Genomic DNA, 56442 nt, shown 5'->3' on the forward strand with positions numbered 1-56442 from the left:
GCCGCCTCCTGGCCCGCCTGGAACAGAGCCTTCGGCGGTCGTCCGGTCTGGTCTCGGGGTCTTTCGCAGCGGCCGCTTAGCCGTGGATGCCCGGATCGGACCGAACGACGTGTCAGTGCGTCGCGTGCTTGGCCATGTAGTGCATCGTCAGCGTGTGCGCCGCGGTGGCGGCCTGCTGCTTGAGGGCTGCCGCCTGTCGCTGCGCGGAAGCGCGGGCCGGCCCGCCGACCATCGGCAGGCTGCCCACGGCCGGCAGCCCGGCCTGGCCGAGCGAGTGCGTCAGCGCGCCGGCCACCGGCAGGTTGGAGACCGGGGAGGCGCCGCCGGGAGCCGTCAGCGACGCGACGCCCGGAAGCTTGGCGCCGGCGAGGTTGCCTGCCACCGGCAGCGCGTGGAGCGGCTCGGCGGTGTCCTGCTGCCCGGCCGGTCCGCCGACCACCGGCAGGCTGGAGATCGGCAGGCTGGAGATCGGCAGGCCGGAGATCGGCAGGCCTGAGATCGGCAGTGCCTGGCTCAGGTGGTCCACCGTGGGGCTGTCAGCCAGGTTGCCCACTACCGGCAGGGAGCCGGCCAGCGGCAGAGTGGCCGCGTGCGCGGCCCCGGCGGCGGCGATCGGCAGGGAGACGGCGGCGGCGGCCGCCGCGGTGGAGGCGATACGACGCCCGGCGTGGCTCATCTGTGTCTCTCATTTCCGTGTGGACTGTGCGGTCCGTGGCGGTCGACCCGCCCGACGCAGGCGGGCCGACGGCCCCGGATGACGCGTGGCCGCTCATGACGGGGCCCGCGATGTCACTGAGAAATACGATTCGGAGACGGTGAGGTTTCGGCCCAGATAGGTAACGTTTGGGTAAAGACGGCTGGCGATCGAGAGTTCCGGAGACCGGATCACCATATTTCCGCCCCGCTTCGGCGGCTGGCGTTTTCCCCGACAGGGGGACGGCTGCGATGGCCGGGTTCACCGAATCCGGCAGACCGGCGGGTAGGTCGAGACCCGGTGGATGCAGCGCCGGCAGGTCGCCCTGCGGGACCACTGCCGCGGACGCCGCGGCCTGCCCAGGTCCATCGATGAGGAGCCGGTTGGGTTGGTTGGGTTGTGACCAACTGTGATAACTAAATGGTAACTACGCTGAGGCGGGAAAAGAGCTCACCCAATGCGGTGAATACGCGGTCCCGGGCGTTACCCGCCGCTCACCATGACGATATGCAACGCGGCCGCATTCGCTACCGCGCCTGAATCCGCCTTCCAACCCGCCGAGCCGTCGGAAGCCGACCAGGTCTTGCCGCCGTACGAGAGCTGGGCTATGCCCGTCGTCTCGGCCTGCGCCGCCGCCCAGTTCGCGTACGCCCACGTGCGTGCGGTCGCCGCGGTGCCCGACAGCGAACCCGGCGCGGCCACGTCGAACGACAGCCCGTTCGCCGGGATCCCGCTGACCCTGCCGACGTTCGCCGAGCCGAACTGCGTGCGGAGCTGATCGACCAGCACCTGCCCGCGCGAGGTCAGCAGCGCGGCCCCGGCCTTGCTCTGCGGCGGGAAGGTCGGCCCGTCCAAGGTGCAGCCGAGCCCCGCCCCCGCGGAGCCGGTGAACACGGCCGTCAGCACCGTGGCGAACTGCTCATACTGCGCGTACGCGCTCGGCGCGCCGGACTTCTGCACCGCCTGCGCCGCTTCGGTCAGCGGCAGCTTCTGCCAGTCCGGCACGTTCAGCAGCGCCTGATAGAACTTCGTGGCCGCATACACCGGGTCGAGGATCTGCGTCCGCGTCCCCCAGCCCTGCGACGGCCGCTGCTGGAACAAGCCCACCGAGTCGCGGTCGCCGTAGTCCAGGTCGTGCAGCTTCGACTCCTGCCGCGCGGTGGCCAGCGCCACCTGGATCCCGAAGTCCGGCACGTTCATCGAGACGCCGACCGCCGTGATCGTCGCGGCGTTCTTGGCCTGCTCCAGATCCAGGCTCATGCTTCCCGCCGGGGAGGAGGCCGTGCAGCCGGAGGTGTGGAAGATCGACAGGTGGCCGAGCTTGTGCACCGCCCACAGCGCCGCGGCGGCGAGCAGCGCGGCGATGACGGTCGCGATGATCAATGCCTTGAGCCAGCCGCCGCCCCCGCCGCGCCGAGCCAGGGCCTCGCTGTCGTCTCGGGTCTGGGCAGTGCGCGGCACGTTGCTCCTCGGCGTCCGTCGGCGGCGAGCGTATCCCGTTACGTTAACGCGATCGCTGTGCGAGACGCGTCGAGGTCTCGTCACGGCTCCGCACTAGTCTTGGCCCATGACCGACACCGCCGCTTTCAGCAGCCCGTTGCCCGCCGTCATCGACGAACTGTGGGAGCGCCGCGCCGAACTCACACCCGCCGACGGCGACGCCCGCAAGCTGGTCGTCGAAGCGGTCGACCTGCTCGACAGCGGGGCCGCGCGGGTCGCCTTCGTGGACCCGGACGGCGACGCGGTGGTCGTGGACGAGCGGGCCAAGCGCGCCATCCTGCTCAGCTTCAGAGTGCTGGAGATGACCGAGGCGAGCGTCGGCGAGTTCTACCAGCACGACCGCATCCCGCTGAAGAAGAACTTCGCCGGGGTGCGGGTGCTGCCCGGCGCGATCGCCCGCTGGGGCAGCTACTTCGCGCCCGGAGTGGTGCTGATGCCGAGCTTCACCAACATCGGCGGCCACGTCGACTCCGGTTCGATGGTGGACACCTGGGCCACGGTCGGCTCCTGCGCGCAGATCGGCAAGAACGTGCACCTGTCCGGCGGCGTCGGAATCGGCGGCGTGCTCGAACCGCCCAACGCCGTCCCCGTCGTGGTCGAGGACGAGGCGATGATCGGCAGCCGCTCGATGATCGTCGAGGGCGCCCGGGTCGGCAAGGGCGCGATGGTCGGCGCGGGCACCATCCTGTCCGCCACCATCCCGGTGATCGACGTAGAAACCGGCGAGGAGATCAGCCGCGGTCACATCCCGGCCTGGTCGGTGGCGGTCGGCGGTACCCGCACCAAGCAGTTCCCGGGCGGCGACTTCGGGCTGCCCTGCGTCCTGGTGCTCAAGCGGCTCGACGAGGGGCAGCGGCACGACAAGGCCCAGCTCAACAGCATCCTGCGGGACCACGGGATGAGCGCCTGATGGCGCAGGCACCGACGGCGCAGCGGGACACGAACCCCGCCGGCTCGGTGGACCTCTCGCTCGACGCCGCGCAGCTCACCGCAGCCCTGGTCGATTTCCCCTCGGTCAGCGGCGCGGAGAAGCCGCTGGCCGACGCGATCGAGCGGGCGTTGCGGGAACTGCCGCGGCTGACCGTCGACCGGTACGGCGAGAACGTCGTCGCGCGCACCCACTTCGGCAGGGACACGCGGATCGTGCTGGCCGGGCACATCGACACCGTGCCGATCGCGGACAACGTGCCGTCACGGGTCTGCGGCGACCTGATCTACGGCTGCGGCACGTCCGACATGAAGAGCGGCGTGGCGGTGCAGCTCAGGCTCGCCGCGGCGGCCGGCGCGGCGGCTTCCCCGCAGTCGGCGCACGATCTGACCTTCGTCTTCTACGACTGCGAGGAGATCGAGTCGGCGCGCAACGGCCTCGGCCACGTCGCGCGCGCGCACCCCGACTGGCTGGTCGGCGATTTCGGCGTGCTGCTGGAGCCGACCGACGCAGTGCTGGAGGGCGGCTGCCAGGGCACGCTGCGCGCCCGCGTCACCGTCGCCGGGCAGCGCGCGCACAGCGCCCGCTCCTGGCTCGGGAGCAACGCGATTCACCGCGCCGCGCCGATCCTCAACCGCCTCGCCGAGTATCGGCCCCGAGAGGTCGAGGTGGAGGGTCTGCTCTACCGCGAGGGACTTAACGCGGTAGGGATCAGCGGCGGCGTCGCAGGCAACGTCATCCCGGATGAATGCGCCGTGGTGGTCAACTTCCGCTTCGCGCCGGACCGCACGGAAGAGCAGGCGGCGCAGCACGTGCGCGCCGTCTTCGAAGGCTTCGACGTGCGGATCGTGGACAGCGCCCCGGCCGCGCGCCCCGGACTCGAGCAGCCCGAGGCCGCGCGCTTCGCGGCCCGCTTCGACGTACCGCCGCGGGCCAAGTACGGCTGGACCGACGTCGCCCGGCTCGCCGCGCTCGGCGTGCCGTCGGTCAACTACGGCCCCGGCGACCCGAATCTCGCGCACACCCGCGACGAGCACGCCTCGATCACCAAGATCCACGAGACCGAGCGGATGCTGGCCGAATGGCTCGGGCTGAAATGACCCGGCGTATTCACCTGGCATTCGCGGCTTAACCGTGCGAAGCGGGCGCTGCGGGGGGAGAATCCGAAGATGAAGGCAACCTGAAAGCCTCTCACCGCGTCGATCAGGGTTGGAAGGTCGATCTGGGTTCGCAAGTCCGCCGGGCACCGCGGGCGGGGCCGCGGTGCGCACCACGGCGGGTGTCACGGGTTTGTCTGAATCGGGCGAGGACATGGGACTGACCAGCGGGTTGTTTCTGGACGCGGTGATCGCGGCGGTCATCGCGCTGCCGTTTGCCACGGTGCTGCTGTGGGGGCGGCTGCGCGGGCCCCGGGTGCTGCGGCACACCCAGCGCCTCGGCCTGATCGGCCTGTGCCAGGCCGGCGCCGTCCTGCTGGCCGCCTTGCTGATCAACAACTCCTTCCAGCTGTACACCTCCTGGTCGGACCTCTTCGGCGACAACGGGCCGGTCGGACAGATCCAGGCCGGCAAACCCGTCGCCCCGGTCGTCGCCGCCAACAGGGCGTTCGACGGCGGCCACGTGCTTCGGCTGCTGCCGAACGCCGACCTGTTCCGGGCCGACCCGGGGCTGCCCGGCGAACTGCACGCGGTGATCACCGGGCGCGACTCGGGGGTGACCGGCGAGGTGATCGTCTGGTTGCCGCCCGAGTACACGCAGAAGTCCTACGCGACCACCGACTTCCCCGTGATCCAGCTGTTCTCCGGTTATCCGGGCTCGGCCGGCTCGTGGTTCCGCGGCCTCGACGCGGTCGCCAACCTGGAGGCGGCCGTCCAGCGGCACTCCGCGCGGCCGGCGATATTGGTCTCGGCGGCGATCAACGTCGACGGGTCGCACAACGCGGACTGCTCGGACATCCCCGGCGGCCCGAAGGTCGCCACCTGGCTCGCCAAGGACGTGCACGACCTGGTCGACTCCTCGTTCCGCACCGTGACCGACCGTTCCGGCTGGGGCTTGATGGGCTACTCCGAGGGCGGCCTGTGCGCATCCAAGCTGCTGTTGCAGTACCCGGACCGGTTCGCCGCGGCGGTCTCGATGAGCGGTGACGATCACCCCGGCGGCGACCTGCTGAAACCCGGCACGGCCGGCTACAACGCGAACAGTCCGCTGTGGTTGTTGCAGCACGGACGCGCCCCGAAGGTCTCCCTGCTGCTCACCGGCACGCTGCAGGACGGTTCGACGGCGGCCGAGGCGAACGCGATGGGCGCGGCGGCCAAGGCTCCGACCGTGGTCCAGCGCCTGATCGCGGCGCGCGGCGGCCACAACGTCGGGGTGTGGAAGGCGTTGGAACCGCAGGCGTTCGGCTGGCTGAGCACGCACCTGGACGACCGGCCGACTTCCGCGGTGCCCGCGGTGCCGAACCTGGCCCGCGTGACCGGCGTCGGCGGAGCCGCCGGAGCGTGGGCGAGCGGCTGAATCACGCTGTTCAGCCGGTGGGGCACCAGGCTTGGCGCCCGGTTCCCCGGGTGTCCGCCGCGCGCGGAGTACCGTGTCGACAGTGACTGATGACTTTGAGCCGCAGGAGAAGCGGCAGAACGGCGTGCGCTTCCGCGGTCCCGTGGTGCTGCGGCGCGGACAGGTGCAGGAATCCACCACGGACCAGCGGCTGCTCGACACGCGCGGCCCGACCGAATGGCTGCACTCGGACCCCTGGCGGGTGCACCGGATCACCGCCGAGTTCGTCGAGGGGTTCGGCGCGCTGGCGGAACTGGGACCCGCGGTGGCCGTCTTCGGCTCCGCCCGCGCGCTGCCCGACTCGCCCGAATACCTCCAGGGCGTCGAGGTCGGCAGGCTGCTCGCGGATGCCGGATACGCGGTGATCACCGGAGGCGGCCCGGGCGTGATGGAAGCCGCCAACCAGGGCGCGGTCAAGGGCGGGGGCACCTCGGTCGGCCTCGGCATCGAACTGCCCTTCGAACAGGGCCTCAACGACTACGTCGACCTCGGGGTGAACTTCCGGTACTTCTTCGCCCGCAAGACCATGTTCGTCAAGTACGCCCAGGGCTTCGTCGTGCTGCCGGGCGGATTCGGCACCATGGACGAGCTGTTCGAGGCGCTGACGCTGGTGCAGACCCGCAAGGTCACCTCGTTCCCGCTCGTGCTGCTCGGCAGCGCCTACTGGTCGGGTCTCGTGCGATGGCTGCGCGAGAGCATGGTCGCCGACGGCAAGGCCTCCCCGGCGGATCTGGCGCTGCTCACGGTCACCGACTCGCCGGCCGAGGCGGTCCGCTTGATCCAGGGCCAGAACGGTCACCGCGCCGCGGACGAGTCGGCCGCGTTCGCCGAGAAGGTCGCGGCCGAGCGGCCGAGCCATCACGGGCCACGCGGCGACGGGCGGTCAGAGCGCGGCTGACGCGGTGTGGCAGGCGGCGGCCGCCTCGGTCAGCGCCTCGCACACCCTCGCCAGGTCGTCCTGCGGGGTTACGTACGGCGGCATCGTGTAGATCAAGTCGCGGAAGGGCCGGATCCACACGCCCCGCCGCATCGCCGCTGCGGTGGCGGCGGCCATGTCGACCGGGCGCTCCAGCTGAAGCACACCGATGCCGCCGAGTACGCGCACGTCCTTGACCCCCGGGATCCCGCGGGCCGGCGCGAGCCCGGCGCGCAGGCCCGACTCGATCCGCGCGACATCCGCCTGCCAGGTCGCGCCGCCGCGCGCCGCCGGATCGAGCAGCAGGTCGATCGATGCGAGGGCGACCGAGGCGGCCAGCGGATTGCCCATGAAGGTCGGTCCGTGCGCGAGGACCGGCACGTCGCCGCGGCTGATCCCCTCGGCCACCCGGGGCGTGCACAGCGCCGCGGCCATGGTGAGATAACCGCCGGTCAGCGCCTTGCCGACACACATCACGTCGGGTGCGACGCCGGCGTGCTCGGCGGCGAACAGCCTGCCGGTGCGCCCGAATCCCGTGGCGATCTCGTCGAAGATCAGCAGCACGTCGTGCTCGTCGCAGAGCTCACGCAGCGCCTTGAGATAGCCGGGGGCGTGGAACCGCATCCCGCCGGCGCCCTGCACCACCGGCTCGACGATCACGGCGGCCAGTTCGTGAGCGTGACGGTGCATCAGGTCCGCGAGATGCGTTATGTACGCGCTCGACGGTTCGCCCTCGAACCCGTCCGGCGGGGCCTCGGCGAAGACCTGCTCCGGCAGCACACCCCGCCACAGACTGTGCATCCCGCCGTCGGGATCGCATACCGACATCGGATGGAAGGTGTCGCCGTGGTAGCCGCCGCGCCAGGTCAGGAGGCGCCGCTTGCCCGGACGGCCGAGCGAACGCCAGTACTGGAGGCACATCTTGACGGCGACCTCGATCGACACCGAGCCGGAGTCGGCGAGGAAGACGTGCCGCAACGGCTCGGGCGCGAGCTGCGCCAGTCGCGCCGCCAGCTCGATCGCCGGACGGTGCGTCAGCCCGCCGAACATCACGTGCGCCATGCGGCCGAGCTGGTCGCGCACAGCCGCGTCGAGGACCGGGTGGCGGTAGCCGTGGATAGCGGACCACCAGGACGACATCGCGTCGATCAGCTCGCTGCGTGTCCCGTCGGGGAGCGCGACCTCGATCCGCACTCCCGACGCGCCGGTCACGAGCAGCGGATCGAGCGCTGCGGGCATGGCGCCGTAAGGGTGCCAGAGCAGCGTGCGATCCAGCTCCAACAGGGTGTCGACTGCGGGCTCCTCCACGCGGACAGTCTCGCACGGCGCCCTCGTGCGGCGCCCTCGCACGGCCGCTCCGAGCGGCTGCCTGAACGACCGCGCCGAGCGTCCGCGCTGAACTACTGCGCGCTGAGCTACTGCTCGTCAGGCCAGGCCGCGGCGGCTGACCGCGGGCGCCCGCGTCCCCGCGATCGAGGCGACCATGTCCAGCACCTGCCGGGTCTCGGCGACCTCGTGCGCCCGGAACACCCGGGCGCCGAGCCAGGCGCACACCGCGGTGGCCGCCAGCGTCCCGGTCAGCCGGCCCTCCAGCGGCACGTCCAGCGTCTCGCCGACGAAGTCCTTGTTCGACAGCGAGACCAGCACCGGCCAGCCGGTGGCGGTCAGCTCGCCGAGCCGCCGGGTCACCTCGAGCGAGTGCCGGGTGTTCTTTCCGAAGTCGTGCCCCGGATCGACCAGGATCGACTCGCTCGGCACGCCGAGCGCCAGAGCCCGTTGCGCCAGGCCCAGCGTCTGCTCCAGCACGTCCCCCATGAGATCGGAGTAACCGACCCGGTGAGGCCGCGTCCGGGGTACCGCGCCGCCGGTGTGCATGCACACCAGGCCGACGCCGTGCTTCGCGGCGACATGCGCGAGGTCGGGGTCGTGACCGCCCCAGGCGTCGTTGAGCAGGTCTGCCCCCACACGGCACACCGCATCGCCGACCTCCGCGCGCCATGTGTCGACCGAAATGGCCAGCTCCGGGAACCGTTCGCACACGGCCTCGACGAACGGGACCACTCTGCGGATCTCCTCCGCCGGGCCGACCTCGTTGCCGGGGCCGGCCTTCACCCCGCCGATGTCGACGATCCGTGCGCCCTGCGCCGCCGCGAGTTCCACGCGTTTCATGGCCGCGTCATCGTCGAAAGTCGCGCCCCTGTCGTAGAACGAGTCGGGCGTGCGGTTGACGATGGCCATGACCACCAGCTCGTTCGCGCCGAAGCTGTGGCGGCCCAGCCTGAATCCGTCCTCGATCATGCGGGCGTCCCCTCCATGCCTTTCCGGGAGCCGTACCCTATGCTCTGCGGCAGGCTAACGCGCCGGCGCGTTAGACGGCTGGCGCGTGCTTCCGGCACAGCAGAGCAGCTAGTGGGAAGAAACGAGGCGAGGACGCGATGTACTGGCTCCAACTCGTGGTGATCGTCGCGCTGCTCGCAGCCGTGGGCTGGCTCGCGATCGGCGGCGGGGGACACATGTCCGAGCCGGTGCCGGACCGCCCGGACCTCGCCCTGCCGGGTGACGGCCTGCTCGGGCGCGCGGACGTGGACCGAGTGCGGTTCTCGGTCGGCGCCCGCGGCTACCGCATGGACGAGGTGGACGACGTCCTCGACCGGCTCGCCCAGGAGATCGAGGCGCGCGAACAGCGCATCGCGGTGCTTGAGGGGCGCGCGCCGCGTCCGGACGCGAGCCCCGAGCTCGAATCCGGGGCGCAGCCCGAAGCGGGCACCGAGGACGAAACCTCGGACCACGGCGCCCCCGAGGCCCCTGGCGACACCGGCGCGTGAGGGCTTCGGCGCGCAGCGTATTCGAACCCTGCTGGATTCGAGCACTGTCGAACGATCGTCGAAACCGGCCGGTGACCTGAGCTTGCGTCCGCGGGATTCTCAGGACTCGAAATTAAGGCGCCGACCGACAGTCGGTTGCGCTGGGCGCGCTTGATGCGCGCCGGCTGAAACGTTGCTGATCCGTGATACGTTTATCACTCACAGTCGTTATCGCGTGACATCTTGACGCCGTGCGGGTTGCGCGGTTTTCTGACTTCACCTCAGGCGGGAGGTGTTGGGATGGCAGTGGAGATCGCCGTCGCCGTTGGCGAACTGGCGCCGGTAGAGATCAAGCCCTACGACAGGGTCTGGTCCGAGCGTTTCGCGGTGTGTGCCGAACTGGTGCGCGCAGCCCTGGGTGGCTACGCGGTCCGGGTCGACCACATCGGTTCGACCGCGGTGCCCGGCCTTCTCGGCCGCCCGCACCTCGACATCCAGGTCTCGGTGGCGGAACCCGAGGCCGAGGAGGAGTACCGGGCCGCGCTCGAAGATCTCGGGTTCGCCCTGTGGGTGCGTGAAGCGGATCGGCGCGTGTTCGTCGCGCCGCAGGGAGCCCTCAGCGTCCGCGCGCCCAAGTGCGAGGTTCACATCTACGTGTGCCGCTCCGGCGGGGTGCTCGAATACGATCAGCTGTTGCTCGTGCAGTACCTGGCGAGCCACCCGGAACGCCGCGATCAGTACGCCGACCTCAAGCGGCGGCTGGCCCGGCAGTGCCGCAACGACCCGGAGGCATACGCCGAGGGCAAGCGGGCCTTCCTGCGCGAGACGGTGCGCATGGCCCACCGCGCCTATCTGGATCTGCGCGCGCTGCCCGACGTCTGCTGAGCCGATTCGGGCGGCGGGTGACCGGGCGCTCCCGGCCGCCCGCCACCGCGGCTACTTTCCCTGGAAGTTCGCGGCGCGCTTGGCCAGGAAGGCGTCCACCGCCTCCCTGTGATCGGCGGTGGCTCCGCACCTGCTCTGCATCTCGTCCTCGAACTCCAGCGTTTCGGCCAGGGTGTGTCCCGCGCCGTAGTGCACCGAGGCCTTGAGCGCGGCGTAGGACACGGTCGGCCCGTTCGCCAGCCGCTGCGCCAGGGCGGCCGCGTGCTCGGCCAGCCGGTCCGCCGGCACGATCTCGTTCACCAGGCCCAGCGCCGCGGCCTCCCGCACGCCGATCCGCTGCTGCGGATTGAACAGCAACTCGATCGCCTTCGCCGTGCCCACCAGCCGCGGCAGCGTCCACGACGCGCCCGAGTCGGCGGACAGACCCACTTGGGCGAACGCCAGGGTGAACGACGCGTTGTCGGCCGCGATCCGCAGGTCGCAGGCGAACGCGAAGGCCGCCCCGGCGCCGGCGGCCACCCCGTTGAGCGCGGCGATCGTCGGCTTCGGCATCTGCGCGATCGCCAGTGTGATCGGGTTGTAATGGTCACGGACCGTGGACAGCGGCGGTTCGCCCGCGTTCAGTTTCCGGACGTGCTCGCGCAGGTCCTGTCCGACGCAGAAGGCACGTCCCGCACCGGTCAGTACCACGGCCCGCAGGCTCTCGTCGCTCGCGGCCGCGCGCAGGGCTGTGAGCAGGCCTTCCTTCGTCGCCACGTCGAGCGCGTTCATCGCGTCGGGCCGGTTCAGCGTGATGGTTGCCACGTTGCCGGACCGCTCGAATCGGACGGGTTCCGCGGCGTTTTCCTGGTCTCGGGTCACCCGATTAAGTTACCGGCTGGTAATCGTGCGGGCCAGCTTGTTCTCAAGTTGTGTTTTCCCGAGGCCGGTGACGTGCGGGATAATGAGCTCCGGTCAGGGTGTCCGCGTGCCCTGCGCCAGGGCGTGTGAGGAGAGGAGCGTCGGGCAGGGCGAAGCGGTCCCGTGACCCCTCCGAGCGCGCCCCAGCTCCAGCCGGCCCAGTCCGGATGCACACGGTCCGCCGCACCGCGAAGCCGGCGGCGGGCCACTCGACGAGGAAGGGGAACGAGCATGGCGGCGATGAAGCCGCGGACGGGCGACGGCCCGCTCGAAGTGGTCAAGGAGGGGCGCGGCATTGTGATGCGGGTGCCTCTCGAAGGCGGCGGCCGACTCGTCGTCGAGCTCTCGCCGGACGAGGCGGGCGCGCTCGGAGACGCGCTGAAGAACGTCGTGGGCTAGTGCCCAGACCGTCGTAAGCGGCGTCTTGACCGGTCCCGGCGCGCATCGGCCGATCGACGACGCTCGCTGCGTTGCCGAAACATCCGCATACGATCCGGTATGAGGATGTTCCGGCGCCTTGCGAGCGCCGCCGCTCGGCCGATGCGCCGTCCGAGGACCCAAATCACCCTCCGGCACTACAGCGCGGTCCCGACCGCCGCTCCGGCCTCGGCGCCCGGGAACCCGGCGCCGAGGCCGGGCGTTTCTCCGGGTGAGGGCCTGCGGCCCGAGTCCAGCGGGACCTCAGCAGCCTTGAGCCGAGCTATGTCAAGGTTCACAGGCCGCTCTCAGTAAATCCGTCGGGGAAGGAAGCTATGGTTACTGCAGCGGTACTCGGACGACGAGGAGGTAGTGCCGTGGCGCTCGGGGGCGGCAGTGACTATGGCGAGGCGGGATTCGACTCCTTTCCGGCGGGCGCGCCGGTCGGCGCGGAGTGGACGCCTCCGTCCTGGGACGAGGTCGTGCGTACTCATTCGGCCAGGGTCTACCGGCTCGCCTACCGGTTGACGGGGGACCGGCACGATGCGGAGGACCTGACCCAGGAGGTCTTCGTCCGGGTGTTCCGCTCGCTCAACAGCTACACGCCCGGCACGTTCGAGGGCTGGCTGCACCGGATCACCACCAACCTGTTCCTCGACTCGGTGCGGCGCAAGGCCAAGATCCGCTTCGAGGGCCTGGCCGAGGACGCCGCGGACCGGATGGCCGGCAAGGAGCCGACCCCGGCGCAGGCGTACTTCGACAACCATCTGGACGCGGACATCGAGCGCGCGCTGGCCGAGCTGGCCCCGGAGTTCCGGGCCGCGGTCGTGCTCTGCGACATCGAGGGCCTCTCCTACGAGGAGATCGCGGCCACGCTCGGCGTCAAGCTGGGCACCGTCCGGTCCCGGATCCACCGGGGCCGCAGCCAACTGCGTGCCGCCCTGGCGCACCGCGCCCCGAGCGAGGCGGTGGAACTGCCACCGCTGGAGACGATCGAGGACGACGCGGAACGCACCGGCGGCGGAAAGGGACAGCTGTGATGGGCCGGTTCAGCGATCACCTCGGCGCACGGCTCGGTGCGCTCGTGGACGGGGAACTCGCTCATGACGACCGGGACCGCGCCTTGGCGCACCTGGCCGGCTGCGCACAGTGCCGCACCCTGGTCGAGGCCGAGCGCGCGCTGAAGAACCAACTCGAGGCGATGCCGATGCCGGAGCCCTCGGCCCGGCTGATGGCCGCCCTGTTCCAGATCCCGCAGACCGAGCAGCCCCCGCAACCGCCCGCGGCCTCGCCGCCGCAGGCGGGCGGATTCCTCGGCCGTTCCTCGGCGTTCCTGCCCGAGTTCGCGGTCGGCCTGCGGCCGATCGGCGAGCTGCCCGAGGACGGCGAGCCGGGACTCGGCGGCGCGGGTTCGATGAACCGCGGCCGCTCGGCCCCGCGCGGGCGGGTACCGCTGGCCGAGCCCTCTTTCCTCGGCCGCGCCTTCCCGTCGCGCTGATTTGCCGGCCGGTTGCGGCGCAGCCTCTGTCTGACCGGCGCCGCGGGCGGTTACTGTGGTGCTGGTCCTCGGACTGCTCAGTCCCCCTGCCCGCCGACGCCGGAGCGACGCGATGTTCTTCGACCTGTCCCCGCTGGAAATAGTCGTGCTGCTCGGGCTGGCCGTCGTCCTGTTCGGCCCGGACAAGCTGCCGCAGGCGGCGGCCAGCGCCGCGCGCTTCCTGCGCCAGGTCCGCGCCTTCGGCGAGAACGCCCGGGCGGACCTGCGCAACGAGCTCGGGCCCGAGTTCGACGGGCTCGACCTGCAGGATCTGAATCCGAAGACCTTCGTCCGCAAGAACCTGCTCGGCGAGGGTGAGCAACTGCGCGAGCTGCGCGACGATCTGAACCGCGACCTGCGCACCTTCAGCTCGGCCGAGGACGTACCGGCTGCGCGCCGCGAGCCGAGCGCGCTGGCCACGGGCGAGCGGCCGCCCTACGACGCAGACGCGACGTGACCGATCCACGGAGTTGAGTTGACCAGCAGGGCCCAGCAGACCTCGCGCGGAACCGAGTCGCGTTCCACCTCCGCTTCCACCGATCCCCTTGCCCTCGCCCACGCCGGGCAGGCCGCGTTCTGCGCCGCCCGGCTGCCCTGGTACGGCCTCGACCCCGGGTGGCGCGGCGAGCGTCGCCTCGGCTCGCTGTGCACCGATGCCGACGGTACGGTCCAGTACGGCACCCTCCTGCACGGCGACGCGCCCACCGGCCGCCCCGGCGGCGATCCGCAACGCCGCGCCGTCACCGTGGTCACCATGGCCCCGCTGCCGCGTCGCCCCGTGCTGCGCCCGGACGGCACGGCCCGCGGCTTCGTCGAGGCCGCCACCGTCGCCGCGGCGGCCGCGGTGGCCGGGATCGGGCTGGTCGAGGAGCAGTGGCCGTGGCACCTGGACGTCTCGGTACGCGAGCACTGGATGGATCAGCAGCGGGAACTGGCCGCGCAGGTGGCACAGCGCCTCGGCGACACGCCGTGGCGGCTGCTGACCCTGACCGTGGATCTGCTTCCTCAGGTCTTTCACTATCGTGAGTCCGAGTACGGCTGGGTGCTGGCCACCGCCGCGCAACACTGCTTCCTGGCCGCCTACGGACGCGGCGTCTCGGCGTATTCGCTCGCCTTCACCCGGGTCGGCCTCGACGAGTACGTGTCCTGAACGACGGCTGAGTTCTACTCGTCGTAGTAGCGGGCCTCGATCACGTTGTCGTCGGGGTCCCGGAAGTAGAAGGCGTGTGGCGCGTTGCCGCGCGCGCCGTAGGTGACGACGCGCCGCGACGAGGTGTCGACCCCGTGCGCCTCCAGACGCGCGCTGAGCTCCTCGTACTCCTGCTTGCTCATCGCGATGCAGACGTGGTTGACCGGGAAGCCGGCGGTGGACGTCGTCTTCGTCATCGCGTTCACGGCCGGGGCGTCCTGACGTGGCGTCAGGTCGATGATTGACCGATCGGTCACCCGCACGCTCGGAAACGGCGCGGCCCCGGCGCGGTACTCCTCCGCGCGCACCGGTCGCAGGCCGACCACGTTCACGTAGAACTCGACGGACTTGAGCGGGTCGTCCACCCAGATGACGACGTGATCGAGATCCATGCGTCCGACACTACCCGCCGTCACCGCTTGCCCAATAACTCGCTAGACGATATATCTTGTGCATGAATACATCGACGAGGACGGAGCAGGTCTTCCTGATCCTGACCGCGCTGGTGGACCGGCCCCGGCACGGTTACGGCATCGTCCAGGAAGTCGCCCGCCTGTCCGACGGGCAGATGAAGCTGAAAGTCGGCACCCTCTACGGAGCGCTCGACCGGCTGACCGGTGAGGGTCTGCTGGCCCCCGACCGGGACGAGATCGAGGGCGGCCGGCTGCGGCGCTACTACAGGCTCACCGAGCAGGGCGCCGCCGCGCTCGCCGAAGACGCCGAGCGCCTCGCCTCACACGCGGCGCTCGCCACGCGGCGGCTGCGCGAACGCGGCATACCGCTGCCGGGCAAGCTCGGCACGGCGGGGGGAGCGGCATGAGCGCGAAGCAGGGCACCGACATGCTCGCGGCGCGTTATCGGCGCGTCCTGATGGTGCTGCCCGCCGCGTATCGCGAACGGCGCGGAGAGGAGATGCTGAGCACCCTGCTTGACGGCGCCGCGGACGGGAAGCGCCGGCCGAGCCTCGCAGAGGCGTCGAGCCTGGCCGCGCTCGCGATCCGGCTGCGCGTGGGCGCACCCGGAGCGTCCCGCCGCGCCGTGGCCACCGGCGAGGTGCTCAGACGCACGGCTCTGGCCGGCCTGCTCGCGTTCGGTCTCTGGCACGGAACGGGGGCCGTGGGGAACCTGGTGGTCATCGCCTCCGAGCGAAGCCAATACTTCCAGAACACCCCCGGCTCCACCGTGGCGTGGTGGTTGACGCTGGTCTTCGGTCTGCCCCTCGTCTACTTCGGCGCGTTCATCGCCCTGGTGCTCGGGCGCCGCCGTCTCGGCCGCTTCCTGGGCGTTGCCCAAGCAGGTTTCGTGGCCGCAGCCTCGGTGCAGGACCGCTACCCGGCGACCTCGGATATGGCGGCCGTGTTCGCGACGAGCCTGATGATCGCGCTGGCGACGGGGCTGGGCTTCCACCGGGGCAGCCCGCGGCCGGCCGCTCCGGGGCGCTGGCTGAGCGGCATGATCGGTGTCGCGGGTGTGGTCTTCATCGTCAGCGGCGCGGCCATCGGGATGCATCTCGACGGGCACTCGGGCGATACCCGCGTCATCGACGTGATCGCGCAGATCAACGCAGGACCGCTCGTGCCCGGGCTGGCCGCGGTCTTCGGGCTCGTACGCGCCCGCCGTTCGCCGATCTGGCCTGCGGCGCTGTTCATCCTCGGGCTTCCGGGCCTGCTGATCGTGCCGCGCGCGCTCATCCACTACGCGCAGGGCAACTACGAGAACGTTTTCATCGGTGACTTGTTCCGCGGCGCGGCGTGGCCTGGGATGGCCGTGTACATGCTGATCACCGAGGCGGTCCTGGCCACGGCGCTGGTGTGGTCGCTGTACCTGCGTCGCGCGCGGGCTACCGCAGTGCCCGCATAACGCCGCCGCACCGCCCGCCTTGAGCCGGCTTCGGGCCTTTACCGTCCCGCGGGGGACACGGCCAGCGACATGCCCACAAGCCCGCGTGCGCGCACGCTGAGCCGTTCGGCGATGCCTTGCAGCACCGTGGCCGCCAACGCGTCCGGGTGCGACAGCACCAACGGCATGCCCTCGTCGCCGCCGGCGCGCAGCCGGACGTCGATCGGGACCTGGCCGAGCAGCGGCACCTGTGCGCCGGTCGCACGCGTGAGCGCCTCGGCCACGGTCTCGCCGCCGCCGGAACCGAACACGTCCACCTTCTCGCCGCAGTGCGGGCACGGCAGCCAGGACATGTTCTCCACCACGCCCGCGATGCGCTGGCGGGTCTGCAAGGCGATCGTGCCGGCCCGCTCGGCCACCTCGGCGGCCGCCTGCTGCGGCGTGGTGACCACGAGGATCTCCGCGTTCGGGACCAGTTGCGCGACCGAGATCGCGACGTCTCCGGTGCCGGGCGGCAGGTCCAGCAGCAGCACGTCCAGGTCGCCCCAGTACACGTCCGCCAGGAACTGCTGCAGCGCGCGGTGCAGCATCGGGCCGCGCCAGACCACCGGCTCGTTGCCCGGGGTGAACATGCCGATCGAGATCACCCGCACGCCGTGCGCGATCGGCGCCATGATCATGTCCTGGACCTGCGTGGGCCGGTCCGTGACGCCCAGCATGCGCGGCACCGAATGGCCGTAGATGTCGGCGTCCACGATGCCGACCTTCAGGCCCTTGGCGGCCATCGCCGCGGCCAGGTTCACCGTCACCGAGGATTTGCCGACCCCGCCCTTGCCCGAGGCGACCGCGAACACCCGGGTCAGCGAGCCCGGCTTCGCGAACGGGATCTCCCGCTCCGTCCGGCCGCCGCGCAGCTTGGACTGGAGGGCCTGGCGCTGCTCGGTACTCATCACATCCAGGCCGACTCGCACGGAGCGCACTCCGTCCAGCGCGCCGACCTGGGCCTTGATGTCCTCGCAGAGCCGGTCCTTGAGCGGGCAGGCGGCGACGGTCAGGTAGATCTCCACGTCCACCACGCCGTCCTGGCCGATCGCGACGGTCTTGACCATGTCCAGTTCGGTGATCGGGCGGCGGATCTCCGGGTCCTGAACCCTGGCAAGCGCCGCGCGCACCTGCTCCTCGGTGGGCGTCGTAGCGCTCGTCGTCGTGTCAGCCATGACCCCATGCTATGCGTCGGCCGCGGGCTGCTCCGTCCGGGGCCGCCTGTGTGCGCGTCAACCGCTTTCACCCGGCGTTCGTCACCCGGCGTTCGAAGGGGGCGCGGGTTCCTGCGCCACGGTCCGCGAGTCGTTCATCTCCTTGAGGATCGCCTGCAGTTCGGAGCGCACGTAATCCCGGGTGGCCACCTCGTTCACGGCCAGTCGCAGCGTCGCGACCTCGCGCAGCAGGTACTCGGTGTTCGCGATCGAAATCTCGTCGCGCTCCCGGTCCTGCTCGATCTGCACCCGATCCCGGTCGGCCTGCCGGTTCTGTGCCAACAGGATCAGCGGCGCGGCGTAGGCGGCCTGGGTGGAGAAGGCCAGATTCAGCAGGATGAACGGGTAGGGGTCCCAGTGGCGCGTGAGTTGGATGACGTTCAGAAAGATCCAGACCAGGACGAAAGCCGTCTGGATGACCAGATACCGGGCCGTGCCGAAGTACCTTGCCAGGTTCTCCGAGGCCTGGCCGAAGCGCTCCGAGTCGATCCGCGGCCTGAGGGTGAGCTGCCGGTACGCGGCGCGCGGCTGGTCGAGCCGCGGCTGCTCGCGCCGCGCCGCCACTCGCGTGGCCCTCGCCCTGCGGGTCTCCGTCTCATGCGCCATGGCCGCCCCCTCTCATCTCTTCGCCGGCGCTCGCGTTCGCACTCGCTTCGAGCGCGTGCAGGTCCCGCTGCCGCCAGTTGACCGGGAGTACGTGGTCGAGCACGTCGTCCACGGTGATCGCACCGAGCAGATGGCCCGAGTCGTCCACCACGGGGGCGGCGACCAGGTTGTACGTCGCCATGAACGAGGTGACCGCGTGCAGCGGCTGTTCCGGGCGCAGCGGTTCGATCCCGTTGTCCACGGCCGCGCTCACCAGCGTCGCCGGCGGCTCGCGCAGCAGCCGCTGGAAGTGCACCACGCCGAGAAACCGGCCGGTCGGGGTTTCCAGCGGCGGCCGGCACACGTAGACCTGGCTCGCGTGCGCCGGAGACAACTCCTGCACGCGGATGCGCGCCAGCCCCTCGGCCACCGTCGCGTCCGGGGGCAGCACGATCGGCTCGCTGGTCATCAAACCGCCGGCGGTGTCGTCGGAGTAGATCAGCAGCCGCCGCACCGGCGCGGCCTCGTCCGGCTCCATCAACTCCAGCAGCCGTTCGGCCTCTTCCGCGGGCAGGTCGCCGAGCAGGTCCGCCGCGTCGTCCGGGTCCATCGCCTCAAGCACGTCCGCCGCGCGCTCGATCTCCAGCTTCGCCAGGATGTCGACCTGCTCCTGCGCCGGAAGTTCCTCCAGCACGTCGGCGAGCCGGTCGTCGTCGAGGGCCGCGACGACCTCGGTGCGCCGTTTCGGCGTCAGGTCGTGCACCGCGCGCGCCAGGTCCGCCGGGCGCATCTTCTCGAAGGTCGCGATCAGCGTGGCCGCGGCCTGGCCGGGCTCGTCCGCGGCGAAACCGATCAGCGCCTCCCAGTCCACCGTCTGGCTCTCCCCGTGCCGGCGCAGGCCGCGCACCGGTCGCTTGACGAAGACCTTGGTGACCTCCCAGTCATGGCTGGGGTTCTGTTCGATCGCCAGGTCGACGACCTGCACCTCGCTGCCGTCCGCGACCAGCCGCACCCGCCTGTCGATCAGTTCGGTCAGCAGCAGCGCCTCGCCGGGCCGCTGCTGGAACCGGCGCATGTTGATCAGGCCGGAGGAGATCACGTGGCCGCCCTCGATCGCGGTGACCCGGGTCATCGGCAGGAACACCCGCCGCTTGCCGGTCACCTCGGAGACCAGGCCGAGCACGCGCGGGCGGGAGTTGTCGGTCCGCATGGTGACCACGACGTCGCGGATCCGGCCGACCTGGTCGCCGTCCTGATCGAAGACCGGTTTGCCCGCCAGATGCGAAATGAAGATCCGGGACGGAGCCCTGGTTGCCGCCACGCGTGGCCCTCCTGCTCTGTCCAGCACTTTTCGTTTTAGATTATGTCGCCAGATTGACCGTCCGACAGTTCGCGCCGTTTGATCACCGGACGCTGTCGGCTACCCCGCTTCGCTACACTGCCGGATTCGGAGACACCGGTGCGGACAGGGAAGTGACGGCTAGTCGAATGGCACGCATATCCATGGCCACAGCCGTCCTAGGGCCGATTGCCGCCATTGCCGCGGCTGCCGTGCTCACCGCCTGCTCCGCCGACGATCCCGCGCACCGCTCGTTCCGCCCGCAGGTGATCACGGCGTCCGGAATCCCGTACACAGGCAACGGAATCGCCGCCCTGGACCCGCAGGCGATCATGGCGACGACGGTCAAGGCCACCTCCTCCGCGCCTACGGTCCACCTCACCGGTTCGCTCAGCGGCGTACCGGTACCCAGTGCACCGGCGACTGACTCGGCGCGAAGCCGATACGAGGCAACCGGCTCGGGCTCGAACGCCGACGGTTCATCCTCCACCGCCGTGCCCTTCAGCGCCGGGAAGTTCACGGTGGACATGGTTTTCACCCAGTTCGGTGCGGTCGGCGACATCACCAGCGGGAGCGTCACCAGCCGCCTGCTGCGCGTCGAGGACGAGGTATGGACCGCGGAACCCGCGTCGTTCTGGAAGGAGATCGGCGCGATCGACAACGGGAATGCATACGGCGGCCTGTACGTGCGAATACCGGCGGCCGATCCCCGGTACGGCGGGTTCTCCGAGGACACGCGCATCGGCTACCTGCTCGACCATCTGCTGCTGACGTCCACGACCTGGGCGAAGGGGCCCGTCGGCACCGTCAACGGCGAGAACGCGCTGGAGTTGGACGGCATCGGGCACAACGGGCACAAGGCGTCGATCTGGGTGGCCACAGACGGTCGGCCGTACATCCTGCGTATCGCGCCGACGGCCGGCAGTTATCGGGGCCGGATCGACTTCACCGACTACGAGGATCGCGTCGCGGTCCAAGCGCCGCTGCCCGGCCAGGTGCTCGGCAACGCGCTGCTGGTGGTGCCCAGTGCGAGCCCGAGCGCGACTCCCAGCGCGCAGCCGACCGCCACGGGACCGGCCAGGCCCACGGCGACCGTCACCGGCAGCCCGCAGGTCGACGTGAGCGCCTCGGCTTCCGCCTCGTCCAGCGCGTCGCCGTCCGCCTCGGACACGCTCTCGCCGTCCGCGTCCCCGTCGCCGAGCGCCTCGCAGACCGGCCGCGCCGGGCCCCACTAGGCGGTGTTGGGGAATGTATCAAGGCAACGTTTCGGCCGTGCGTCCAGGCGAAGTCGATCACCGGACTCGCCCCTTGAGGCATTCCCCAACACCGCCTAGGCCGGACGAGCGGGAGGGGGGCGCGTCTCAGCGCGAGCGCGTGGTCGCGGGCGAGGGCGGAACGGGAGCAGCCCCGGACGCGGGGGAGTAACGGCGCGGGCCCTCGATCAGCGCGCCGTGCGGTCGGATGCGGAAGATCGCCGAGTTGATCGCCCACCGCTCCGGCTGCGCCTCGCCGTCGTGTGCGTTGAGCCGCTTGGAGTGCAGTACCGGAACGACCGCGGCCCACTCCTCGCCGTCCGGCGTGATCCGGGACACCAGGCCGGGCCAACTCGCCAGCCGGCCGCCCTTGTCCTTGGACCGCACGGTGACCCGCACCGTGATCCCGTCGGCCAGTCCGGGCAGCGACTGCTCGCCGCCCCCCACCACGACGTAGACGGCGCCCTGGCCGTCCTGCTCGTGCCACACGTGCCAGGCGGCCCGGTCGCGCGCGCCGGGGACCGCGATCCAGATCAAACCCGACTTCTTACACGCCTCCTCGACGAGTGCGGCGTCCGGGACGGACAGCGTGGAAGGGCCGGAGGCGGGCGAGGGCGCGGACACCGACGGGCTGGTCATGGCTCAGAACTTTCCCACAGTGCCGTCGGGCGTCTCATAGGGGGGACAGCGTGTAGAAGTTCGCGTCCCCGGAGTTAGGCTGGCCGCGCCACCATGTCACGACCGCAGCCGAGGAGCACCCCTGACAGCCCACACCGCTCCCGCTCCCGCGCGGTTGCCGGTCTCCGCAGTACACCGGCCTCCGAGGGCTGATATCGCGGTCCTCGCGGTGGCCATCGCCGCGGTCGGGACCTCGGGGCCGCTGATCGCCGCCACGGCCGCGCCCGCGCTCGCCATCGCCTTCTGGCGCAACGTCTTCGGCGCCGCCGCGCTCACTCCCTTCACGCTCTGGCGGCATCTCGGCGAACTGCGCGCGCTCAGCGGCGCGCAATGGCTCTCCAGTCTTTTCGCGGGAGTGGCCCTCGGCCTGCACTTCTCGGCCTGGACGCCCAGCCTGACCATGACGTCGGTCGCCTCCGCCACCGCGTTCGCCGCGGCGCAGCCGATCTTCGCGGCGCTGATCGCGCGGCTGCGCGGCGAAAACGTCTCCCGGCAGGCCTGGCTGGGCATCGTGATCGCGGTGGTGGGAGTGGTCGCGCTCTCCGGTGTCGACCTGCGCGTGTCGTTGCGCGCGTTCTCCGGTGACCTGTTGGCGCTGCTGGCGGGCGCGCTCGCCGCGATCTACATGACGGTCGGCGCGAGCGTGCGCAAGACGGTGTCCCTCGCGCCGTACGCAGTGGTCTGCTACAGCACCGCCGCGTTCGTCCTGGCCGGCCTCGCGCTGGCCACGGGCGAGCATCTGGGCGGCCTGTCCGGCGACGCCTGGCTCAAGATCCTGGGTCTCACCGCCGGAGCCCAGCTACTCGGGCACACGCTGTTCAACCGGGTGCTCAAGACCACCAGCGCGACCGTGGTCTCGCTGTGCATCTTGTTGGAGGTACCTGCGGCCGCGCTGATCGCGGCGCTGTGGCTGCGCCAGGTACCGTCCTGGTCGATGGTGCCCGGCGCGGTGCTGATCCTGGCCGGGCTGGCCGTGGTGACCCTCGGCGGCGGCACGGCGGCGTCCGAGGCTGCGGCGTCGGGCGGTGCGACACTCGATGCGGACACGCGTGGCACGGATCACCCCGGGGTGCCCGAGACGTTGGATGTGACCGGCCAGTAACCTGGCGGTGTCATCCGGTCCGTACCCGCTTCGGGAGGGAACCCGCCCCATGGCCAACGCCAACCGCTCACGCCGCTCCTGCCTCGCCGTTCCCGGTTCCAATCCGCGCTTCCTGGAGAAGGCCCAGACGCTGCCCGCCGACCAGGTCTTCCTGGACCTGGAGGACGCCTGCGCCCCGCTGGAGAAGGAGGGCGCCCGGCTCAAGATCGTCGACGCGCTCAACCAGGGCGACTGGACCGGCAAGACCCGCACCGTGCGGGTCAACGACCTGACCACGCACTGGACCTACCGCGACGTGGTCACGGTCGTGGAGGGCGCCGGGGCCAACCTGGACTGCATCATGCTGCCGAAGGTGCAGGACGCCGGGCAGGTGGTGTGGCTGGACCTGCTGCTGACCCAGATCGAGAAGACCATGGGCTACGAGGTCGGCCGCATCGGCATCGAGGCGCAGATCGAGAACGCCAGGGGCCTGGTCGAGGTGGACGCGATCGCCGCGGCGTCGCCTCGGGTGGAGACGATCATCTTCGGCCCGGCCGACTTCATGGCCTCGATCAACATGAAGTCCCTCGTCGTGGGCGAGCAGCCGCCGGGGTACGACGTCGGCGATGCCTACCACTACATCCTCATGCGCATCCTGATGGCCGCGCGCGCCAACGACGTGCAGGCGATCGACGGCCCGTACCTCCAGGTGCGCAACCCTGAGGGTTTCCGCCGGGTCGCCGGCCGCAGCGCCGCCCTCGGCTTCGACGGCAAGTGGGTGCTGCACCCGGACCAGATCGCCATCGCCAACGAGCTCTATGCCCCGACGCAGGAGGACTACGACCACGCCGAGTTGATCCTCGACGCGTACGAGTACTGCACCTCGGAGGCGGGCGGGAAGAAGGGTTCGGCGATGCTCGGCGACGAGATGATCGACGAGGCGTCCCGGAAGATGGCGCTGGTGATCGCGGGTAAGGGGCGGGCCGCCGGATACACCCGCACCTCCAAGTTCGAGCCGCCGGCCGCCTGACCGTCACCGGATCGGGCCCCGCCCCGGAGCCTCGATCGTGCCCGGCCGCGAGACGTGAGCGTCCGCCTGGCGAATCCACGCCAGGCGTCGCTCCGACCTGTTCGGGTGATCCGATGATCACTTGATCGGGTGGCCCGCCTGACCTGGACTTTCCCTGCCGGATCTCATGGGAGAAACGAGCGTCGAGCGGGACGTTCACTCCGAACACCTGCAGTGGGAGTACCGCGACGGATCCAGGCGGTTCTTCATCCCGGACGTGGCTGTCGCCTACCCGGGGGCGCGTAGCAGGCAGGAGCTGCAGGACTACGTCGTGCTCATCGTCGAAGTCACGTCCCCCGACTCCCCTGACACCGTGGCGAACGACTTCGGTGTCAAACCGAAGCGCTACGCGAAGAACGGCGTTCCGTTCTACCTACTCGTCGACCAGGAACGCGGCGAGTGGATGCTCCATTCGCTGATCAAGGACCGGCCGCGCTACGAAGTGCACTCGACCGGCGCATATGGCAAGCCCATCGTGCTTCCCGAGCCATTCGGCTTCAGCATCGACACCACCCAGTGGCCGCCATACCCGCCCGAGGCGGAATAGCAGCCGCTCGCACCGTGCCGGCCCACACCGCGTCGGCCCGCGCAGTGGTCGGGGCCACACTTCACAACGCGGCGGCTCCCGGGGATACTCACCAGTAACCAAGCAGGCGGCAACGTCCACCGCCCCGCACCCCGTTCGGGGGCGGGAGCACGAGTGACCCGGGAGCCCAGTCAAGATGGCACGTCTCGCCCGCACCGAGGGCCTCAGCGAGGTCCAGCAGGAGATCCTGGCCGCCGTCCACGCCTTCGTGGACAAGGAGATCATTCCCGTCGCCAACGAACTGGAGCACGCCGACGAGTATCCGGCCGAGATCGTCAAGGGCATGGCCGAGATGGGCCTGTTCGGGCTGATGATCCCGGAGGAGTACGGCGGCATCGGCGAGTCGCTGCTGACCTATGCGCTCGTGGTCGAGGAGATCGCGCGCGGCTGGATGTCCGTGTCCGGCATCCTCAACACGCACTTCATCGTCGCGTACATGATCAAACAGCACGGTACCGAGGAGCAGCAGGCGCACTTCCTGCCGCGCATGGCCGAGGGCGCAGTGCGCGCCGCCTTCTCGATGTCCGAGCCCGCGCTCGGCTCGGACGTCGCCGCCATCAAGACCAAGGCGGTGCGCGACGGCGCGGACTATCTGATCACCGGCCAGAAGATGTGGCTGACCAATGGCGGCACCTCCAGCCTGGTCGCGCTGCTCGCCCGCACCGACGAGGGGCAGGAGGCACCGCATCGGAACCTCACCGCCTTCCTCATCGAGAAGGAACCGGGCTTCGGACAGGTGGCCCCCGGGCTGACCGTGCCGGGCAAGATCGCCAAGATGGGCTACAAGGGCGTCGACACGACCGAACTTATCCTGGACAACGTGCGCGTCCCGGCCGACCGGGTGCTCGGCGGCGTCACCGGCCGCGGATTCGCGCACATGATGGACGGAGTCGAGGTCGGCCGGGTCAACGTGGCCGCCCGCGCCTGTGGCATCGCGCTGCGCGCCTTCGAACTCGGCATCGCGTACGCGCAGCAGCGTCACACCTTCGGCAAGCCGATCGCGCAGCACCAGGCGATCCAGTTCAAGCTCGCCGAGATGGCCGTGAAGGTCGAGGCCGCCCACCAGATGATGGTGCGCGCCGCGCGGGTCAAGGACGCCGGGCGGCGCAACGACCTGGAGGCCGGCATGGCCAAGTACCTGGCCGCCGAGTACTGCAAGGAAGTCGTCGAGGACTCATTCCGCATCCACGGTGGCTACGGCTACTCGAAGGAATACGAGATCGAACGCCTTTACCGAGAGGCCCCGATGCTGCTGATCGGGGAGGGCACCGCCGAGATCCAGAAGATGATCGTCGGCCGTCGCCTGCTGGAGGAATACAAACTCAGGAGCTGACCGGCGCGCGGTCGTCTGAAAAGCCGTAACAACGGGGTCTTAAAGTTGAACGTATGGGAGCGGTAACGAAGCCGACGTCGCTTGAACTGCGCCGTCTCGTGCCCGGCCGCCTGGTGCGAGTGGCCGGCAGCGCACACCACGTCGTGGTGGACGAAGGCCAGGCCAGGGCGCCGGTGGTGGTGTTCACCTCCGGTCTCGGCGGGGCCTGGTACGACTGGGACGCGGTGGTCCCGCTACTGGCGGGGCGGGCCACCCTTGTGCGCTTCGACCGGCCGGGCCTCGGCTGGTCACAACCCGCCGCCGTGCCGCCGACCCTCGCCGGGGAGGCCGAGCGGATCAGGGAACTGTTGAGCGTGCTGGACCTGCCGGGTCCGGTGGTGCTGGTCGGTCATTCGCTGGCCGGCTTCCACGTGGAGGGCTTCGCACGGCTGTACCCGGAGCTGACCGCCGGAGTCGTGCTCGTGGACAGCTCCACCGAACCGCAGGCGGTACCGCAGCCCGCGTACTCGCAGCGGGTGCGCCGCTGGCGCAGGATAGGCGAGGCGGGCCGGGTCAGCGGCGTCGGCGGGCTGCTCGGTCCCGCGGCATGGCGCGTCGTGGTCGCGGCCACGACCGTTCGCGGCGTCCCGGCGGCCGACCCGCAGCACGTGGCGGCCACCTTCGCGGCCGGCCGTCCGGGCGTGGCCGCGATGGTGGAGAACACGCTGTACTTCGACGTGGCCGCCGAACTGCTGGAACTGCGCTGCGAACGGGACTTCCCGGCGGTGCCGCTCCAGGTGCTCGCCGCGTTCGGCCGATCCCGGATCGAGCGCGCGGTCATGCCCCGCGGCCTGGCCTCCCGGGTCGCGGACGCTTGGCGGCTGCGCCAGCGGGACCTCGCGGCGCTCTCCCCGCTCGGCGAGCTGACGGAACTGCCCGACAGCGGGCACTTCATTCCCTTCGACCGTCCTGACGCGGTCGCGGACGCGGTATTCAACGTCCTCCAGGCGATGCAGACTGAACGCGGATTACCGGACACGCGCTGACGTGAGACGGTGCAATGAGGCAGGATAGGGCGCGAAACGCGACTGGGAGGGCTCTAGGCTCCAATGGCAACCTATTACGTGATCGCACGCGTGGACGGCACCCGCCAAGTGGGCCCGGACCGGCAGACCGTCGATCTGGCCGACGCACTGGCCCGCGGCATCACCCATTTCATCCAGATCCCCGAACTGGACGATGACGAGCGGTCGACCGATCCGTACGGCCTGCTGGTGCACCCCGAGCCCGCACAGGCCGGCCTCGGCATAGCCGACGACATGACCCTCACCCTCGGCGTCGACGGGGCATTCCGGCTCTTCCAGCTCCAGGCGGTGCCCGCGCCGGACCACTTCACCCCAAGCTCCGCGGTCGGCTCGCAGGCCATCGTCACCCGCGAGTTCCTGGCCGTAGCCGAGGTTCCGGCCTGGTGGGCGTACGGACCGCACGGCCGCCACGTCCTCGGGCTGATCTACGCGCTCGGCGGCCTCAAGCGCGAGGAACTGGACGCGATCGGCCGGCGGATCGACGGCGCGGGCCTGAACTTCGCCAAGGTCAAGTTCGACGCGCTGAGCGTCGCAGACCGGTTCATCGCCGGATCCGGGCGCACCGGCGCGGCCAGGCTCGCCCGCGGCTATGCGCGCGCCGCCACGTACGGCACCTGGGACCGGGACTCGGCTCTCGGGCACGCCGCCTCGCTCGCGGGCGACATCGCGCACGTGATGAGCGTCGGAGACCTGGTTCCCGAGGTGACCCTCGACTCGCTCACCGCCTGGCTCGCACCGCAGCTGAGCGAGCTGCATCCGGCGGGCGAGGGCCCCGACTACGTCGCCGTGCCGCAGCAGGACGGCGCTGATGAGAGCGCCGACGAGAACGCGTGACCTAAGCCACGGCGACCCTGCTACCGATCGGTAACTTCTTGCGGCAAGATGGCGGTGCCCCACCGTACCGGCGACAAGAGGAGCTGACCGCGATGCAGTTCGGCCGCTACTTCGAGGAGTTCGAGGTCGGTGCCGTCTACAAGCACTGGCCGGGCAAGACCGTGACCGAGTATGACGATCACCTCTTCTGCCTGCTCACGATGAACCACCACCCGCTGCATCTCGACGCGCACTACGCGGAGCAGACCACCGACTTCAAGCGCAACGTGGTGGTGGGCAACTACATCTACTCGCTGCTGCTGGGCATGTCAGTGCCCGATGTATCCGGCAAGGCGATCGCGAACCTGGAGATCGAGTCGCTTCGGCACATCGCGCCGACCTTCCACGGGGACACCCTCTACGGCGAGACCACGGTCCTCGACAAGACCGAGTCCAAGTCCAAGAACGACCGCGGTGTCGTGTATGTGGAGACACGCGGCTATAAGCAGGATGGCACCGTAGTGTGCGTATTCCGCCGCAAAGTCATGGTGCCCAAGCGCTCATACGGAGACGACCGCGGCGGCGAGCAACCGGGCAGGCCGGAACCGGTATCCTGACACACCGGCCGCATCGGCCCCCGTCAGAGTGACGGATGCTTGACTGGAGACACCTGAACGGGGGACTGTTCAGCCTATGAAGGGCGAGCCAAGTTGCCCGCGGTGCGGGAGCCGAGTGCGTGCTCCCGGAGACCCGTCGGCCCTGCTGCCAGTGGTTCCGGAGGATCTGGCCCGGCCTGTGCCGGATACCGTGCCGGACAACCTGGCCGAACTTCCGGTCGACCTGTTGCCGTTGCACTCGCCCGGACCGGGGGCTGAACTGTGGAGCTGCGAGGTGCACGGCTCGGTGTACCCGGTGCAGCCGATCCTGGCCCCCAGCCTGGAGGTGCTCGCCTCGGTGGTGCACCGCTCGCAGGTGCCCCTCTGGCTGCCCTGGCCGCTGCCACACCGCTGGGTGTTCAGCGGGGTCGCCTACGCGGGCGACCACCACACCGGCGCGCGCGCCACGGTCGTGGCGGCCAGCGGGCCGTCCCCGTTCGGCGGCGACGGCGACATGCTGCTGATCGCCGAGGAGATGGGAATCGGGCTCGGGGCGCGGTTCGCCGGGTTGGCCGGCCCCGACCCCGGTCCGATCTTCGAGGACACCGCCGCGCACGCGAAGGTGTACGCCGCCGGGCGCCCCACCCCGATGTGGTCGGTGCCTGACACCGGCGACCGCGCCGTGTTCGTGGGCGAGGCACGCGGAATGTGGCTGTGGCTGGTGCTGTGGCCCGCACTCGCGGGCACGTTGCTGTACGAGGACCTGGTACTCACCGACCTGCGCGACGCCACCTCGGAGATCGCGCAGTTGCCGGTCGGCTCGCTCTCACCGCGCTTCTTCGCCTGACCGCGCGTCCCTGTAAGGTGATTGGCGTTCGGCCTGACGGGCCGGACGCCGGGACGGACGAGTCAGGACCAGGATGCGCATCGACCTGCATACGCACAGCTCTTGCTCGGACGGCACGGACACCCCGACACAGCTGGTCGAGGCCGCCAAGGCCGCCGGGCTCGACGTCATCGCGCTCACCGACCACGACACCACCGCTGGCTGGGACGAGGCCGCCGCGGCGGGCGAGCGGCTCGGGGTCACGGTGGTGCCGGGCGCGGAGCTCTCCTGCCGGCTGAACGGCATTCAGATCCATCTGCTCGGCTACGGTTTCGACCGCGCCGAACCGGAATTCGCCCGGGAGCGCAACCTGCTGCGCGACGATCGCGAGCGTCGTGCCGAGCTCATAGTGCGGCGCTGCCGGGAACTCGGCGCGCCGATCACGTGGCAGCGGGTGCGGCAGATCGCGGGCAGCGCCTCGATCGGCCGTCCGCACGTGGCCAGCGCGCTGGTGGAGGCCGGCATCGTCGCCTCGGTCGACGAGGCGTTCTCGTCAGACTGGCTCGCCGACGGCGGCCGGGCCTATGTGGCGAAGTACGCCCTCGACCCGTACCGCGCCCTGGATCTGCTACGCGCCTCGGGTGGCATCGCCGTCTTCGCGCACCCGGCGGCGGGTCGGCGCGGCCGGATCGTGACGGACGAACAGGTCGCGGATCTGGCCGGAGCCGGGCTTCGCGGTATCGAGGTCGACCACGTCGACCACGACGCCGCCGCGCGCGAACGAATCAGGGGACTGGCTGCCGACCTGGGGCTGGTGCCGACCGGGTCCAGCGACTACCACGGCCTGCGCAAGACGGTGCGCATCGGCCAGAACACCACCGCCGCAGAGGCTTACGAGGAGCTGTTCGACCACACACCCTGGTCACGCCCCGGGGCGCGCAGCGATGCCTGACGCCGCGTCGGTGCGTGCCCGCCCGGCCGAGGCTGTGGCGGCGTGAACCTCACCCTGTTTGGCACCTCGTTCATCACATTGTTCGTCATCATGGACCCGCCGGGCACGGTGCCGATCTTCCTCGCCTTGACCTCGGGCCGCTCGAAGCGGGACCGCAGGCGGCTCGCGCAGCAGGCCGCGCTCGTCTCGCTCGTGGTCATCTCCTGCTTCGCGGCGTTCGGCCAGCAGATCCTGAAGTATCTCGGCATCACCGTGCCCGCGCTGGAGGGCTCAGGCGGCCTGCTGCTCCTGCTGATCGCGCTGGAGTTGCTGACCGGCCGGGCGGACGAGCCGAGCGGGACCGCCGACGTCAACGTCGCGATGGTGCCGCTGGGCACGCCACTGCTGGCCGGTCCGGGCGCGATCGTCGCGGTGATCCTGTTCGTTCAGCGCATCCACTCGGCCGGTGACTTCGTCGCGGTCGCCGCGGCGATCCTGCTCACGCACCTGGTGATCTGGCTGACCATGCGTTTCTCGGTGCACATCATCCGGGTGATCAAGGACTCCGGAGTCACGTTGGTCACTCGGATCGCGGGTCTGCTGCTCGCCGCGATCGCGGTGCAGATGATCGCCGAATCGGCGATCGCCTTCGCCAAGGTCGCCTGAGGCTTACGGCTGCGGGTCCCCCCAGGGCGCTGCGTCCGTGCGCCGCTGTGCGCGGTCAGCCGAGCCAGAACTCCAGCAGAGCGTGTGCGACCAGGTCCGGCTGTTGGGTGTTGGGGGAGTGGCCCGCGCCCGCGATGAGCGCGAATCGTGCGCCGAGCCTGTCAGCGGTTTCACGCAGCAGCTGCGCGGACCAGACGTCCTCGTCCGCGCCGGTCATGACCAGGCAGGGCAGCTGCCAGGCGTCAAGCAGAGCCTTGAGGGCGTCGGTGCGGTCCGGCTCGCTCAGGAGGCGCCGGGCGACGGCGAACAGCGACGCGGGCTCGTTGGCCAGCCAGCGGCGTAGCAGGAACGCGCTCACGTGCGGGTCCGGGTGCTCATCGACCGGGCTGAACTCGTGGATCTGCCGGAGCGTCAGTTTTCCCTCGACGGACAGCAGCAGTCCGAGTTGATCGCGCGACTGTTTCGCGACGACGGCGCCGGGCCCCGAGTCGAGAAAAGTCACCGAGGCCAGCGGAAGCCGGGTGTCGGTGTCGGTGTCGGTGTCGGTGTCGGTGCCCGCGTCGAGGCGCGCGCCGAGCAGCGCCTCGCGGACCGCGTGCCCGCCGAAGGAGTGGCCGAGCAGGTGTACCGGACCACCCGCTTCGGCGGCGAGCGCGCGTACCAGGGCTCGGATATCGGACCCGAAGACGCTGGTGCCGTAGCCTTCGCCGTCAGGGCCGTCGAGCGAGTAGGGGCGAGCGTCGGCGACGCCGGGTGTGTCGCACTGGCCGCTCTGGTCGATCGCGACGACGCGGACGCCGGCCTCGGTCAGCGGTTCGAGGACATGCAGGAAGTCCTCCTTGGAGCCGGTGAAGCCGGGTACCAGCAGCGCTGTCGCGCGCGGCGCGGCGTCAGGGCGCGCGTCCAGGGCCGCAACCGGTCCGAACACGCCGGCCGGAGCGAGCTCGACGCGGCGGGCGCGGCGTGGAAGAACCGTTGAGGCTGGTGTCGACACGTCGCGCCCGATCCCTGGGTCTCTACTGCTGGGCCTGCGGAGTTTCGGTGATCGGCTCCGCCGCCGCCGCCGCCGCCGACTTGCGGCTGCGCGCCGCGCGCACACGGGTGCGGCGCGGATTCGCCACCGGTCCCGCCGCGGCATCCTGCGCGACGGCCTCCGGCTCGGCCGCTGCGACGGGCCCTGTGGCGGCCGCTGCGACGGCCTCCGGCTCGGCGCTCTTGCGGGCGCGCACCCGCTTGCGCGGTTGCGCCGCGGGCGCCTCCGGGGCGCTCTGTACGCTCTGCGCGGCCTGAGCTTCACTCGCCTCGGGCTGCGGCTGCGGCTGCGGGTCGCGGGCCGGCTCCAGCGGTCCGGCCAGCGACCCGGGCGCGAGCTTGATCCTGCTTTCGCTAGCTGTCGGGGTCGCGGGCTTGCGGGTACGGGTCCGCTTGCGCGGCGCCTTCTGCTCCGTCACCTCTTGGGCGACCACGGACTGCGGTGCCGCAACCGGCGGTGCCACGTCCTGCGTGGTCTCCTCGACCGCTGCCTCGTCGGAACGCCCCACCTTTTGGCCCTGGCGGCTGCGCGTACGCGTGCGCTGCCGGGGAGTGCGCGGCGGCCGCTCCTGACTCGACGGCTCCTTGCGGCCGGCGCGCGGCGAGCGGCTTCGCCCGGTCTCGCCGAGGTCCTCGATCTCCTCGGCCTCCAGGCCCTGGCGCACCCGCTCCAGGCGCGGCAGCACGCCCTTGACGCCCTCGGGGATGCCCAGGTCGGCGTAGAGCTGCGGGGAGGTCGAGTAGATCTCCGCGGGCTCGGGGTACGGCAGGTCCAGCGCCTTGTTGATCAGCTGCCAGCGTGGTACCTCGTCCCAGTCCACGAACGTCACCGCGGTGCCCTTGTTACCGGCCCGGCCGGTGCGGCCGGTCCGGTGCGTATACACCTTCTCGTCCTCCGGGCACTGGAAGTTGATCACGTGTGTAACGCCCTCGACGTCGATACCGCGCGCCGCGACGTCGGTCGCGACGAGCACATCGATCTTCCCGTTGCGGAACGCCCGCAGTGCCTGCTCGCGTGCGCCCTGCCCGAGGTCGCCGTGCACCGCGGCGACGGCGAAGTGCCGGTCGGACAGTTCCTCGGCGACCTTCGCGACGGTGCGCTTGGTGCGCGCGAAGACTATGGTCAGTCCGCGGCCCTCGGCCTGCAGGATGCGCGCGAGCATCTCGACTTTGTCGAGGGAGTGGGCGCGGTAGACGAACTGCGCGATGTTCTTGACCGTGGCGCCCAGGTCGGCCGGGTCGGCGGCGCGGATGTGCGTCGGACGCGACATGTACCGGCGGGCCAGCGAGATCACTTCGCCGCGCATCGTCGCCGAGAACAGCATGGTCTGCCGGTCGGCGGGCAGTTGCGCGATGATCCGCTCGACGTCCGGCAGGAAGCCGAGGTCCAGCATCTCATCGGCCTCGTCCAGGACCAGGGTGCGCACGCCGCCGAGTTCCAGGTGCTGCTGACGGGTCAGGTCGAGCAGCCGGCCGGGCGTGCCGACCGCGATGTCGATTCCCGCGCGCAGCGCGGCGACCTGTGGTTCGTAGGCCCGCCCGCCGTAGAGGGCGTGAACGCGGATGGCGCGCACCTTGCCCGCGTCCAGCAGGTCGTTGGTGACCTGTATGGCCAGTTCGCGGGTCGGCACGACCACCAGGGCCTGCGGGGAGCCGTGCGCGGGCGTCAGGCCCGCGGCCGGGGCCGCGGTGCGGGTGCGCCGCCGGCGACGGGATCCGCCGCTGGCGGGCGCGGCGGCGGCCGAGGTCTCGCCGGTGGCGACCTCGGCCTGTTCGAGCGGTTGCGAGTCTGGGCCGCTGACGCGCTGGAGCAGCGGGATGCCGAACGCGAGGGTCTTGCCGGTGCCGGTCTTGGCCTGGCCGATCACGTCCGCTCCGGACAGCGCGACCGGGATGGTGGCGGACTGGATCGGGAACGGGGCGGTGATACCGAGCGCGTCGAGCGCCTCTACGGTCTCCGGCAGGACGCCGAGTTCGGCGAAGCTGCGGGCCGGGGCTGCGGCCTCGGTGTCGGGGATGAATTCCTCTGCTGCGGGCGACTGTGACTCTGTAAGGATGCTGATGTTATTGACCTTTTCGTCCTCGGTGACGGCGGGCGTCCCGGAGAGACCAGCCGATTCGGCGTGAGCCGCGAGCTGCTCGTCGGGTTCGGCCGGGTGCCGATGGCTTCCGAGTCGAGCGTCCGTGCGGGCTCGGGTCTCGGTTAGCCGGGTAAATCACCCGACCGGTCGCAGGGCCGCTGCCGTCGTCGTCAGGGGCGGGCCGTGCGGTCGGAGCCGATCGGGGTGCTTTCGGCCGACCGGGCATCCTGTGCGGATCAGCGGCTTCCGGGCGGGCCCGGACTCCGCTGATGCAGTCAAGTCACCATATTACCAGGCGGTTCGCCAGCGATCGAGTACGCTGCGTCATGTGCAGGCCGACCTGACAGAATCACGCGCGGCGGCGGCGGTTTACGCGGCGCTCGCCGAGTTCGAGCGCTTGGCCGCGCTCCTGCCTCTCGCTCCCGCGTTGGCCGATCGGATGGCCGTGGCGCAACTGATGTCACGGCAACATGCTCACTATTCCGAACTGCTGGAACGTGTGCAGGCTGCCGGTGATCCGCAGCCGGCCATGGCGGCGGCCGCGGTGCCGATCGATGAGGCGCGACGGCGGGTCGAATCCGCGGATTGGTGGGACGCGCTGGCGGCGGTGGCGCTGTGCGGGCGGCTCACGGACGAACTCTTCGGCGAGTTGCTCCACGGGGATCAGCGCGCCGACGAGGATGTCGACGAAGTGTCGGCATGGGCCATGGAGCGGCTGCGCGCGGCGATCGCGGCGGACTCGGTTCTGGCCGCGCGGCTGGCCATGTGGGCCCGCCGACTGCTCGGCGAAGCCATCGTGCTCGCGCGTGAATTCGGCGGTGAGCGTTATCCCGAGCTGGCGGACCGGCTGGCCGCCGCGCACGAGCGCCGGATGGCCGCGCTGGGCCTTTCGAACTGACCGTCAACGCGGCAACCGGCGCTCACGCAGGTACAGCGTCCATCCGCAGACCAGCAGCGCGGACACGAGGGCCGCGAGCATCAGCCGCGTACCGTGGAAACCGCCGCCCAGGAGCACGACCCCGAGCACACCGCCGACGAGCGCCCCGCCGACACCTGCGGCCACTGCGGAGAGTCGGATCACCGCACGACTACCGGGAACGGCGAGCCCGCCCAGCCCGCCGATCACCAGTCCCAACGCGGTCAGCCTCAATATCTCCCAGAAGAGCATGAAACTGACGCTACGTCACTTCCGCGCATAACGCCTGTACGGCTATCTCAGAGAGCGCCGAACCCGACCCGGCGAGAGGTCGGCTCGCCGATCTCGACGTACGCCAAGCGGTCGGCGGGCACGATCACCTTGCGTCCCTTCTCGTCGCTGAGTACCAGCAAACCGGCCTTGCCGGTGAGTGCGGCCGACACGACCTTTTCCAGCTCTTCGGCGCTCAGCTCGGACTCAAGGGAGAGTTCCCGGGCCGCGTGCTGTACGCCGATCTTGATCTCCACGGTGGTTGGTTCCTTCCACGTAGGCAAGACGCCGGTCTTCGAGTAACCAGAAGACGCTTATGACGAAGCCTACGTGCTCGGCCGCGCGTACCGCGTTGATCGACGCGTATACCCGTCCGTTCTGCGAGCTCCGGCGTCGTGCTTTTCGCCGCGGTCCGCCACGACCGCGTAACGCAGACCGTGCCGCCTCAGAGGTGAGGGAAACCGGCGATCCCGCGCCACGCGAGTTGCGAGATCAGCTGGGCCGCAGTGTCGCGCGGCACAGGCATCCCGGAGGACAGCCAGTAGCGCGCGGTGACCTGCGAGATGCCCGTCAGTCCGACCGCGAGGACCATCGACTCCTCCTGGTTGAGCCCGGTGTCCTCCGCGATCACCGCGCTGATCAGTTCCGCGCAGTCCAGTTCGGCCTTGCTGACCCGATCGCGCACCGCAGCCTCGTTGACCAGGTCCGATTCGAACACCAAGCGGAACGCGCCGCTCTCGTGCTCGACGAACTGGAAGTAAGCGCCCATCGTCGCGGCGACGCGCTGCTTGTTGTCCGTCGTCGACTCCAGCGCACTGCGCACCGCGTCGACCAGCAACTCGCAGTGCTGGTCCAACAGGGCGAGGTACAGCTCCAACTTCCCAGGGAAGTGCTGGTAGAGGACTGGCTTCGACACTCCCGCGCGGTCCGCGATGTCATCCATCGCAGCGGCGTGATACCCCTGTGCGACGAAGACCTCCTGCGCGGCGCCGAGCAACTGGGTACGACGCGCCAGCCGCGGCAGCCGAGCAGACCGGGGACGGTCGTCGGCGTTGTAGAGCGTTTCGGCTGTACTCACGATGCCTCTGTCATGGGTCCGCGGGTGAAGCAAGTCACACTGCATCCTACGCGGCGGTAACCTCTCGGGGCCAGGCTGCCACCTTCCGCGCCATGCGGTGGTCACCGAACCGGCGAGCGGCCTTCTCGCATTCTGAGATGCCTGTCCCGGCGGCGGTCACGCGTTCCGAGGGCTGACGAGACACATCACGGCCGCGTTCGGCCGTGACGCCTCGCCGGGGAACCGGACTAGCGATACTCGTCCTCGTCCATAGGCACCGAAAGGGCCTGTTCAGCGGCGTCCGCCGGATTCGCCTCCAGCGGTGGCTGCGGCTGCTCAAGCGCCGCTTCCCAATCCTCGTCCTCGTCTCCGGCCACCGGCAGCGACTGCTCGGCTGCGTCGGCCTCGGGGGCCTCGTACGCGTCGGTGAACTGCTGCTCGGTCATCAGTTGAACCCCTCGTCCGGTGGGCTTGCGCCCTTAATCGTCGACTTTACGCCGGTCTCACCCTGCGGTCCTCATTGACGGGAATGCGCGCCGAAGTGGCACGGTTGCCTCAAAGGACTTCTTCAAACACGAGTGAGGGGACGGCTGTGTCCGCAGCGCCTGTGAAGCTGCCTCCGCTGGTCGAACCGGCGAGCGAGCTGACCGTCGACGAGGTGCGCCGGTACTCGCGCCACCTGATCATCCCGGACGTCGCGATGGACGGCCAGAAGCGCCTGAAGAACGCGAGGGTGCTCTGTGTCGGTGCCGGCGGCCTCGGCTCGCCCGCCCTGATGTACCTTGCCGCGGCCGGTGTCGGCACGCTCGGCGTCATCGAGTTCGACACGGTGGACGAGTCCAACCTGCAGCGCCAGATCATCCACGGCCAGTCGGACATCGGGCGCTCCAAGGCGCAGTCGGCACGTGACTCGGTGCGTGAGATCAACCCGTACGTGAACGTGGTCCTGCACGAGGAGCGGCTGGACTCCGAAAACGTGATGGAGATCTTCTCGCAGTACGACCTGATCGTCGACGGCACCGACAACTTCGCCACCCGCTACCTGGTCAACGACGCGTGCGTGCTGTTGAACAAGCCCTACGTCTGGGGTTCGATCTACCGCTTCGACGGCCAGGCCGCGGTCTTCTGGTCCGAACACGGCCCCTGCTACCGCTGCCTCTACCCGGAGCCCCCGCCCCCGGGCATGGTTCCCTCGTGCGCCGAGGGCGGCGTGCTCGGCGTGCTGTGCGGCTCGATCGGCGCCATCCAGGTCACCGAAGCGATCAAGCTGCTCACGGGCATCGGCGAGCCGTTGGTCGGGCGCCTGATGATTTACGACGCCCTGGAGATGACGTACCGCACCGTCAAGGTTCGTAAGGACCCGGAGTGCGCGGTCTGCGGCAAGAACCCGACTGTCACCGAACTGATCGACTACGAGGCCTTCTGCGGCGCCGTCTCCGAGGAGGCGATCGAGGCTGCCAGAGACTCGACGATCACTCCGGCCACGCTCAAGCAGTGGATCGACGCGGGCGAGAACATCCAGATCATCGACGTGCGCGAGCCCGCCGAGTACCAGATCGTCTCGATCCCCGGCGCCACGCTGATCCCGAAGAACGAGTTCATCATGGGTGACGCGCTCTCGAAGCTGCCGCAGGACAAGCGGGTCGTGCTGCACTGTAAGTCGGGCGTGCGTTCCGCGGAGGTACTGGCGCTTGTGAAGGCGGCCGGGTTCTCCGACGCGGTGCACGTCGGCTCGGGCATCGTCGGCTGGGTCAACCAGATCGAACCGCACAAGCCGATCTACTGAATCCGGGGGTTACGCATCTACAGCGCGCCCTTGCGCTGTAGATGCGTAAACGCGAAGTACCCCGGAATGACCGGGAGATACGTGCGCAGCAGCCGAAAGAGGAAAACGGCAGGCGTGCCCACCGCGGCCGACAGACCGCCGATACTCGTCAAGGCGCCCGCCATCGCCAACTCGACCGTGCCGATACCGCTGGGCACCGGAATGACCGAACCGATGGCCTGAGCGGTGAGGAAGACCACCGCGGTCGTCGCGTAAGAGATGTTGGAGTGCGGCGAGATCGCCAGGATCGACGCCCAGAGACAGAGCGCGTTCATCAGTGACAGCAGGATCGTGCCGCCGAGGCCGGCAGACAGCTTCTGCGGGTTCTGCGCGACGTCGAGCAGTCGCGGCAGGGTGCCCTCGAAGAAGGGCTTGAGCCGGGCGACGGCGAACTTGCGCAGCGGTTTCACGCCGATCGTGATCATCGCGAAGACGCCGATCGTCAGCAGAATGGCGATGACCACCGTGGACGGCGCCCAGGCGCTGTGCCCGGTGCTGCCGGTGTTCGCGATGAAGCTGAACGCGGCGATCAGCGCGATGTGCATGATGAAGCCGACCGCCTGCGAGGCGCCGACCGCACTGACCGCCGGGCCCGTGGCGATGCCCTGCTTCTGCAGGTACCGCGTGTTGAGCGCGACGCCACCGACGGCCGCGGGCGCAACGATCGACACGAAGCCCGCCGCGACCTGCACCAGGAAGTTGCGGACCACGGGCAACCGCTCGGGGATGAACCCGGTCAGTACCATCGCGGCCGCCACATACGTCATGACCGAGCTGGCCACGGCCACGATCGCCCACCACGGAGAAGCCGTGGCAAGGATCTTCGAAGGGCTGATGCTCGAACCTGCGCTCGCCAGCTGGTAGAGCACCAGATACGCGGCGACCAGACCCGCGGCGACCGTCAGGAGGGTGCGCGGTCGCAGCCGTTCCAGCTTGACCGGCTCGGCCACGCGGATCGCGGCCTGTGGCTGATAGGTGAGAATCTGCTCGCGGATGCGCTGCAGGAGATCCTTCGACTTGCGCACCGCGGTGCGCGTCGTGCGGGTGAGCACGACGGGTTGCAGCATCGGCAGCGCCGCACCCATGGCTTCTACGCCGAGAACCTGCGCTCCGGCGCGTACCGTGCGCTCGGGTCCGAACCGCAGCGCCAACGTGGCCATCAGTTCCGCGGTATCCAGCCGGGTCTGCAACGCGCTGGCCGCGATCTCCCCGTTGCGCAGATCCATCAGCCACACTTGCCCATCGCGATCCACCAGCAGCGAATCGAGGGCAAAGCGGCGGTGCGCCACCTGGTGCAACTGCATCTGCTGCTGAAGCTGCCAAATGCTGGTCAGCAGTTCGTCGGTCAGCTCCTCCGCCGAGAGCTTCTCCAAGGTCCGGCCTTCGACCCGCTCATAGGCGAGCAGCGCGGCGTCCGCGCTGAGCTCGCGCACCGCCACCAGACGCGGGGTCCGGATACCTGCGTCGCGCAATGCGTAGGACATCAACGCTTCTTGGTCCACCGCGCGCCTAAGTGACAGCAGGTTGCGCCGTTGGGCCGGGCCGCGCAGCCTGATCCTCCGGTACAGCCGGTACACCAAGCCGACCGCCTGCCTGTCGCGGTCCAGCACGGTCACGTCGAGCAGGCGGCCGTCGTGGGTGTCGGCCTCGTAGCGCCGCGTGTCCTCGGTTTCGCCGGTCCAGTGGCAGGCGACGGGCTGAAGCCCCGCGTCGAACAGCGAGGTGACCACGTCGTACCCGGTCGGCCTGGCATTGACGACGCCGCGCGCGTAACGCCAGCCGAACGCCACGGTGCGGCCGAACAGGAAGGTCACCATCAATCCGACCAGTGCGCTGTTCCCGTTGATCAAGGTCGCTACGGCGTAAGTCAGCACACAGGACCAGGTGAAGGTCTGCAGCGCCGGCCGGTCGCCGAACCCGATCATGGTCAGGAAGGCGATCACGGTGGCGATATAGACGTGCAGCGGCGTGGTCGTGCTGGTGCCCAGATGGCGGGTCAGCACCTCGGAAAGCCAGTCGGTCGACGCGCTCGAATCTATCCACAGGTTGAGCAGTGTCGCGATGAGGTAGGCGATGGCCGCCGCGATGACGCCGTCCGCGACCCTCCGGCCCTCACGCCGGTAAAGACGCTCGATGGCCAGCCCGACCGGGATCACGGCGGTCGCGATGTTGGTCAGCAGGGTGATCGTGGACAGGAAGAGCTGTGGCGCGAGCGTGATGCTGTTGTGGATGTCCGTTTCCAGACCCGTCGTGGTGCTCGCACCGGGCACCGCGAGCAGCAGTACGACGGCGATAAGGCCGGTCTCGAACAGCAACCGCATCAAGTCCGGCGGACGTCTTATCCGTCGCGGCTCCGGTGGCTCGTCCACCATGATCTGAGTCGGCAGCAACACGGACCGCGCAGGATCGGGCACACCGGAGACAGGCTTGGCCGAGTCACGGGTGGCGTTGCCACCCCGGTTCAAGCTCACTGGATCCCTGTCTTCGTGTTCCCGCTTTGCCGCAGGCCCGATCTGCGTGGGCACTCTCGTCCTATCGTTACCTATCCAGATGCTTCTACGCAGCCCGCGTGTGCGGCGCGGCGGCTTTCCCCGCCGATATCCTGGCGGCTTCGGTGTCGGCGTAAATCCATCCGAAGGTTGATTGTGACGCAACCCGGTCTCGTTCCAGCGACTGACCCCGGCGCGCGCGAGTACGTCCGCAAGGTGCTCGCGGTGGTCGCGTCGATTCCGCGTGGCAAGGTGATGACCTACGGTGACATAGCCGAATACCTGGAGGACGGTGGTCCGCGGCAGGTGGGAGCCGTGATGGCCAGGCACGGCGGCAGCGTGCCGTGGTGGCGGGTGGTCAACGCCTCCGGGGCGCTGCCGACGCAACTGCGCGGCAAGGCGGCAGCGCAGTACGCGAACGAGGGCACACCGTACGACAAGTCTCGCGAACGGGTGGATTTGCGGACAGCCCGGTGGGACGGCCACTTGTCGAGTCCGGATGCCCGATGAATTCCGATAATCCTCTTGCCCGAGTCCACGTTGGCCTGGTCGGGACTTGATCGGTCGGCCGATGTCCTCGGACTCTCTCGCCGAGGGTGGCGACATATCCGCGCGGCGTAGTTATCCACAGGCTCTTTTGAAGTTTGCCGCTGTTGTCGGCGGTTTGTGCTCTCATGGCCAATGTCGGCCCGACACCGCGGGCCGGATCCGGACGGGAGGGAGGTGGGGCGGTCGATGAGCACGTCGAACCGGGAGCGCGCCGCGACGCCGTTCCGCCTGCTGCTCCCGCCCGCGGCCGCCCCGGAGCGCGAGCCGCCGCTCGACGAGCGGCAGCGACAGGTGGTCGAGCACCGCGGCGGACCACTGCTCGTGCTCGCCGGACCCGGTACCGGCAAGACGACCACGCTCGTCGAGGCCGTGCTCGCACGCACCCGGGGCCCGGGCGCGCTGAGCGCCGAGCAGATCCTGGTGCTCACATTCAGCCGCGCAGCGGCCGCTGAGCTGCGCGACCGGATCGGCGCGCGGCTGAGCCCGGGCGCCGGTGCGCCGACCGCGACGACCTTCCACTCGTTCTGCTTCGGCCTGGTCGGGCAGTACCGCCGACCGGAGCTGTTCGGCGATCCGCTGCGGCTGTTGTCCGGGCCGGAGCAGGAGGTGGTGATCAGGGAGCTGGTACGCGGCACCGTGGAGGCCGGTGGCTGGGGCTCCGGCCCGGACGGCTGGCCGCAGGCCCTGCGGGCGGCGCTCGGCACGCGCGGCTTCGCCGAGGAACTGCGCTCGGTGCTGTTGCGCGCCCGCGACCTGGGTCTGGAGCCGGCGGACCTGGCGAGCTTCGCGCAGCGGGCGCAGCGGGCCGACTGGCGGGCCGCGGCACAGTTCTTCGCGGACTACCTCGACGTGGCGGATGCGCGCGGCGTGCTCGACTACGCCGAACTGGTGCACCGCGCGGTGCTGCTGAGCGAGACCGAGGAGGTGCGTGCACTTCTGCGCCGCCGCTACCGGGCGGTCTACGTCGACGAGTACCAGGACGCCGACGCGGCGCAGGTGCGGCTGCTGCAGGCGCTGGCCGGGGACGGCCGGGACCTGGTCGCGGTCGGCGATCCGGACCAGTCGATCTACGCGTTCCGCGGTGCGCAACTCGGCGGGATCCTGGAATTCCGCGAGCGGTTCCGGCGCGGCGACGGCACGCCGGCCGAGACCGTCGTGCTGCAGTGCAGCAGGCGGGCGGGTCCGGCCCTGCTGAAGGCGTCGCGGCAGGTCGCCCGGCGCATAGCGATCACGCGCCTGCCCGCCGAGAGCGTCCGCCGGCTGCGTGAGCTCGAACCCGCGGACGATGCCCAGCCCGCCGGGCAGGTCGAGGCGATCACGTTCGCCGACGCGGCGGCAGAACTCGCCGCGATCGCCGACCTGCTGCGTCGCGCGCACCTTGAGCAGGGCGTGCCGTGGGAGCAGATGGCGGTGCTCGTGCGCGACGGCGCGAGGCTGGCTGCGGCGCGCCGCGCGCTGCTGGCCGCCAATGTTCCCGCCGAGGTGCTCGGGGACGGTGTGCCGCTGGCCCGGGAACCGGCCGTGGCCACCCTGCTGACCGCGCTGCGTTGCGCGGCCGAACCCGCCGCGCTCACCGCGGACGTCGCCCGCGAACTGCTGACCGGGCCGCTCGGCGGCATGGACAGTGCCGATCTGCGCCGGCTCGGGCGCGCGCTGCGGGCCGAGGAACAGGCGGCGCTCTTGGCGGCCCGCTCGCAGCGGCGCGCCGAAGCGCAGGAGGACGCGCGCGACGCAGCAATCCCCGCCCCGCGGCCTGCCGGGCATCTGATCCGCGAGGCCGTCGCCGACCCACGGCTGCTCGCCGTGACCGGCGCGAGCGTCGCGGGTCCGGCACTGATCGTGGCCCGGCTCTTGGCGGCCGCACGAACGAGTCTCGACGAAGGCGGCACCGTGGAGGACGCGCTGTGGGTCTTGTGGAACGGCGACAGCCGCGCCCGCCCGCCCGTGCGCACCTTCTGGCCCGAGCGGCTGCGGCGTGCGGTAGAGCGCCGCGGTATGGCCGGCCGCCTCGCGGATCGCGACCTCGACGCGGTCATCGCGTTGTTCGCGCAGGCCGCGCGGGCCCAGGAACGCACCGGGTACGTCGGCGTGAGCGACTTCATCAGTGGCCTGCAAGCCCAGGCCATAGCGGCGGACACAATCGCGCAGAAAGCCGTTCGCGGTGGCGCGGTCCAAGTGCTCACCGCACACCGCGCCAAGGGATTGGAGTGGCGTGTCGTCGTGGTCGCCGGAGTGCAGGAGGGACTGTGGCCCGACCTGCGCCGGCGCGGTTCCCTGCTGGAGTCGGACCGGATCGGCCGCACCGGGCTGACCGACTCGCTTCCGACGGCCGCGCTGCTGGCCGAGGAACGCAGACTGTTCTACGTCGCGATCACACGCGCCCGCGAGCGGCTGGTCGTCACGGCCGTCGAGGGCGAGGACGAGGACGGCGAATCACCGTCACGATTCCTGCGCGAACTCGGCGTCGAGGTGCAGCGGTCCGCCGGGCTGCGCCGTAGGCGTCCGCTCAACCTCGGCGCGCTCGTCGCGGAACTTCGCCGCGCCGCCACGGATCCGGCCGCGCACCCCCGGTTGCGCGAGGAGGCGGTCCGCCGGCTTGCCCGGCTCGCCATGGCGACGGCGCCGGACGGCACGCGGCTGGTGCCCAATGCGCACCCGCAGCGGTGGTGGGGCCTGCACGACTACACCGAGAACGACGTCCCGATCGTGGACCCCTCCGCCGCGGTGCCCCTGTCGGCGAGCGCGGTCGACGCCCTCGACACCTGCGGACTGCGTTGGTTCCTGGAGCATGAGGCCGCGGCGCATGAGCCGTCGACCGAAGCGCAGGGCATCGGCATGCTCTTCCACGCGCTGGCCGAGGAGGTCGCGATCGGCAGGACGAAAGCGGACATCGACGTGCTGATGGATCGCCTGGATCAGGTGTGGGACACCCTGCCGTTCGACGCGCCCTGGAAATCCGAGCAGGAGAAGCGCGCCGCGCGCCGGGCATTGGAGCGGTTCCTGGTCTGGCACGACGGCCGCGCCGACGGCCGGGTCGTCGCGGCGGCCGAGCACAGGTTCGACGCCTCACTGACGGTCGGCGGTGTGCCGGTACGGCTGCGCGGGGCGATCGACCGGATCGAGACCGACGCGGAGAACCGGGTCTATCTGGTGGACTTCAAGACCTCGGTGAACCCCAAGACCAAGGCACAGGCCGCGCAAGACCCACAACTGGGTGTGTACCAGCTGGTCGTCGAGGCGGGGGCGTTCACCCCGACGCCACGATCCGAGGAACAGGACGCCGCGGGCGCGGCGCCGACGGTCGCCCAGGCCGAGCTGGTCTATCCGCGCGACCGCAATGACGCGCCCGGCCCCACCGTCCTGGTCCAGCCGGGCAGCAGCACCCGGCCGGACCCGCTGTGGGCCGCGAAGCTCGTGGCCGAGGTCGCCCAGCGCGTGCTGGACGAGCGTTTCCACGCCTACGGGGACTCCACCGCGTGCGGGGTGTGCCGGCTGAAGAAGGCATGTCCGAAGCAGCCCGCGGGGCGGGAGCTGCCGACATGAGCGGGCCGGCTCGCGCGGGGGGCGGCGCGCGCATCGAAACGCCGCGCGACCTCGGCCGCGTCCTCGGCGTCCCATACACCGCGGAGCAGATCGCCGCGATCGTCGCGCCGCTCACGCCCGGCGTCATCGTCGCGGGCGCCGGCTCGGGCAAGACCACGGTCATGGCGGCGCGCGTGGTCTGGCTCGTGGCCACCGGGCTGGTCGGCCCCGGCGAGGTGCTCGGGCTCACCTTCACCAACAAGGCGGCGGGCGAACTTCGTGAGCGGGTGCGTGCCGCGCTCGCCGCGGCGGGTTTCGCCCCGCAGGACGGATTCGATCCCGAAGGCGGTGATCCGGCGGCCGTGCCGGACGAGGCGGGCGAGCCGGTGATCTCCACGTACCACGCCTACGCCGACCGGCTGATCAAGGAGCACGGTCTGCGCCTCGGCCTGGAACCTTCGACGCGGCTGCTGGCCGACGCCGGCCGGTACACCCTCGCCGCGCGCGTCGTGCGCACCGCCACCGGTCCGTTCGACGCCCTGCGCGGCAGCATCAGCGGCATCACCAAGGACCTGATCGACCTCGATGCGGAGCTGTCCGAACACGTCGTGGCCCCGGCGCGGCTGGCGGAGTTCGACCACGCCTTCGCGCAGGCCGCCGAGCTGTACCGGGATCCGGTCACCGGCAAGTCCGTCAGGGCGCTGAACCGGCGCACCAATCGCCGCGGCGCGGTCTACGAGCGTTACCTGGAGGCCGCGACGAAGGCGCGCGAGCGCGGCGAGTTACTCAGCCTGGTGGGGGAGTACCGCGGACTCAAGGCGAGCCGCGATCTGATGGACTTCGGCGACCAGATGTCCGTCGGCACCCGGTTGGCCGAGGAGGTGCCGCAGGTCGGCGCGATCGAACGCGGCAGGTACCGCGTGGTGCTGCTCGATGAGTATCAGGACACATCCGTCGCGCAGCGCCGCATGCTCAGCGCCCTGTTCAGCGGCCCGGACCCGGAGCGCGGGCTCGGCCATGCCGTGACCGCGGTGGGCGACCCCTGCCAGTCGATCTACGGGTGGCGCGGCGCGTCCGCGGCGAACATCGACCAGTTCCCCGAGCACTTCCGGACCGCGGCCGGGACCAGCGCCCGGGTGTACCCGCTGACGGAGAACCGGCGCAGCGGCGGCCGGCTGCTCGCCTTCGCCAACGCGCAGTCAGCGCCGCTGCGGGACCATCACGGCTCGGTGCGCCGGCTCGAACCGGCGGCCGAGAAGGCTGATCTCGGCCACGCCGTGGTGGCCCTGCTGCCGGGCTACGCCGAGGAGGTGCGCTGGCTGGCCGACCGGATCCAGGAGCTGGACGGCGCGGTGCCCTGGTCGCAGATCGCGGTGCTGGTGCGCAAGGGCGCCCAGATTCCCGAGTTGTATGCCGAGTTGCACGGCCGGGGCGTCCCGGTGGAGGTCGTGGGCCTGTCCGGGCTGCTCGATCTGCCTGAGGTCGCGGACCTGGTCGCGATGCTCGACGTGCTCGACGACCCGATCGCCAACGCTTCGACGGTGCGGCTGCTGACCGGGCCGCGCTGGCGGATCGGACCGCGCGACCTGGCCCTGCTCGGCCGCCGCGCCCGCGAGCTGGTGCGGCCGCTGGCGGCGGCCGGCGCGAGCGCGCTGGACCTCGTCGCCGCGAACAGCGACCCGACCGACGTCGTCTCGCTCTCGGACGCGCTCGCCGACCCTGGTGACCAACTGCCGTACTCGGCGCAGGCCCGGCGGCGTTTCGCCCAGTTCGCCGCGGAGATCCGGCGGCTGCGCCGCGGCCTGTCGGAGCCGGTGCTCGACGTGCTGCACCGGATCCTGCAGGAGACCGGTCTCGACGTGGAACTCGCCGCATCCCCTGCGGCCTTTCGGCAGCGCTGCGCGGAGACGGTCGGGGCCTTCCTTCATGTCGCCGGAGACTTCACCGGCCTGGACGGGGAACAGTCGGCCACGGCGTTTCGCGCCTTCCTGCGCGCCAGCGCGGAACACGAGCGCGGGCTGGACATCGACCTTCCGCCGACCGCCGCCGAAACCGTCAAGATTCTGACGATGCACAAGGCCAAGGGGCTGGAATGGGAGGTGGTGGTCGTCCCGCACCAGTACGCGGAGGCGGCCAAGGCGGACAAGTGGACCGCGAAGCGCTCGAAGCTGCCGCACGAGCTGCGCGGCGACCCGATGCCGCTGCTCGGCCCCGAGCGCGACAAAGCGGATTTCGAGGACTTCGACGCGGCGATGCGAGAGCACGCCGAGCTGGAAAGTCAGCGGCTCAACTACGTCACGCTCACCCGGGCCAAGTCGCGTCTGATCGTCTCCGGCCACCGCTGGGGCCCGACCCAGACGACGCCTCGGGAGCCGAACGCGATGCTCGTCGAGCTGCGCGACCACTGCCGCGCGGACCCGGCCAACGGCGAGGTCGCGCTGTGGGCGGACGCGCCGGGGGAGGGCGAGGCCAATCCGGCGCTGGCGGCCGCCCGGGAGCTGACCTGGCCGCCGGACCCGAGCGGCGAGGCCCGCGACCGGCGCAGGCAGGCCGCGCAGGCGGTGTTGGCCGCGTTGGGCGAGCCGTACGAGGCAGACGCGGCCGCGCACGATCCGGCCGCCGACGATCCTGTCACCCGGTTGCCTGCCGAGTTGCGTGCGATGGTCAACGGCTGGGACGCCGACATCGAGGCGCTCCTCGGGGAGCTGCGCCAGGCACACGAGGTGCGGTTCGAGGTCCCCATGCCGCGGACCCTGTCCGCCACCCGCCTGGTCTCCTACGCCGCCGACCCCGATGCTTTCGCCGAGGAGCTGTTTCGGCCGATGCCCCGTCCGCCGGCCCCGCAAGCGCGGCGCGGCACCGAGTTCCACGCCTGGGTCGAGCGCCGTTACGGCCAGCAGACCCTCTTCGACGAGGACGAGCTCGACCTGCTCGCCGAGGACGAGGAGGTAGCCGGGCAGGATGACCTGGCCGCGCTGAAAGAGGCGTTCCTGCGCACGCCGTACGCGAACCGCGAGCCGTACCGAGTCGAGGCGCCGTTCCAGTTGCTGCTCGGCGGTCAGATCGTGCGCGGCAGGATCGACGCGGTATACCGGGAGCCCGACGGCTCCTACGAGGTCGTGGACTGGAAGACCAACCGCGCCGCGAACGCCGATCCGCTGCAACTGGCCGTCTACCGCATCGCCTGGGCGCAGACGGCGGGGGTTGCGGTGGAGCAGGTGAAGGCGACGTTCCTGTACGTGCGCACGGGAGAGATTCAGCGGCCTGAATCGTTGCCGGACAGCGACGCCCTGGTACGCCTGCTGGCGTCCCGGCGCGGCGCCGGGACAGAAACGTGAGGTCGCGTCACAGTACGGCGAAGGTAATGCGAACAGTGTTGAATTAGTCACCGCAGGTTGCGGAAACGACGTACCCTGTCTTCACCGTGACCACCGCAACACACCTGGATCCCAGGCGTCCCGAACGCACGCAGAGCGCGCTCGCCGCGCATGAGATGACCGTGCGTCAGATGCCGGGCGTCCGCCTGCGCCGCCGGGCGTGGCGGCTCGCCGTTCTCGCGACGCCGGCGCTGTGGGTAGTGGGCGTCGTGGCGCTGAGCCAGGCGCTGCGCATGGGCGTCCAGCTGACGCCGTTGCTCGCCGCCGCTCCGGCCCTTGCCTGCGCCGGAAGCGGCCGCCGCCAGTGCATCCTGGTCGGCTGTGCCTGCGCATTGCTCGCCCTTGTGCCGTTGCGGGCGGAGTCGGACGAGTTCGGCGAGCGGCTGGGCACTGCGCCGACCATCCTGGTCGTGACCTTCGCCAGCTATCTGATCACGCAGCGCAGGCAGCGTACCCAGCGGGCTTACGACCAGGTGCGGCGGATCGCCGAGGTCACTCAGCGGGTTCTGCTGCGGCCGGTGCCCGAGCGCATCGGCCCGGTCCGCCTGGCGGTCGAGTACCTGTCGGCGGCGGACGGCGCGCAGGTCGGCGGCGACTTCTACGAGGTCATCGAAACGCCGTACGGGGTGCGCGCGATCCTCGGCGACATGCGCGGCAACGGGCTCGACGCGGTCAGCGGCGCTGCGGCGCTGCTCGGGGCGTTCCGGGAGGCGGGCGCCGTCGAGCCGGACCTGGAGGGGGTGGCCGCCCGGCTCGACGCGGCGCTGGCCCGGCACGCGATCCAGCTGCGCAGCGCGCAACCGGCCGGAGCGTGGGCGGAGGATTTCGCCACCGCGGTCCTGGTTCAGCTGCCCCGCGACACGGACACAGCGACCGCCGACGAGGCCGCCGTGCTGCTGTGCGGGCACCCGAGTCCCTACCTGCTGCACGGCGACGAGGTGAGGGCGATCACAGTCGCGTCGGGCAATCTGCCGCTCGGCCTCGGCTCGCTCGTCGCCGAACCGTATGCGACCGCCTCGGTCCGCGCTCCGTTCGCGCCCGGAGACACGCTCGTGCTCTACACGGACGGCGTATCGGACGCGCGAGACCGCTCCGGCGCGTTCTTCCCGCTCGACACGCTGGTGCGCGGCGCCGGCGGGATGCCTCCCGAGACGATCGCCGCGGGCCTGCGCGCGCAACTGCTGGCGCATATGGGCGGTGGTTTGCAGGACGACGCCGCGCTGCTCGTGCTGCGCCGCGCGGCCTGAGCACACCAGCCTCCGGGATGTCCGCGTCACCGGTCGCATCGCGAAACAACCATGCGCAGGTACCGCAACGCCTGGTACAAACGGCGACAGGCAGCACACAAGCCGCCGAAGTCGCCGGTCCGCCGCGCGAGCGCCCGCGCCCTGGAGTTGAGACACGTGGAGTTCAAACAGTCCCGCAAGCTGTCCGAGGTCCAATACGACCTGCGTGGGCCGGTTCTCACGCGGGCCAGGCAGCTGGAGGCCGAGGGGCACTCCATCCTCAAGCTCAACATCGGCAACCCGGCGCCGTTCGGCTTCGAGGCCCCCGACGAACTGGTGCAGGACATCATCCTCGGCCTGACGGACTCCAACGGGTACGGCGACTCCAAGGGACTTCCCTCCGCTCGGCGCGCGGTCGTGCAGTCCTACCAGACCCGTGGTCTGACCGGCATCGACATCGAGGACGTGTATATCGGCAACGGCGTGTCCGAGCTGATCGGCATGGTGCTCAACGCGCTGCTGGACAACGGCGACGAGGTCCTGATCCCGGCGCCGGACTACCCGCTGTGGACCGGCGCGACCGCGCTGGCCGGCGGGCGTCCGGTGCACTATCTGTGCGACGAGCAGTCCGACTGGGCCCCCGACGTAGCGGACATCGAGGCGAAGATCACCGCGCGCACCAAGGCGATCGTGGTGATCAATCCGAACAACCCGACCGGTGCGGTGTACCCGCACCAGCTGCTCGCCGACCTGGTCGAGGTCGCGCGCCGCCACCAGCTGCTGCTGCTGTCCGACGAGATCTACGACAAGATCCTCTACGACGAGGCGGTGCACCGCCCCACCGCGCTGTACGCTCCCGACCTGCTGACCATCACCTTCAACGGCCTTTCCAAGACCTACCGCGCGGCCGGCTACCGGATGGGCTGGATGGTGATAAGCGGCCCCAAGGAGCACGCCGCGGACTACATCCAGGGCCTGGACATCCTGGCGAACCTGCGACTCGGCCCGAACGTGCCGGTGCAGCACGCGATCCAGGCCGCGCTCGGCGGTTTCCAGTCCATCGACCGGCTCACCGAGCCCGGCGGCCGGCTCTGGGAGCAGCGCAACCGCACGCACGAGCTGCTCAACCAGATCCCGGGGGTCTCCTGCAGCAAGCCGCAGGGCGCGATCTACGCATTCCCGCGACTCGACCCGGCGGTTTACAAGATCAGCGACGACGAGCGCTTCGTGATGGACCTGCTCAACGCCGAGAAGATGCTGGTCATGCACGGCACCGCGTTCAACTGGCCGGCGCCGGACCACTTCCGCATCGTGACGCTGCCTCGGGTGCGGGAACTGGAAGAGGCCATCGCCGGACTGGCCCGCTTTCTGGCGGGCTACCAGCAGTAGCACCGCGACAGTAAGGGCCTGCGGCGGAGCCGATAGGGTCGGAGCATGTCTACCGACTCCACGTTTGCGGTGCGCGCCTTCGTCGAGCAGAACTCGGCCGGGTTCGTCGAGGACCTCAAGAGCTGGCTGCGGATCCCGTCCGTCTCGGGCGACCCCGACCGGGTCGGCGACGTGCGGGCCTCGGCCGAGTGGCTGGCGGCGAAGCTGCGTGCCACCGGCTTCCCGACGGTCGAGATATGGGAGAGCGGCGGCGGCCGCGGCCTGCCCTCGGTGTTCGCCGAGTGGCCCTCCGGCGACCCGGACGCTCCGACGGTCGCGGTCTACGGTCACCACGACGTGCAGCCCGGCACGCCGGTGGAGCTGTGGGACACCGCGCCGTTCGATCCTCAGGTGCGTGATGGCAGGCTTTTCGCCCGTGGCGCCTCCGACGACAAGGGACAGCTCTTCTTCCACCTGCTCGGCGTGCGCGCACACCTGGCGGCGACCGGCCGCACCGCACCCGCGGTCAATCTCAAGCTGATCGTGGAGGGCGAGGAGGAATCCGGCTCGCCGCACTTCGCCGCGCTGCTGCGTGAGCACGCCGAGCGGCTGGCCTGCGACGTCGTCGTGGTCTCCGACACCGGCATGTGGGATCGGCACACCCCATCGACCGTCACCGGGATGCGCGGCCTGCTCGCCGCCCAGATCGACGTGCGCGGGCCGTCCGGGGACGTGCACTCCGGGTCCTTCGGCGGTGCGATCCCGAATCCGATCACCGAACTGGTGCGGCTGCTGGCCGGTTTGCACGACGCGGACCGGCGCGTCACCCTGCCCGGCTTCTACGACGGCGTCGTCGAGCTGGGGGCGACGGAGCGGCAGTTGTTCGCGAAACTGCCGTTCGACGAAGCGCGGTGGCTGCGCACGGCCAAGTCCCGGGCGGCCGTGGGCGAGGCCGGATTCAGCACGCTGGAACGGGTGTGGGCACGGCCGACCGCCGAGATCAACGGCATCTGGGGCGGCCACACCGGGCACGGTTCGAAAACCATTGTGCCGTCGGAGGCACACGCCAAGATCTCCTTCCGGCTGGTCGCCGGGCAGGACCTGGCGCAGGTGCGCGAGGCGCTGGAGTCCTGGCTGGCCGAGCGCGTGCCGGAGTGGATCGAGTACTCGGTCTCGTTCGAGGGCCACGGTGTGCGGCCCTGCCTGACCCCGCTGGACCATCCCGCACTCAATTCCGTCACCTGCGCGCTGGGCCGCGCATTCGCCGACGACCCGGACGGCGAGCCGCGCGAGGTCCTCTACACGCGCGAGGGCGGGTCCGGCCCGGAGGCCGACCTGCAGGAGGTGCTCGGCGCGCCGGTGGTCTTCCTCGGTCTCTCGCTGCCGGAGGACGGCTGGCACGCGCCGAACGAGCGGGTCGAAGTCGCGAACTTGCTCAAGGGCGCGGAAGCGGCGGCCTACCTGTGGGAGGATCTCGCCGGGAACAAATGATCACGTCGAGCCGTTGACAGGTGGGGCGAGGGGCGGGCACGGACGGTGTCCGCGCTGAAATCCGTGTCATCTCCGATGGAGGGGAAACGAGCGATGGCCGACCACGGCGACGCGGCGACCGGACCGCTCGGACGGCTGGCCCTGGCGCGCGGCGTCGTGGATCGCACCGCGCAGTTGCGGCTGGACGAGCTCGCCTTGGCCGCCGCGTGGTCGAATCCGGACACGCGGGTTCTGGTTGTCAGCGAGGGCCGCGCGTTCGTGCTCGACGAGCCGGATCCGGTGACGGCGGACGGAAGCCGCCCTCGTCTGGTGACCCTTCCCTCATACGACGCGCCCGATGGCGATCGCTATCTGCTCGGCCGGGATGAGCGGGGCTTCACGTACTTCGCCGTCCCGGCCGAGACGCTGCCGGGGCGGCTCGACGGGGACGCCCGGCCGGCGTCGCTGCGCGAGGTGGGCGTGCATCTGTCCGACCGGGACGCCGGCCTTCTCACGCACGCGGTCGCGCTTGAGCACTGGCACCGCAGCCACCGCTACTGCCCGCGGTGCGGCAACCCGACCGAGGTGGCCGCCGCCGGGCACATCCGCCGCTGCGCCAACTGTGGTACCGAGCACTATCCGCGTACCGACCCGGCCGTGATCATGGCGGTGACCGATCCCGACGAGCGGCTGCTGCTCGGTCGTGGTTCGGCCTGGGATCAGCGGCGGTTCTCGGTCCTGGCGGGTTTCGTCGAGCCGGGCGAGTCGCTGGAGCAGGCGGTGGCCCGCGAGGTGGCCGAGGAGGCCGGGCTGACGGTCACCGCGGTCACTTACATGGGCAGCCAGCCTTGGCCCTTCCCGTGCAGCCTGATGCTCGGCTTCACCGCGACCGTGGACGACCCCGGGCGGGTGCGCGCCGACGGCGAAGAAGTGCTTGAGGTGCGCTGGTTCACCCGTGAGCAGCTGGCGCAGGCGTCCGCCTCGGGCGAGATAGTGCTGTCGGGGCAGATCTCGATCGCCCGCGCGCTGATCGAGCACTGGTACGGTGGGCCGCTCGCGCAGGAGTCGACCTAGGCGGTGTTGGGGAATGCCTCAAGGGGCGAATCCGGTGATCGACTTCGCCTGGACGCACGGCCGAAACGTCCACAGACGACCGCTGTGTTGAATCATGAACGCGCGAGGACGCTCCGGCCGCGCGCCCATGCTCGTCGCTGACCGGATTCGCCATGACGATTCCGACAAAGGGCGGTCGAATCGTTGCCTTGATACATTCCCCAACACCGCCTGGTGTCCCGCGCCGGAAATCCGTCGCATGACTCTGCTCGACCTGGCTGCGCGCGTCCGGTCATCCGCGCCCGGCTGGCAAGGCGCCGGAACACCCTCGCGGTGCTCAATCAACGCAGTGGGTCGTCTGTGGGCGTTTCGGCAACGCGGCCAGGCGGGATGCGGGGGCCGATTTTCACGGCGGATTTCCGGCGCGGGACACTAGCCTCACATCGAGGGCGTTCGGTTCGGTTTCGGGGCTCGCTCAACGCTGCGGATTGAGGCGGCGTCCGGTGCGTGTCTCGAAGAGGTGCACCGCATCCAGTGCCAGCTGAAGCCCGACTGCCGAGCCCGGGCGAGGCGCGGCATGCGGCTCGCAGCGCACGACGATCGACTTACGGCGCTCGCCGACACCCGTAGCGCAGTGCGCGTAAGCGACGTAGCCGAGGTTCTCGACGGCTTCGACGTGTGCGTACAGACCGCTGCCGGGTGAGGTGATGTTCACACTGTCGGGACGGAAGCCGACCGTCACCTCGGGTACCTGCAACTCGGACGCGGTCTTCCGGTCGAGCGGCAGCTCCAGCACGTCCACGTCGCCGAGCACGACCCAGTCGTACTCGACCCGCGCCTTGATCAGGTTCATCGGCGGCGAACCGACGAACGCGCCCACGTAGGCGTTCAGGGGATTTTCGTACAGCGCGCGCGGCGTGTCGCACTGCAGCAGCACGCCGTCCTTCATGACCGCGATGCGGTCACCCATCGTCATGGCTTCGATCTGATCGTGCGTCACGTAGATCGTGGTGGCCTCAAGCCGCCGCTGCAGAGTCACGATCTGGGAACGCACGTCCGTGCGAAGCTTCGCGTCCAGGGCGCCGAGCGGCTCGTCCATGAGGAAGACCTTGGGCTCGCGCATCATCGCGCGGCCCATCGCGACCCGCTGCTGTTCGCCGCCGGACAGGGTCCGCGGCAGCCGGTCCAGGGTCGGGGTAAGGTCGAGCTGCGCGGCCATCCGGCGCACCCGCCGGGCTACGGCCGAATGCGGGGCGCCGGTCAGCACGAGATGGAAGCCGAGATTCTCGGCGACCGTCATCTGCGGGTAGAGCGCGTAGTTCTGGAACACCATCGCGATGTCGCGTTCGCCCGGCTGCGTCTCGGTGACGTCGACTCCGTCGATGAACACCGCGCCGCTGTCCACCGTCTCCAGCCCGGCCAGCATCCGCAGCGCCGTGGTCTTACCGCAGCCGCTGGCCCCGAGCAGCACCATGAACTCGCCCGACCCGATGGTCAGATTCAGACAGTCCACGGCCGGGTTCTTCGTCCCCGGATACGTGTGAGTAGCATCGACGAACTCGACGGTAGCCATGATCTCCACCCGGACCAGTACCGAACACTGAGCTGTACGAGTAGTACGCGCGCTGTGGTGCCTATGGTGCGGTGGTGCGCAGCCGGTGCTGCCAGGTTTCAGATCCGGGCACACGACACGTCAGTAGGCGCAACCTACTCCGGGTGAACGCTGTTTGGCGAGGGTGCGAAGCGGAGGTCAGCCGAGTTTCGCCCGAACCTGAGTCACGCTCGGATTGGTCAGGGCCGATCCATCCGGGAACGTCACGGTCGGCACGGTCTGGTTGCCGTTGTTCACAGACATCACGTATTCGGCAGCTTCCGGGTGCTGCTCGATGTCGATCTCCGTGTACTCGATGCCTGCCCGCTCCAGCTGGCCCTTGAGCCGCCGGCAGTACCCGCACCAGGGCGTTGAGTACATCGTGATCTGCGTGGACATTCCTGCTCCATCTCGGGTCGTGGACGGTGTAGTACCTCGGCACGTTGGCTGACGTGGCACTGAGTTTGTCAACCCTCACCGCACCGCTAATCATCCCTTCCGAAGACCATTCGACTCGCAAACGCCCCGCGCTGTCGGTGCGGCCTGAGAGGATGGTGCGCATGACCAACCCGACCGCGACCGACAGCGGGGAGGCCCTGCTCGCCGGACTCGACCCGGAACAGCGCGCAGTCGCCACCGCGCTGGACGGCCCGGTTTGCGTGCTGGCCGGCGCCGGGACGGGCAAGACCAGGGCGATCACGCACCGCATCGCGTACGCGGTCGCGCGCGGGGCGTATCCGGCGAACCAGGTCCTCGCCGTCACCTTCACCGCTCGCGCGGCCGGCGAGATGCGCGGCCGCCTGCGGATGCTCGGCGCCGCCGCGGTGCAGGCGCGCACCTTCCACGCGGCCGCGCTGCGACAGTTGCAGTACTTCTGGCCGCACACGGTGGGTGGACCTCCGCCGCACCTGATCGACACCAAGCTGCCGCTGATCTCGGAGGCGGTCGCGGCCTGCCGGATGCGCGCGGACCGCGCCGAACTGCGTGACCTGGCCAGCGAGATCGAGTGGGCCAAGGTCACCCAGACCACGCCGGACGACTATCCGGTCGCCGCGGCCAAGGCCGGCCGGCTGCCCCCGCGCGATCCCGCGGAGACCGGCCGGGTATATGCGGCCTACGAGGCGGCCAAGCGCGACCGCGGGGTGATCGACTTCGAGGACGTGCTGCTGCTGACCATCGGTGTGCTGGAGACTCGGCCGGACGTCGCCGATCGGGTGCGCGAGCAGTACCGGCACTTCGTGGTGGACGAGTACCAGGACGTGAACCCGCTGCAACAGCGGCTGCTCGACTGCTGGCTCGGCCGCCGCGACTCGCTCTGCGTGGTCGGCGACGCGAGTCAGACCATTTACTCGTTCACCGGTGCCACGCCCGAGTATCTGCTGGGCTTCCCGGACCGCTACCCGGACGCGACGCTGGTTCGCCTCGTGCGTGACTACCGCTCCACGCCCCAGGTGGTCGCGCTGGCCAACGCGCTGCTGAGCGATACGCCGACGGACACGCTCGCGCAACGGCGTACCGCGCACGCCCGCGTCGAACTGGTGGCTCAGCGACCGCCCGGTCCGGCGGTGGAATACGAGGAGTACCCGGACGAGACGGCCGAGGCGGAGGGCGTCGCGAAGTGGGTCAGGCAGCTGGTCGACGCGGGGACACGCCCGGCCGAGATCGCGGTGCTCTTCCGGATCAACGCGCAGTCGGAGGTATACGAGCAGGCATTCGCCGATCTCGGCGTGCCATACGTCTTGCGCGGTGTGGAGCGCTTCTTCGAGCGGCCCGAGGTCAGGCAGGCGGTGATGCTGCTGCGGGGGGCCGCGCGCGCCGGGACGGACCCGGACGCGGCGAGCGGCGCCGAGCCGCTGCCGACCGCGGTGCGCGCGGTGCTCACCGGAACGGGCACGTGGAGCGCGACACCGCCGACCGGTTCCGGCAGAACCCGCGAGGCATGGGAGTCCCTGGCCGCGCTGGCCGCGTTGTCGGACGAGTACGCGGTCGCCAACCCCGAGGCCGGGCTGACCGAGTTCGTGCGCGAACTGGAGGCGCGCGCGGCGGTGCAGCACGCGCCGGTGGTGGACGGTGTCACCCTCTCCTCGCTGCACTCCGCGAAGGGCCTGGAGTGGGACGCGGTGCTGCTGGTGGGTCTGACCGAGGGCCTGCTGCCGATCAGCTACGCGGAGACCCCGGACCAGGTGGAGGAGGAACGGCGGCTGCTCTACGTCGGGGTTACGCGGGCGCGGGAGCGCCTGCGGTTGTCGTGGGCGCTGGCTCGCGCGCCCGGCGGCCGGGCCGGCCGCCGACCGTCGCGTTTCCTGGAGGCGTTGCGCGAGGCCCAGGAGGCGCGGACCGGCGGGCCCGGCGGTTCGGTGATACGGGGCCGCGCCTCC

General features: G+C 70.4%; 54 protein-coding genes. 34 read left to right on the forward strand and 20 right to left on the reverse strand.

All coding sequences use genetic code 11. From position 1 onward, the window contains the following. Positions 1-112: 112 nt before the first annotated feature. Together KGA66_RS11255 and KGA66_RS11260 are read right to left on the reverse strand one after the other, a co-directional pair. Complete coding sequence (locus tag KGA66_RS11255; RefSeq protein WP_211467500.1) at positions 113-676, reverse strand: hypothetical protein; 564 nt, start codon at positions 674-676, stop codon at positions 113-115. 501 nt (positions 677-1177) lie between these two features. Next, on the reverse strand, positions 1178-2155 hold the full coding sequence (locus KGA66_RS11260; RefSeq protein WP_211467502.1) for a hypothetical protein: 978 nt from the start codon (positions 2153-2155) through the stop codon (positions 1178-1180). Between the two features lie 106 nt (positions 2156-2261). Between KGA66_RS11260 and KGA66_RS11265 the strand changes: the two genes are divergently transcribed. From KGA66_RS11265 to KGA66_RS11280, 4 genes are all read left to right on the forward strand, one after another. Next, positions 2262-3104, forward strand: coding sequence for a 2,3,4,5-tetrahydropyridine-2,6-dicarboxylate N-succinyltransferase (locus tag KGA66_RS11265; protein WP_211467504.1), 843 nt, complete (start codon positions 2262-2264; stop codon positions 3102-3104). Next, positions 3104-4222: a succinyl-diaminopimelate desuccinylase gene (dapE, locus tag KGA66_RS11270; RefSeq protein WP_211467506.1), complete on the forward strand. Its 1119-nt coding sequence runs from the start codon at positions 3104-3106 to the stop codon at positions 4220-4222. Before KGA66_RS11265 ends, dapE begins: the two co-directional genes overlap by 1 nt. A 190-nt stretch (positions 4223-4412) precedes the next feature. Then, positions 4413-5636 carry an alpha/beta hydrolase gene (locus KGA66_RS11275; RefSeq protein ID WP_211467508.1) on the forward strand — a complete coding sequence of 408 codons (1224 nt, stop codon included), beginning with the start codon at positions 4413-4415 and terminating at the stop codon, positions 5634-5636. 82 nt (positions 5637-5718) lie between these two features. Further along, positions 5719-6573: an LOG family protein gene (locus tag KGA66_RS11280; RefSeq protein ID WP_211467510.1), complete on the forward strand. Its 855-nt coding sequence runs from the start codon at positions 5719-5721 to the stop codon at positions 6571-6573. On the opposite strand, the gene KGA66_RS11285 is transcribed toward KGA66_RS11280, so the two are convergent. Together KGA66_RS11285 and folP are read right to left on the reverse strand one after the other, a co-directional pair. Next, entirely contained in the window at positions 6559-7899 is a 1341-nt protein-coding gene (locus KGA66_RS11285; protein WP_211467512.1) for an adenosylmethionine--8-amino-7-oxononanoate transaminase, read from the reverse strand. The genes KGA66_RS11280 and KGA66_RS11285 overlap by 15 nt on opposite strands. Positions 7900-8016: 117 nt before the next feature. Continuing rightward, positions 8017-8889 (reverse strand): dihydropteroate synthase, encoded by an 873-nt coding sequence (folP, locus tag KGA66_RS11290; protein WP_211467514.1) that lies wholly within the window; start codon positions 8887-8889, stop codon positions 8017-8019. 137 nt (positions 8890-9026) lie between these two features. Here folP and KGA66_RS11295 point away from each other — a divergent pair, with 137 nt between their 5' ends. Further along, a complete protein-coding gene (locus KGA66_RS11295; RefSeq protein ID WP_211467516.1) occupies positions 9027-9416 on the forward strand; it encodes a DivIVA domain-containing protein in 390 nt (129 codons plus the stop codon). Between the two features lie 279 nt (positions 9417-9695). Continuing rightward, a complete protein-coding gene (locus KGA66_RS11300) occupies positions 9696-10280 on the forward strand; it encodes a GrpB family protein (protein ID WP_211467518.1) in 585 nt (194 codons plus the stop codon). A gap of 51 nt (positions 10281-10331) precedes the next feature. Here KGA66_RS11300 and KGA66_RS11305 read toward each other — a convergent pair whose 3' ends face one another. After that, on the reverse strand, positions 10332-11141 hold the full coding sequence (locus tag KGA66_RS11305) for an enoyl-CoA hydratase/isomerase family protein (protein ID WP_312886863.1): 810 nt from the start codon (positions 11139-11141) through the stop codon (positions 10332-10334). 270 nt (positions 11142-11411) lie between these two features. On the opposite strand from KGA66_RS11305, the gene KGA66_RS11310 reads away from it, so the two are divergent. Continuing rightward, a complete protein-coding gene (locus KGA66_RS11310; RefSeq protein WP_211467520.1) occupies positions 11412-11579 on the forward strand; it encodes a DUF3117 domain-containing protein in 168 nt (55 codons plus the stop codon). A 176-nt stretch (positions 11580-11755) separates the two neighbouring features. Here KGA66_RS11310 and KGA66_RS11315 read toward each other — a convergent pair whose 3' ends face one another. Further along, on the reverse strand, positions 11756-11896 hold the full coding sequence (locus tag KGA66_RS11315) for a hypothetical protein (RefSeq protein ID WP_211467522.1): 141 nt from the start codon (positions 11894-11896) through the stop codon (positions 11756-11758). Positions 11897-11974: 78 nt separating this feature from the next. Here KGA66_RS11315 and sigE point away from each other — a divergent pair, with 78 nt between their 5' ends. From sigE to KGA66_RS11335, 4 genes are all read left to right on the forward strand, one after another. Beyond that, entirely contained in the window at positions 11975-12637 is a 663-nt protein-coding gene (sigE, locus tag KGA66_RS11320; protein WP_312886864.1) for an RNA polymerase sigma factor SigE, read from the forward strand. After that, positions 12637-13095: an anti-sigma factor family protein gene (locus KGA66_RS32465; RefSeq protein ID WP_211467526.1), complete on the forward strand. Its 459-nt coding sequence runs from the start codon at positions 12637-12639 to the stop codon at positions 13093-13095. The genes sigE and KGA66_RS32465 overlap by 1 nt, the downstream gene beginning before the upstream one ends. A 112-nt stretch (positions 13096-13207) precedes the next feature. Next, positions 13208-13591, forward strand: a complete 384-nt coding sequence (locus KGA66_RS11330; protein ID WP_211467528.1) for a sec-independent translocase — start codon at positions 13208-13210, stop codon at positions 13589-13591. 18 nt (positions 13592-13609) lie between these two features. Further along, positions 13610-14284 (forward strand): hypothetical protein, encoded by a 675-nt coding sequence (locus KGA66_RS11335; RefSeq protein ID WP_211467530.1) that lies wholly within the window; start codon positions 13610-13612, stop codon positions 14282-14284. Positions 14285-14298: 14 nt separating this feature from the next. Here KGA66_RS11335 and KGA66_RS11340 read toward each other — a convergent pair whose 3' ends face one another. Beyond that, on the reverse strand, positions 14299-14715 hold the full coding sequence (locus KGA66_RS11340; RefSeq protein ID WP_211467532.1) for a VOC family protein: 417 nt from the start codon (positions 14713-14715) through the stop codon (positions 14299-14301). Positions 14716-14777: 62 nt separating this feature from the next. Here KGA66_RS11340 and KGA66_RS11345 point away from each other — a divergent pair, with 62 nt between their 5' ends. Continuing rightward, positions 14778-15143 (forward strand): PadR family transcriptional regulator, encoded by a 366-nt coding sequence (locus tag KGA66_RS11345; protein WP_211467534.1) that lies wholly within the window; start codon positions 14778-14780, stop codon positions 15141-15143. Next, complete coding sequence (locus tag KGA66_RS11350; RefSeq protein WP_211467536.1) at positions 15140-16183, forward strand: hypothetical protein; 1044 nt, start codon at positions 15140-15142, stop codon at positions 16181-16183. The genes KGA66_RS11345 and KGA66_RS11350 overlap by 4 nt, the downstream gene beginning before the upstream one ends. Before the next feature lie 38 nt (positions 16184-16221). Here the strand turns inward: KGA66_RS11350 and KGA66_RS11355 are convergent, their stop codons facing one another. The 3 genes from KGA66_RS11355 to KGA66_RS11365 all read right to left on the reverse strand — a co-directional run bounded on the left by KGA66_RS11355 (position 16222) and on the right by KGA66_RS11365 (position 19324). After that, entirely contained in the window at positions 16222-17379 is a 1158-nt protein-coding gene (locus KGA66_RS11355) for an Mrp/NBP35 family ATP-binding protein (RefSeq protein WP_211467538.1), read from the reverse strand. An 81-nt stretch (positions 17380-17460) separates the two neighbouring features. Then, positions 17461-18024, reverse strand: coding sequence for a DUF1003 domain-containing protein (locus tag KGA66_RS11360; RefSeq protein ID WP_211467540.1), 564 nt, complete (start codon positions 18022-18024; stop codon positions 17461-17463). Further along, positions 18014-19324: a magnesium transporter MgtE N-terminal domain-containing protein gene (locus KGA66_RS11365; protein ID WP_211467542.1), complete on the reverse strand. Its 1311-nt coding sequence runs from the start codon at positions 19322-19324 to the stop codon at positions 18014-18016. The genes KGA66_RS11360 and KGA66_RS11365 overlap by 11 nt, the downstream gene beginning before the upstream one ends. A 182-nt stretch (positions 19325-19506) precedes the next feature. Between KGA66_RS11365 and KGA66_RS11370 the strand changes: the two genes are divergently transcribed. Then, positions 19507-20577: a hypothetical protein gene (locus tag KGA66_RS11370; RefSeq protein ID WP_211467544.1), complete on the forward strand. Its 1071-nt coding sequence runs from the start codon at positions 19507-19509 to the stop codon at positions 20575-20577. A gap of 126 nt (positions 20578-20703) precedes the next feature. On the opposite strand, the gene KGA66_RS11375 is transcribed toward KGA66_RS11370, so the two are convergent. After that, complete coding sequence (locus KGA66_RS11375) at positions 20704-21234, reverse strand: hypothetical protein (protein WP_211467546.1); 531 nt, start codon at positions 21232-21234, stop codon at positions 20704-20706. Between the two features lie 208 nt (positions 21235-21442). Here KGA66_RS11375 and KGA66_RS11380 point away from each other — a divergent pair, with 208 nt between their 5' ends. The 10 genes from KGA66_RS11380 to KGA66_RS11425 all read left to right on the forward strand — a co-directional run bounded on the left by KGA66_RS11380 (position 21443) and on the right by KGA66_RS11425 (position 30238). Further along, positions 21443-22375 (forward strand): DMT family transporter, encoded by a 933-nt coding sequence (locus KGA66_RS11380; RefSeq protein WP_211467548.1) that lies wholly within the window; start codon positions 21443-21445, stop codon positions 22373-22375. A gap of 49 nt (positions 22376-22424) precedes the next feature. Continuing rightward, positions 22425-23384, forward strand: coding sequence for an HpcH/HpaI aldolase/citrate lyase family protein (locus KGA66_RS11385; RefSeq protein WP_211467550.1), 960 nt, complete (start codon positions 22425-22427; stop codon positions 23382-23384). A gap of 166 nt (positions 23385-23550) precedes the next feature. Further along, positions 23551-23970, forward strand: a complete 420-nt coding sequence (locus tag KGA66_RS11390) for a Uma2 family endonuclease (RefSeq protein ID WP_211467551.1) — start codon at positions 23551-23553, stop codon at positions 23968-23970. Positions 23971-24145: 175 nt separating this feature from the next. Beyond that, the gene (locus tag KGA66_RS11395) at positions 24146-25342 is read left to right on the forward strand and encodes an acyl-CoA dehydrogenase family protein (protein ID WP_211467553.1); all 1197 of its coding nucleotides are present in this window, start codon (positions 24146-24148) and stop codon (positions 25340-25342) included. Positions 25343-25395: 53 nt separating this feature from the next. After that, a complete protein-coding gene (locus KGA66_RS11400; protein WP_211467555.1) occupies positions 25396-26367 on the forward strand; it encodes an alpha/beta fold hydrolase in 972 nt (323 codons plus the stop codon). Between the two features lie 63 nt (positions 26368-26430). Continuing rightward, positions 26431-27240: a hypothetical protein gene (locus tag KGA66_RS11405; protein WP_211467557.1), complete on the forward strand. Its 810-nt coding sequence runs from the start codon at positions 26431-26433 to the stop codon at positions 27238-27240. A gap of 92 nt (positions 27241-27332) precedes the next feature. Next, positions 27333-27836 carry a MaoC family dehydratase gene (locus tag KGA66_RS11410; RefSeq protein ID WP_211467559.1) on the forward strand — a complete coding sequence of 168 codons (504 nt, stop codon included), beginning with the start codon at positions 27333-27335 and terminating at the stop codon, positions 27834-27836. 178 nt (positions 27837-28014) lie between these two features. Further along, positions 28015-28662: a DUF6758 family protein gene (locus KGA66_RS11415; protein ID WP_312886865.1), complete on the forward strand. Its 648-nt coding sequence runs from the start codon at positions 28015-28017 to the stop codon at positions 28660-28662. Positions 28663-28735: 73 nt separating this feature from the next. Further along, positions 28736-29593, forward strand: a complete 858-nt coding sequence (locus tag KGA66_RS11420; protein ID WP_211467561.1) for a PHP domain-containing protein — start codon at positions 28736-28738, stop codon at positions 29591-29593. 42 nt (positions 29594-29635) lie between these two features. Next, positions 29636-30238 (forward strand): MarC family protein, encoded by a 603-nt coding sequence (locus KGA66_RS11425; RefSeq protein WP_312886866.1) that lies wholly within the window; start codon positions 29636-29638, stop codon positions 30236-30238. 55 nt (positions 30239-30293) lie between these two features. Here the strand turns inward: KGA66_RS11425 and KGA66_RS11430 are convergent, their stop codons facing one another. Together KGA66_RS11430 and KGA66_RS11435 are read right to left on the reverse strand one after the other, a co-directional pair. Beyond that, positions 30294-31232 carry an alpha/beta fold hydrolase gene (locus KGA66_RS11430; RefSeq protein ID WP_211467563.1) on the reverse strand — a complete coding sequence of 313 codons (939 nt, stop codon included), beginning with the start codon at positions 31230-31232 and terminating at the stop codon, positions 30294-30296. Between the two features lie 22 nt (positions 31233-31254). Then, on the reverse strand, positions 31255-33138 hold the full coding sequence (locus KGA66_RS11435; RefSeq protein ID WP_369015851.1) for a DEAD/DEAH box helicase: 1884 nt from the start codon (positions 33136-33138) through the stop codon (positions 31255-31257). 442 nt (positions 33139-33580) lie between these two features. On the opposite strand from KGA66_RS11435, the gene KGA66_RS11440 reads away from it, so the two are divergent. Continuing rightward, positions 33581-34249, forward strand: coding sequence for a ferritin-like fold-containing protein (locus tag KGA66_RS11440; protein WP_211467564.1), 669 nt, complete (start codon positions 33581-33583; stop codon positions 34247-34249). A 3-nt stretch (positions 34250-34252) separates the two neighbouring features. Here the strand turns inward: KGA66_RS11440 and KGA66_RS11445 are convergent, their stop codons facing one another. From KGA66_RS11445 to KGA66_RS11460, 4 genes are all read right to left on the reverse strand, one after another. Then, complete coding sequence (locus KGA66_RS11445; RefSeq protein ID WP_211467566.1) at positions 34253-34519, reverse strand: hypothetical protein; 267 nt, start codon at positions 34517-34519, stop codon at positions 34253-34255. A gap of 47 nt (positions 34520-34566) precedes the next feature. Next, positions 34567-34794 (reverse strand): DUF3107 domain-containing protein, encoded by a 228-nt coding sequence (locus KGA66_RS11450; protein ID WP_211467568.1) that lies wholly within the window; start codon positions 34792-34794, stop codon positions 34567-34569. 188 nt (positions 34795-34982) lie between these two features. Continuing rightward, complete coding sequence (locus tag KGA66_RS11455; RefSeq protein WP_312886867.1) at positions 34983-35615, reverse strand: TetR/AcrR family transcriptional regulator; 633 nt, start codon at positions 35613-35615, stop codon at positions 34983-34985. A gap of 227 nt (positions 35616-35842) precedes the next feature. Next, a complete protein-coding gene (locus tag KGA66_RS11460) occupies positions 35843-36040 on the reverse strand; it encodes an Rv3202a family protein (RefSeq protein WP_211467572.1) in 198 nt (65 codons plus the stop codon). A 161-nt stretch (positions 36041-36201) separates the two neighbouring features. Between KGA66_RS11460 and moeZ the strand changes: the two genes are divergently transcribed. Then, a complete protein-coding gene (moeZ, locus tag KGA66_RS11465; protein ID WP_369015852.1) occupies positions 36202-37380 on the forward strand; it encodes an adenylyltransferase/sulfurtransferase MoeZ in 1179 nt (392 codons plus the stop codon). A 17-nt stretch (positions 37381-37397) separates the two neighbouring features. On the opposite strand, the gene KGA66_RS11470 is transcribed toward moeZ, so the two are convergent. Next, a complete protein-coding gene (locus KGA66_RS11470; RefSeq protein ID WP_211467575.1) occupies positions 37398-39812 on the reverse strand; it encodes a lysylphosphatidylglycerol synthase transmembrane domain-containing protein in 2415 nt (804 codons plus the stop codon). A 252-nt stretch (positions 39813-40064) separates the two neighbouring features. On the opposite strand from KGA66_RS11470, the gene KGA66_RS11475 reads away from it, so the two are divergent. The 7 genes from KGA66_RS11475 (at position 40065) to nudC (ending at position 52494) form a co-directional block, all read left to right on the forward strand. Further along, on the forward strand, positions 40065-40418 hold the full coding sequence (locus KGA66_RS11475; RefSeq protein ID WP_211467577.1) for an MGMT family protein: 354 nt from the start codon (positions 40065-40067) through the stop codon (positions 40416-40418). A gap of 225 nt (positions 40419-40643) precedes the next feature. Further along, a complete protein-coding gene (locus KGA66_RS11480; RefSeq protein WP_211467579.1) occupies positions 40644-44000 on the forward strand; it encodes an ATP-dependent helicase in 3357 nt (1118 codons plus the stop codon). Then, positions 43997-47317 carry an ATP-dependent DNA helicase gene (locus KGA66_RS11485; protein WP_211467581.1) on the forward strand — a complete coding sequence of 1107 codons (3321 nt, stop codon included), beginning with the start codon at positions 43997-43999 and terminating at the stop codon, positions 47315-47317. The genes KGA66_RS11480 and KGA66_RS11485 overlap by 4 nt, the downstream gene beginning before the upstream one ends. Positions 47318-47403: 86 nt before the next feature. Next, positions 47404-48603, forward strand: coding sequence for a PP2C family protein-serine/threonine phosphatase (locus tag KGA66_RS30950; protein ID WP_211467583.1), 1200 nt, complete (start codon positions 47404-47406; stop codon positions 48601-48603). 156 nt (positions 48604-48759) lie between these two features. After that, complete coding sequence (locus KGA66_RS11495) at positions 48760-49971, forward strand: pyridoxal phosphate-dependent aminotransferase (protein ID WP_312886869.1); 1212 nt, start codon at positions 48760-48762, stop codon at positions 49969-49971. A gap of 45 nt (positions 49972-50016) precedes the next feature. Beyond that, positions 50017-51441 (forward strand): dipeptidase, encoded by a 1425-nt coding sequence (locus KGA66_RS11500; RefSeq protein WP_211467587.1) that lies wholly within the window; start codon positions 50017-50019, stop codon positions 51439-51441. Between the two features lie 93 nt (positions 51442-51534). Beyond that, complete coding sequence (nudC, locus tag KGA66_RS11505; RefSeq protein WP_211467589.1) at positions 51535-52494, forward strand: NAD(+) diphosphatase; 960 nt, start codon at positions 51535-51537, stop codon at positions 52492-52494. 454 nt (positions 52495-52948) lie between these two features. Here the strand turns inward: nudC and KGA66_RS11510 are convergent, their stop codons facing one another. Next, the gene (locus KGA66_RS11510; RefSeq protein ID WP_211467591.1) at positions 52949-54046 is read right to left on the reverse strand and encodes an ABC transporter ATP-binding protein; all 1098 of its coding nucleotides are present in this window, start codon (positions 54044-54046) and stop codon (positions 52949-52951) included. Positions 54047-54223: 177 nt separating this feature from the next. Then, on the reverse strand, positions 54224-54463 hold the full coding sequence (locus KGA66_RS11515) for a mycoredoxin (RefSeq protein ID WP_211467593.1): 240 nt from the start codon (positions 54461-54463) through the stop codon (positions 54224-54226). A gap of 161 nt (positions 54464-54624) precedes the next feature. Here KGA66_RS11515 and KGA66_RS11520 point away from each other — a divergent pair. After that, positions 54625-56442 (forward strand): ATP-dependent helicase (locus KGA66_RS11520; protein WP_246507514.1); only part of this gene is annotated, 1818 nt, incomplete at its 3' end.

Origin of the sequence: Actinocrinis puniceicyclus (genome assembly GCF_018283645.1) — a bacterium.
In the GTDB taxonomy this organism is placed as follows: Bacteria; Actinomycetota; Actinomycetes; order Streptomycetales; family Catenulisporaceae; genus Actinocrinis; species Actinocrinis puniceicyclus.

Coding starts and splice junctions, on each gene's coding strand:
- KGA66_RS11255 (WP_211467500.1), bottom strand. CDS start 676: ATGAGCCACGCCGGGCGTCGTATCGCCTCCACCGCGGCGGCCGCCGCC.
- KGA66_RS11265 (WP_211467504.1), top strand. CDS start 2,262: ATGACCGACACCGCCGCTTTCAGCAGCCCGTTGCCCGCCGTCATCGAC.
- dapE (WP_211467506.1), top strand. CDS start 3,104: ATGGCGCAGGCACCGACGGCGCAGCGGGACACGAACCCCGCCGGCTCG.
- folP (WP_211467514.1), bottom strand. CDS start 8,889: ATGATCGAGGACGGATTCAGGCTGGGCCGCCACAGCTTCGGCGCGAAC.
- KGA66_RS11295 (WP_211467516.1), top strand. CDS start 9,027: ATGTACTGGCTCCAACTCGTGGTGATCGTCGCGCTGCTCGCAGCCGTG.
- KGA66_RS11300 (WP_211467518.1), top strand. CDS start 9,696: ATGGCAGTGGAGATCGCCGTCGCCGTTGGCGAACTGGCGCCGGTAGAG.
- KGA66_RS11310 (WP_211467520.1), top strand. CDS start 11,412: ATGGCGGCGATGAAGCCGCGGACGGGCGACGGCCCGCTCGAAGTGGTC.
- KGA66_RS32465 (WP_211467526.1), top strand. CDS start 12,637: ATGGGCCGGTTCAGCGATCACCTCGGCGCACGGCTCGGTGCGCTCGTG.
- KGA66_RS11330 (WP_211467528.1), top strand. CDS start 13,208: ATGTTCTTCGACCTGTCCCCGCTGGAAATAGTCGTGCTGCTCGGGCTG.
- KGA66_RS11340 (WP_211467532.1), bottom strand. CDS start 14,715: ATGGATCTCGATCACGTCGTCATCTGGGTGGACGACCCGCTCAAGTCC.
- KGA66_RS11345 (WP_211467534.1), top strand. CDS start 14,778: ATGAATACATCGACGAGGACGGAGCAGGTCTTCCTGATCCTGACCGCG.
- KGA66_RS11350 (WP_211467536.1), top strand. CDS start 15,140: ATGAGCGCGAAGCAGGGCACCGACATGCTCGCGGCGCGTTATCGGCGC.
- KGA66_RS11355 (WP_211467538.1), bottom strand. CDS start 17,379: ATGGCTGACACGACGACGAGCGCTACGACGCCCACCGAGGAGCAGGTG.
- KGA66_RS11360 (WP_211467540.1), bottom strand. CDS start 18,024: ATGGCGCATGAGACGGAGACCCGCAGGGCGAGGGCCACGCGAGTGGCG.
- KGA66_RS11370 (WP_211467544.1), top strand. CDS start 19,507: ATGGCCACAGCCGTCCTAGGGCCGATTGCCGCCATTGCCGCGGCTGCC.
- KGA66_RS11375 (WP_211467546.1), bottom strand. CDS start 21,234: ATGACCAGCCCGTCGGTGTCCGCGCCCTCGCCCGCCTCCGGCCCTTCC.
- KGA66_RS11385 (WP_211467550.1), top strand. CDS start 22,425: ATGGCCAACGCCAACCGCTCACGCCGCTCCTGCCTCGCCGTTCCCGGT.
- KGA66_RS11390 (WP_211467551.1), top strand. CDS start 23,551: ATGGGAGAAACGAGCGTCGAGCGGGACGTTCACTCCGAACACCTGCAG.
- KGA66_RS11395 (WP_211467553.1), top strand. CDS start 24,146: ATGGCACGTCTCGCCCGCACCGAGGGCCTCAGCGAGGTCCAGCAGGAG.
- KGA66_RS11400 (WP_211467555.1), top strand. CDS start 25,396: ATGGGAGCGGTAACGAAGCCGACGTCGCTTGAACTGCGCCGTCTCGTG.
- KGA66_RS11405 (WP_211467557.1), top strand. CDS start 26,431: ATGGCAACCTATTACGTGATCGCACGCGTGGACGGCACCCGCCAAGTG.
- KGA66_RS11410 (WP_211467559.1), top strand. CDS start 27,333: ATGCAGTTCGGCCGCTACTTCGAGGAGTTCGAGGTCGGTGCCGTCTAC.
- KGA66_RS11420 (WP_211467561.1), top strand. CDS start 28,736: ATGCGCATCGACCTGCATACGCACAGCTCTTGCTCGGACGGCACGGAC.
- KGA66_RS11445 (WP_211467566.1), bottom strand. CDS start 34,519: ATGCTCTTCTGGGAGATATTGAGGCTGACCGCGTTGGGACTGGTGATC.
- KGA66_RS11460 (WP_211467572.1), bottom strand. CDS start 36,040: ATGACCGAGCAGCAGTTCACCGACGCGTACGAGGCCCCCGAGGCCGAC.
- KGA66_RS11480 (WP_211467579.1), top strand. CDS start 40,644: ATGAGCACGTCGAACCGGGAGCGCGCCGCGACGCCGTTCCGCCTGCTG.
- KGA66_RS11485 (WP_211467581.1), top strand. CDS start 43,997: ATGAGCGGGCCGGCTCGCGCGGGGGGCGGCGCGCGCATCGAAACGCCG.
- KGA66_RS11500 (WP_211467587.1), top strand. CDS start 50,017: ATGTCTACCGACTCCACGTTTGCGGTGCGCGCCTTCGTCGAGCAGAAC.
- nudC (WP_211467589.1), top strand. CDS start 51,535: ATGGCCGACCACGGCGACGCGGCGACCGGACCGCTCGGACGGCTGGCC.
- KGA66_RS11510 (WP_211467591.1), bottom strand. CDS start 54,046: ATGGCTACCGTCGAGTTCGTCGATGCTACTCACACGTATCCGGGGACG.
- KGA66_RS11515 (WP_211467593.1), bottom strand. CDS start 54,463: ATGTCCACGCAGATCACGATGTACTCAACGCCCTGGTGCGGGTACTGC.